Here is a 57,671-nt window from a genome sequence, read left to right on the forward strand (position 1 = left end):
GAATAATTCAAGTGAATTTGTTTGAAAGAAGAACTTTAAAAGCTTTATTTTCACCCGATAAAATACCCATAAAACAAGAGGAAGCTCAAATGAGCTTCCTCTTGTGAAAAATTGTGGGACAGCAATGCCTTGTAGGCCTCTCTTTCTTTGCAGCATGCGATTAAGCGATTGGTGGTGTGTAAGTACCATCTGCAATTGAAGCTTTAATACGCTCTGCTTCTGCCAGTACAAGTGCCAGCAGGTTTTTCACGTTGTCTAGTGTTGCAACCGGGCTTAACGTGGTCATTTTCAATGACTGAACCTGACCCACTTTGGTTACACCAATATTGGCTTCACCACGCGCAAACAATTCATCTGCGACGTTCTGGTTCAAGGCATCGACAAATTCAGCCGGATAGCCTTCAGGCACCACACGGAACAATACCGATGCAAATTGCGGCTCTACCAGCAGCTCAAGACCATCTGTTGCTTTAATATAAGCAGCAACATCACGGGTTAAATCCACACCATGATCGATCATTGAACCATAAAGCTCTTCGCCCAATGCTTCAACTGTCATCCACAATTTCAAGGCATCAAAACGACGCGTGGTTTGCAGTGACTTCGATACCAGGTTTGGTACGCCATGTTCTTCATCATAAGCAGAGTTCAGATACTCAGCTTCATAATGCATGAAACGGTAGTTGGCTTCGTCTTTTAACAAGAACGCACCACATGAAATGGTCTGGAAATAATGCTTGTGGAAATCAAGCGTCACAGAATCCGACAATTCGATGCCATCGAGCATAGAACGATAGTCATTCGACAGAATCAGTGCACCACCCCACGCCGCGTCAATGTGCATCCACGCGCCATATTTGTTGGTGATTTCACGAATTTCTTTTAATGGATCAATCGCGCCCGCATCGGTTGTACCTGCAGTTGCCACCACACATGCCACAATTTTGCCTTCAGACTGAAGGTGTGCCATGGTTTTCTCAAGTGCAACCACATCCATCTGTGCATTGTCATTCACAGGAACGGTAACCACAGACTGGAAGCCCATGCCCATCATCGCCATGTTCTTTTGCACAGAGAAGTGTGCGTTTTCAGAACAGATAACTTTGACATTACGCATTGCATCCGCCGGTACACCATCACGCTGCACTGACCACGGCTTGCCGTTTTCATCTTTCCAGTTTTTCGCGATGCAGGCATCACGCGCCAGCAGTACACCCATCAGGTTAGACTGCGTACCACCTGAAGTGAATACACCGGCCTGACCTGAACCGTAACCGACTTTTTGGCGTAACCAGTCAATCAGCTGCACTTCCATTAATGAACCGGCCGGGCTTTGATCCCATGAGTCCATGGACTGGTTAGTGGCGTTAATTAACACTTCTGCGATCTGGCTGGCCACCATGGTTGGACAGTGCAAATGCGCCAGTGAATGCGGATGGTGAACTTTCAAGCTCTTGTTCAGGAACAGCTCGACCATACGCTCTAAAGATTTCTGTACACCCAGACCTTCTTTCGATGGATTGAATGAAATGGCACTGCGTAGCTCTTTAATGCTACCACCGGTGTACATTTTATCGTTTTGCAACCATGCTGCGACAGCTTTTGTCGCCTGGTCCATTGCTGACTCATAGTCAGCAATAGATTGAGCATCATTGCAGAGTAAGGCTTTACGATGTTCTGCAAAATCTACCATGTATTATGCGCCTCGTACTGCTTTCAGTGCTTCAGCCACAGCTTTCTTGAAGCGGGCAATCACTTCTACACATTCTTCCTGATTAATGATCAGCGGGCAAAGTAAACGGATTACCGTACCACCACGACCGCCTTTTTCTAACAACAGTTTGTTGTCAAAACATGCAGCCTGAATTGCAGCAGCCAGTTGTGAATCTGCAGGATAAGCACCTAAACGGTCTTTTTCCTGACGCTCATCTACAATTTCAACACCAATCATTAAACCGCGGCCACGTACGTTACCGATACATAGGAATTCAACTGCCAGTTTTTTCAGTTCAGCTTGCAGGAAGTCGCCACGCTCTTGCGCATTTTGCGCCAGGTTTTGTTCTTTAATGGTGTTGATTGTCGCCAGACCAGTACCCATTGCCAGCTGGTTACCACGGAAAGTACCGGTATGGCCTGCTGGTTGCCAAGCATCAAACTTACGTTTAATCCCTAACACCGCCAGTGGCAAGCTACCACCAACCGCTTTCGACATAACCACTACGTCTGGCTCAATACCAGCATGTTCATAAGCAAACATTTTGCCTGAACGCGCAAAGCCTGCTTGAACTTCGTCAAGAATCAACACGATGTTGTGTTTTTCAGTCACTTCACGGATTTTTTTCAGCCATTTGGTAGGCGCAGTAACCACACCGCCTTCACCCTGAATTGCTTCAAGAATTACAGCAGCCGGTTTAGTAACACCGCTTTCCACATCTTCAATGAAGTTTTCGAAATAGTAAGTCAGTGCATCCACACCTGCTTCACCGCCAAGACCCAACGGGCAACGGTATTCATGTGGATACGGCATAAATTGTACGCCCGGCATTAAACCGTTTACGGCATTCTTGGCAGACAGGTTACCTGTCATTGCCAGCGAACCGTGAGTCATACCGTGGTAGCCACCTGAGAAGCTGATTACAGAGCTACGGCCGGTAAATGTTTTTGCAAGCTTGATTGCTGCTTCTGTTGCATCTGCACCAGATGGACCACAGAACTGCAAGCAATACTCTTCTTTGCCACCTGGCAGGTAAGCAAGAAGCGCTTCAGTAAATGCATCTTTTAAAGGTGTAGTTAAATCTAAAGTATGTAAAGGAAGACCACTCGCGATGGTGTCTTGAATACTTTGAATCACCGCAGGATGATTATGGCCCAAAGCCAATGTACCTGCCCCAGCTAAACAATCCAGGTACGTCGTACCCTCAACATCGGTAACCCAGCAACCTTGTGCCTTCGCTATCGCTAACGGTAATTTACGAGGATAACTACGCACATTCGATTCCATCTGACTTTGGCGAGTCAAGTAGTATTCGTTTGTGGAATTGGTGGCAGGGTTTACAGAAGTAACGCTCATATCGAATTACCATCTCTGATATGGGTTGAAGAAATAAGTCGGGTGACTTGTGGTCCTTTGACTCGGTGCTTTATAAAAATCTAGTTAGATGATCTAGATAATATTCAATAACTAGGAGCGCGATGATACCTAATTTTTCAGGAAAATAAACCGCTTTTGGCATTTTATCGAGCTAATTTTATCGAAAAGTTCTATCGGTCTAACCATTAGATTGAATTATCATCTTACAATGTGACAGCAGAAAGGAAAGCCTGTTCTTTTATGCTTTTTTGTAGCACAGCTAATATTCAGAAAATAAATTTTAAAATTTATTATTAAACAATTAATTATTAACAATAAATATAGATTAAATAATAAGTTAAAATGAAAGAAAAATTAACACTCTTACCACAAATATTTCGTAAAAAGATCACAATTGAGATTTAATATTTCCCTAACGGCTTAGATGGCCAATTTTAAGAATAACAGGACAATTTCATGCGTCTCTTAGCACTTAGCAGTTTTATCCTTGCCAGTACCCTCGCCACAGGCGCATTTGCAGCTCCTGCTGAATCTCTGAATTATAATGTTGTTAATCTTTCAGCAGAGGCTAGCCGTGAAATCTCAAATGATGAAATGCATGCTGTGCTTTATATTGAAAAATCCAACAAACAGCCGGCTGAACTAGCCACTCAAATTAACCAGCTGATGAATCAAGCAATTGCCACAGCACGCAAATATCCAACTGTGAAAATCGAGACTGGGGCACAAAGTACTTACCCTATTTATGACAATGACAACCGTAAATTGAAAGAATGGCGTGGTCGTGCCCAGATTCGTCTAGAATCAAAAGATTTTAAAGCGACATCTCAATTAATTGCTGAATTACAACAGCACTTCCAGACCCAGTCGATTAATTTCAAGGTATCTGACGAAAAGCGTAAAAAAGTTGAAAGCGAACTGATGATTGAAGCCACCAAAAACTTCCAGCAACGCGCACAGGCACTCACCCAGACCTGGAACAAACCGAGTTATCAACTGGTGAACTTAAACCTGAATACTAACAATTATTCACCACAGCCAGTACCGCGTATGGCCATGATGAAATCTGCATCGGCTGATATGGCGGTTCCTGAGCAGGAAGTTGCGGCAGGCGAATCGCAAATGACCGTCAGCGCGAATGGGGCGATTCAGATGAAATAACGATAACTGATTGTGCAATATTCGGTAGCCCTCATCTGCCGAATGTTGTTTAAATCAACTTATAAAACAGTTGGGTGGCTGCTAACTCACCCGTATGACTTAAAGCAAACTGAGGAATCGTGCCAGCTGGCTGAAAACCGTACTTTAAATACAGCTTTTCTGAGACATTGCCTTGAGTTATATCTATGAAATACGCTGATGGAACATTCACCAACGGGCTGATTCCCAAGTAATCACATGAGTATTTTTAGTGGTATTGCTTTTTCCTATTATTTTTCACCACAACGTGCATTTGGAAAAGTCTTAATTTGGATTGCCATTTTAGTGGCATGATCACGGGTGTATGTCGGTGTACACTTCCCAATTGATATGCTCGGTGCATTCTTGGTTGTTTTAATAGTCAATTTGATAGGTTTGCTTTTATGGTGGAAATATTCAGAAAAATTAATGGATGGAATTTTATGGATACATCACCAGTTATTTGGCGTATTGATTCGTAAAAAATGGATTCGATAAATAGAAATCAAAAAATCCCGTTTATACACGGGATTTTTTATTTGCACTTAAAGTATGAATATAAGGATGCTGATCCCAATGTTCTGCATGCGAGTAGATGATACAAATTTGATGATTTGCTTCTTGAATCTGATCTTTATAACGATAATAAGGTAGTTTTTTCACATGCTGCTTATGGTTCACTAAATCAAATGTTTCAATGCCTTTACGTGTAGGAATATATATGTTTTCTACCTGCCCGCACATTTTTTGCTGCATCGCTGATTTGTTTATATAACTGCCTACTTTAGAACCCACCATTACTGAAACGATAATAATAACAATAAAGCTCAACCAAACGAAAGATCGTGGTAATTCAGCACTAAAACTTTTTCTGAAGTTCGCGAATAAAAATAGAAATACCGAACCAAGCCCCAAACATAAAGCATAGGTATAATCTGTAATGAAGATAAAAATTAAACTCAATAACGCTGATCCACATGCAAAGATGCGCATATTTTCGATACTAAATGAATTTAATCTTTCTTCTTTTGACATCTATCTCACTCTTTTACAATAAAAAAAACAGCCCCGAAGGACTGTCTTTTTTTATATACGAAAAATTAATAAATCGCCATATGATTGCGATGGATCATTTCCAGCGAACGTGCTTCACCTAACACCTGATGCACTTTGTCCGAGGCCAGACCTTTAATAATGTCTGCTGAACGCGAGCTAAAGTTGACACGACCTACGGCAATACGGTGACCTTGTGTATCGACACATTCCACCACATCACCACGATCAAAATGCCCTTCCACGGCGCGTACACCGACCGGTAACAGGCTACGATGATTTTCCTTGATGGCTTTTACTGCACCTTCATCTAATACCAGACGGCCTGCGGTTTGCAGATGCGCCGCCAGCCATTGCTGATGTGCAGTGATACGATCATTGTCGGTAATAAACAGCGTACCGAGCATTTCGCCATCCATCAGACGGGCCAGTACATTATCACTTTCACCGCTGGCAATTAAGGTTGGACAACCCGATTTGGCCGCTAAACGCGCTGCACGGACTTTGGTCAGCATACCGCCACGACCAAACTTGCCACCGCCACCGGCCATATCGAACAGGCTTTCATCTAAAGCACGTACGGTATGGAACAGTTTGGCATCCGGATTAGAGCGCGGATCAGAATCAAACATGCCTTGCTGATCGGTCAGGATAATCAACAGATCCGCATGTACCTGTCCGGCCACCATAGCTGCCAGGGTATCGTTATCACCAAAACGGATTTCGTCAGTGGAAACCGTGTCATTTTCATTAATCACCGGAATCACGCGCCAGTCAATCAGGTGCTGCAAGGCATCACATGAATTGAGATAACGGCGACGATCTGCCAGGTCATCATGAGTTAATAACACTTGCGCAGTTTTAATGTCGTGTTTTTCCAGAACGCTGGACCAGGTTTGTACCAGGCCCATTTGACCAATGGCCGCACAAGCCTGAAGACTGGGTAGATCAGTGGGTCGATTCTCTAGTTTCATTCGAACCATGCCTTCAGCCACAGCACCGGAGGACACCAGAATAATCTCGTGTCCTGCATTATGCAGATCTGCAATCTGATTCGCCCAATGCGAAATTGCATCCAGATCTAAGCCTTTCCCGTTTGCTGTGAGTAAAGATGATCCGATTTTAACAACGATTCGTTTACAACCCTGGAGCTGACGTTGCCCATCTACCACTTCTATCATCTTGTCCTCAGTTACTCTTCATCAAGAGCTTAACGTACGTAATATACTTCCATTTCGCCATCATCTTCATCGTCATCATCGAAGTCATCGCCCTGACCCGCCAGACGTTGCTGACGACGCATTTCACGATAAGCTTCTTTAGCGGCGATGGTTTGCTCGCGTGTTTCAGCTTCAAGCTGGTCACGGAAGGCTTTCATTTCTGCTGCATAGTCTGGATCTTCAACTTCGCGTTCGCGTTGCTGTTCAATCTGATCCATCAGGTAGTACACCACTTCTTTGGTACCTTCAGACATTAGGCCCGAGGTCTGGAATACCGGACCCTCCCATTGCAGTTCTTCCAGAATATGTTTACACCATTCTTCGCGTGAATCTTCCGGTAATTGGTCGAGCTTGTTCAGCACCAAGACTACTGGCAGTTTGGCCAGCGTTGGCGAGAATTTTTCCAGCTCGTTCAAAATGGCACGGGCATTGTGTGCCGGATCTGAACCATCAATTGGCTGTACATCGACAATGTGCAGCAGAATACGGGTACGCGCTAGGTGCTTCAGGAAGCGAATCCCTAAACCAGCCCCTTCTGCGGCGCCTTCAATCAGACCTGGAATATCGGCCATCACAAAAGAACGATGACGATCGGCATCGACCACACCCAGGTTTGGCACCATGGTGGTAAACGGATAGTCTGCAACTTTTGGTTTTGCTGCCGATACTGCACGAATAAAGGTTGATTTACCGGCGTTTGGCATACCCAGTAAGCCAACATCTGCCAGCACTTTCAGCTCTAAACGGATTTCGCGGAATTCACCTTTCACACCTGTGGTAAATTTACGCGGGGTACGGTTAGTCGATGATTTGAAGTGAGTATTCCCCAAACCACCATCACCGCCCTGGGCAACCAGTACTTTCTGACCGTCTTCGACCAGGTCAGCAATAATGTCACCAGAATCTGTATCTACAATCGTGGTGCCTACCGGTACTTTCAGCACCACAGATTCACCACCACGGCCAGCACAGTTTGCGCCTGCACCATTTTTACCGCGCTCAGCACGGAATTTACGGGTATAACGATAATCTACGAGTGTACTGGTGTCGTCATCGGCCTGAATATAAATGCTACCGCCACGACCACCATCACCACCATCTGGACCACCAAATGGTACGAATTTTTCACGGCGAAAACTGGCTACGCCATTGCCACCGTCGCCAGCCTCTACGGTAATGACTGCTTCATCAACAAAGCGCATCTTGCCAATCCTCTAAAAACTTTAAAACCGCCTATTCTGCCATATTTTAAAGGATTTCTCGAATAATTTATGCAGCAAATCTATTGTGCTCACAATTCTTTTTACAATTTGTGTGTCGCTGTCTAAAAAGCATGACTAGCCAAAAATCTGGCAGCGCTTATTTTTTTCCAAGCATGATATTCAGCAATCAAATGATTGTTTTTTCTTATTTCTATTTTCAGTCCACAACACCTATAGTGTGCTACTCGCCGACTTGAGAAATTGTTATGTCCTCCCCAACCGCCACGCCAGTGCTGTCCCCTCAATTTGTATTACTGATGGCGTTGGCCTGTGGCCTTTGTGCCGGTTCTGCCTATTTTAACCAGCCACTCATTTATTCAATTGAAAAAAGTCTGGGCATTAGCACCAGTCAAGCCGGCTTTGCCGTAGTGGTCGCGCAAATTGGTTATGGTTTAGGACTTATGCTGCTGGTGCCACTGGGTGATTTACTCAATAAACGCAAGCTAATTGTTAGCCTGATGGTCTTCGCGGCAATTTCACAAATCCTGCTGTCTTTGAGCAGCAGCCTGTCTGGACTGTATTTCTTTACCTTATGTGCCACTTTTGGTGCGATTTCCGCGCAGGTGTTAATTCCGTTTGCCTCGACCATTAGTCCGCCGGAATCGAGTGCTGCCATTGTCGGTAAACTGATGAGTGGTCTGGTAATGGGGATTATTCTGTCGCGCACCTTTGCCGGTTTTGTATCGACTTACTGGTCATGGGAAGGTGTGTATTTATCTAGCGGAATACTGACCTTGGGCTTTGCCCTGCTGATGTGGCACAAACTGCCGAATACCGAGCCACAATCCGGTTTAACGGTGATGGGAATTTACCGTTCCTTATTTAAACTGGCGCAGCATCATCCGCATTTAATTCGCCGCGCCTGTGCCGGTGCCTTGGGCTTTGGCATTTTGTCGATGGTCTTTACCTCAATGACCTTTGTCTTGGGCAGCGCGCCTTATCATTTTAGTGATTTTGAAATTGGCCTGTTTGGCTTACTTGGCGTGATCGGGATTTATTCGGCCAGCTGGTCGGGGAAAACCGTGGGACAAGGCAAGGAAAATCTGGTTGCAACGCTATGTATTTCCCTGATGCTGTTGTCCTGTATTCCGCTGTTTTTTGCCCAGCAGAATATTGTGGTCTACGCGATTGGGGTACTGATGAGCTATTTTGGCCTGACCGCATTTCACGTATTAAACCAGAACCTGGTCTATCGGATTGATATTAAAGCGCGTTCAAGAATTAATGCGGTATATATGACCATTTACTTTTCAGGGGCAGCCATTGGTTCACTCGGTGCGGTGTATGCCTGGGAACATTTTGAATGGATTGGCTGTGTGGCACTTGGACTAGTCTTTGCGCTTGGTATTTTAGTGATTGACCGTTTTGATTTTAAAAAGATGAAACAGGCTTAAAATATTTTGATTCATCACTGCTCATGACTCATTCATAAGATAAATCCTGCAAGTTCCTTCTCCCTTTGGGAGAAGGCTAGGATGAGGGGCTGTTATGCTGAATGAGAAGTTTAAACTAGCTTATAAAAATATTTCTTTTTATTATTGTTGATCAATTGCATAGCGCATTAACTTCTGACCTAACGCGATAAAAGTATGACCCATTTCTTTTCCAAGCCTAGATACTCGATAATCAATAAACTCGATATTTTTCGACGTTAACCTCCGCGAATAGCTTGAATATAATCCTATTCTTTTATGATTAAATTATTTAATCCTATCCTTTAAGCTTTGATCTCCAGTCGTGTCTTCCAGAAATTGAAAATGAGCCCAACATGTTTGTGCTTAAGTTATGGAATTCGGCTATGAAATAAAAGTCAAAATAATGGCATAGACCACTAAAAGTGATGCGGCCAGATGTTCAGAGGGTTTCATTATTGCTTCCCCACCCGCAACTTAATGTCTATTTTGAAACACGCGCTTTATTCTCTAAAATCTCCGGCAAACTACGCTCTACCCATCCAATCAAGTAATTCAACTTTTCAGACGCTTGCGAACCCAAAATCGTCAGCTGATATTCTACTTTTGGTGGCACAACTGGATAAACCGTTCTTAAAATAAAACCATCTTGTTCCAGCATTTTTAAAGTCTGCGCTAACATTTTCTCGCTTACCCCTTCAATGCGCTGCTTTAACTCGCTAAAACGATGTACACCATCACTTAAACAGCGCAGAACCAATACCGACCATTTATTGGTTAAGTGTTCCAAAATTTCACGCGATGGACAATCTGTGGATAAAACCTGACCAAGCAATTTACTGGTTTCATAAGCTGACATAAAAATCTTTCCTGTGGGTAATAGGCTTACTTTTTTGGTACTTACTTACATTTAGTAAGTTATCAGATTAGTATTTAACCATCAAGATTATTTTTCAAACAATGTTGGAGTGAGATATGAATATTGCGATTACAGGTGCAACCGGTCAGTTGGGTCAATTGGTGATCCACCATCTTTTCAATTTAAGTTCAGAACATCACCTTATTGCATTAGTCCGTAATATTGAAAAAGCCCAGGCACAATTACCGAAAGGCATCGAAATCCGCCATTTCGACTACGACAAGCCTGAAAGTTTAACGACTGCGTTATTGGGCGTGGATAAGTTACTTTTAATTTCAGCCAATGAAATTGGCCGTCGTACGGCACAACACCAGGCTGTGATTGAAGCCGCCCAGGCGAGTCAAGTTCCTTATATTGCCTATACCAGTTTGTTAAATGCAGATCACTCCAGTTTAGGCTTGGCACAGGAACATCGTGAAACTGAAAAATTGATTCAAGAAAGTGGATTGAGCTATACCCTGCTTCGCAACAACTGGTATATCGAGAACTATTTGGGTGGCTTAACCCAAGAGATCCAACATGGCACAATATATGGTGCAAGTGGGGATGGTCAAATTAGTGCCGCGTCTCGTGACGAATATGCTGAAGCAATTGCACGTGTATTACTCACGGATACCCATCTGAATAAAACCTATGAGTTGGCATCAAGCCAAAGCTTTACTAAGGCTGATCTTGCTCAAGCCATCTCCGAGGTGAGTCAACAACCAGTGCAGTACAATAACTTAAGCCCTGAAGCCTTTGAGCAACTGTTGCTACAGGTGGGCTTAGATGAGGATTTTGCCAGTTTCTTGGCGGATGTCGATGCTCAAACCCAAGATGGCGTCATGTATAGCCAAAGCCAGGATTTGCAAACATTACTGGGACGTCCAACCGCAAGTATTACAAGCATTTTGCAGAAACTGATCTAAAGTCAGCTTCAGTTTATGGATGGATCTGGCTCAGTTTCAGATCCATTTTCATATCCAGATTGGCATGTGTGCGTCGCTCAACATTACGCATCGTGGCATTAAAACCGGAAACTTTCTGCAAGGTCATTGGATCATTCAGATTTAATTGCAGCGCAAATTGATGCAGCAAGCGAACCTTTAACAGCTCATGAAATTCCAGACCGACCGGGCCATTAAATAAAATCTTCACTGGCAGCCGATAGGTGCGCTGCAAATGAAACGGCACACTCATTTTAATTGGAATATCCAGCTGTAACGGCAGTTTGGGCAATAACGGATTCTGATAGATTAAATCGGTGCTGGTCTGTAATGGCATCAGCTGATCAATTTGAATATGGGTTTTATAGTCCACTTTTACATCAATCGGTGTGGTGACCACAAATTGCAGATTGGCCGGATATTTGCCTTCTAATGGCAATTGCACCTGCTGATCCAGCTGAATTTCAGTATCTAAATGGCCTTGGGTATGCGCCTGTAAATAATTGCCGACCTCAATATGAGTGGGTAAATCTTCCGGTAACAACAGCCGTGCTTTTTGGGCATTCACATACATCGAGGCCTGAATATTTAAGTACAGCCAGAATAGAAATGCGACCAGCGCAGCCACAATCAAGCCCAACACAAGCTGATGGCGAAGTGAAGAAAACATCTTGCACGCTCCTCTACTCGACCATTTGTACAGTAGTCTGTGGCTGCGCCGTTTCGGCCGTCGCCAGACGAATACTGTTTAAAGGAATATTCAGCTCACCCTGCTCAATCTTAATTGGCAAGGTATTTTTTACATCCACCGAGGCCTTCAGCGCGGTTTGAATTGGCACATTTAAATGACCTTGTACCGGAATCTGGGTATTCAGTGTGGTTTTTAATGGAATATTCAGGTTTTCTTTTAATACAGTTTTTACCGGCGCATTAAATTTTAAATGGACTTTTTGCGCCAGCGGCACATCCATATAAATGGGGACATCCAGCACAATGGGAATGGTGCCTTTGAGCGGCAAACTGATGTCTTTACCCATTAACCTGACTTTGACCTGGGTATCAACCGCCAAGGGCTGGTTAATTTTTAGGGTTTCCCGCACCGGAATGGTGGTACGAATTGGGACATGCGTATCAAAATACACCCGTGGATTTAAGGTTTGGGTCAGCGGAATATCCAGATTTTCCTGAATGGGAATAACCGCATTGACCCGGCCACTGACATCGACATCCAGTGCATCATGAATTTTAACTTCGGCTTGGAGTGCTTCCTGCAAATCAATATTGACCTGCTGGTTTTCGAGCGGAATATAAATCTGAAAATGCCGAAAAATCCATAAGGCAATTGCTACACCTACCATGGCTGCCAGCACCATCAAGATTATGCCGCGGAGCATCAATCTGTTTGGCAACGGTTTATCCTATCTGTCATTTTTGTTTTTCTCGACAGAAATTGTGCCCAAAAACCGTGATACGGTTTGCAATTTTTTGTATAGCATCTTTGCTTATTATTTTAATGGAAGATAAAAAAAGAGCCTCAAATGAGGCTCTTTCTGATCTGCACTACAAATTAAGCACTTGTTTCAGCAGGAACTTTTGGATAGCTTACGCCACCCATCTGTTCAGCGATACGCAGTACCTGGCAGCTATAGCCAACTTCGTTGTCGTACCATACATAAGCCGTTAAACGGTTACCTGAAGTGATGGTTGCTTGCGCGTCGAATACACCTGCAGTACGTGAACCGATGAAGTCAGAAGATACCACTTCAGTCGAGTTGGTATAACCGATCTGACCTTGCAGGTTCGAGCTGATTGAGATTTGACGGATGTATTCGTTCACTTCGTCACGCTCAACTTCTTTCTCAAGCGTCAGGTTCAGAATCGCCAGTGATACGTTTGGTGTTGGAACACGTACAGAGTTACCGGTTAACTTGCCTTTCAGCGCTGGAAGTGCTTTCGCCACTGCTTTCGCTGCGCCAGTTTCAGTAATTACCATGTTCAATGTCGCAGCACGGCCACGACGGTCAGCTTTGTGGTAGTTGTCGATCAGGTTCTGGTCGTTAGTGAACGAGTGAACTGTTTCAACGTGACCGTTAAGCACCTTGTATTTGTCGTCTAACACTTTCAAGGTTGGCGTGATTGCGTTTGTAGTACAGCTTGCTGCAGAGATGATGGCATCTTCATCCAGAATGTCGCCCTGGTTTACACCATAAACAACGTTCTTCATGTCACCTTTACCAGGTGCAGTCAGAATGACACGTGCTGCGCCTGGGCATTGCAGGTGCTGAGCCAGACCGTCAGCATCACGCCATTTACCGGTGTTGTCGATTACCAGTGCATTGTTAATACCGTATGCAGTGTAATCTACTTCAGACGGGTTAGAAGCATAGATCACTTTAATGAACTGACCATTCGCAATGATTGCTTCGTTTTCTTCATCAACAGAAATGGTGCCAGAGAATGGACCATGGATCGAGTCACGACGTAATAAAGACGCACGTTTTTCCAAATCACCATCTGCAGATTTACGCACTACGATGGCTTTTAAGTTCAAGCCACGGCCAAGACCAGACTGACCAATCATTAAACGTGCCAGGATACGACCGATACGACCGAAACCGTAAAGTACAACATCACGGCCTTCTACAGAAGTTGGACGACCTTCAACCGCTTTGACTGCAGCTGCTACAAATGCATCTGCATCGCCGCCTTGCTCTTTAAAGGCAACCGCAAGTTTACCCAGGTCGATTTCAGCAGTACCAATGTTTTCAACTTTTGCTAATGCTTCAAGAATCGGGAAAGTGTGTACAACTGAAAGCTCAACGTCCATCATACGCGTGAAACGGTGTGCTTTTAAAATCTGAATCACTGAACGGTTAACTAAAGAACGTCCAAATACTGAAACAACAATATTTTTCTCACGGTACAGCTTACCGATCAAAGCGATCATTTGTTCCGCGATTTCTTCACGGTTTTTCCAGCGACCTTGGTGCTCTGCGTGTAGGGCGATGATAGTCTCTTTGCTCACAGATACGTCCTCTAATTAATTGTATATCTAGGCATAAAATTCAAAACCCGACAATTGTAATGGAATTGGCGGCAAGATTGAATCAAAAGCTGTCTAAGACCGCTCTATTTTGCTATATATTCAGTATAAATTTGCAAAATAGTTGTAATTATTTTTATGATTTCGCTCCTAAATCTTTAAAAACCGCTATTTTTCATATAAAAAAGAGCAAGTTATCTGTTTGTTGCTTTATCAGACAAGTTTTACCGACTGATAACAATATTTTTTTGCTATTCCAGCCGGTCCTGATAGTTCTGGACATTTTTTTGCAAGGCCCGTTCCTGCCGTTTCTGTTTCAGTACATGCAGTACACCTTCAATCACCAGCAGCAATACCGCCAGCCAGATTGGAATATAGGTCAGCCATTCATCGGCTTCAACACGCTCGCCCAGCATCATCGAGGCGAAAGCCAGCAACACCGGTTCCAGATAGCTAAGCAAACCAAAAATCACAAAAGGCAAATAACGGCTGGCCAGAATATAACTGCCCAAACCTAAGGCACTTAAAAAGCCCAGTCCCAGCACAGCCCAGATCAGATGCGAGTAATTCAACAGCAATGCCATGCTGTCGCTATAAACAAAGCCCAGATAAAACGCGACTGGTAAAATCAGGAACAGATCCCACCAGAAACCGCCTAAATTGTCGGTTTTAAACTGACGGCGTAAAAAGAAATACAAAGGATAAGCTAGCGCCACATACACAGTTTCCCAGGCCACACTGCCAATGCGCCAGATTTCATGTCCGACGCCCAGTACGGCTAGCGCCACCGCCAGCATTTGCCAGCTGGACAGTTTTTCCTTATACAGCACACAGCCAACCAGCACCATCACCAGTGGCAACAGGAAATAACCGAGCGACACTTCCAGACCACGGCCGTTAATTGGCCCCCATAAAAACAGCCACAGTTGCGTGGTACATAAGAACGAACTGATCAGCAGCCACAGCAATAAAAGCGGCTGTTGTAGCACCCGCCTGAAAATCTCGGCCACATGCTTTAAATCACCACTCCACCACATAAACAGGGTGATAAAAGGCAAGGTGGACAGCATGCGCCAGGCAAAAGTTTCTTCACTGTCTAAAGGTTGCAGAAACTGGGTATAGAAATACAGCACACCAAAAGTGATGGATGCCAATACAGACAAAGCAACGCCTTTATACATCTTTCACTCCTGATCTTTGCCGAGCGCTGATTATACTCAGTTCATCTCCGGAAAACTCTGTTCGTGTATGAATTATTGACCGAAAAATAAAAAAACCATGCCGGAGCATGGTGTATTTTTAGTAGGAGATTGCTTTAACGGGCTGTCTGTTTGGTGTGAATAATATCATCCAGGTTATAGCCTAAAGACTTGGCATATTCGAGATATTCATTGATCACTTCGGGATTGGCCTGCGGGGTACGCGACAACACCCACATATATTTGCGATGTGGCTCACCGACCAGCACGGTCTGATAATCTTCATCCAGTTTTAGCACCCAGTAATCACCGCGACCAATTGGCATCCAGCGGATAAATTCTGGCAGGAAGCTGACTTTCAGTTTGGTATTAAACGGCGCATTTTGTACAAAGGCTTCACCAATAGAGACGGTTTGTTCGCCATTTTTGGTGATACAGCGATTATCGACCTTGATATTGCCATTTTCATTTAAGGTATAGGTCGCCGTGACATCCCTATCACATTTATTCTGGAAGGACATCGGTTTACGTGCCACCTCATACCAGACCCCTAGGTAACGATCCAATTCCACTTTTTCAACGGTGGGTAGTGGCTCTTTCTGGGCATAAGCCATGGTGGCCAGCCCTAAACCGACCAGCACTGCCCCGCCTACGGCAATTTTTGCCAATTTATAACTCGCTTTAGGGAGATTATTCGTTTTCATCAGGTCACCTTATACCTTCAATATTGTTCTGGAGTTCTCAGCATACTTGGCTAAATTAACGGTAAATTCAGGTATTTACTGTTGTGTTATGTAAGGAGTTTTTTAACAGTTCCCACACTTTTCTTTACTGCAGCATTTGTGCCTTCAAACGAATAATTTCATCACGCAGACGTGCGGCCTGTTCAAACTGCAATTCTTTTGAGGCTTTGAGCATCTCTTTTTCCAGCTTGGCCACATGCTTGGCAAACAGTTTCGGGTCCGACACGATATGCCGTTCATCCGCGGTTAATGCCAAGGTTTGTGCTGCCATCTGCTCATCAATTACATCTTCTTCCAGCACCTCGCCGGTATCAATTTCTTTAATGACCTGACGCACAGCACTGCGCGGAGTAATACCATGTAGCTGGTTAAATTCAATTTGCTTGGCACGGCGACGTTCAGTTTCATCAATGGCTTTTTGCATGGAATCGGTTATCCGGTCGGCATATAAAATTGCTTTGCCGGCAATATTCCGCGCAGCACGACCAATAGTCTGAATCAGCGAACGTTCGGAACGCAGGAAGCCTTCCTTGTCGGCATCCAGAATCGCCACCAGCGAGACTTCTGGCATATCCAGACCTTCACGCAGCAGGTTAATCCCCACCAGCACATCATAAATTCCGGTACGCAGCTCATGAATAATCTTGACCCGCTCGACCGTATCAATATCGGAATGCAGATAGGCCACTTTAATGCCGTATTCTTTTAAATAGGAACTTAAATCTTCGGCCATGCGCTTGGTTAAGGTCGTGACCAGAACCCGTTCGTTTTTATCTTTACGCAGGTTAATTTCCGACAGGACATCATCGACCTGGGTCAGCACCGGACGGATTTCAATTTCCGGATCAATCAGACCGGTTGGACGCACCACCTGCTCTACAATCTGCTCGGCTTTTTCCAGTTCATACTGCGCCGGTGTGGCACTGACATAAATAGTGCTTGGAATAATCCGTTCCCATTCTTCAAATTTCATTGGCCGGTTATCCAGCGCACTTGGCAAACGGAAACCATAATTGACCAGGTTTTCCTTACGCGAACGGTCACCTTTATACATGGCGCCAATTTGTGGCACGGTAACATGCGACTCATCAATAATCAGCAAGGCATCATCCGGCACATAGTCAAACAGGGTCGGTGGCGCTTCACCGGCCGGACGACCGGATAAATGACGGGAATAGTTTTCAATGCCATTGGTATAGCCGAGCTGCTGCATCATTTCCAGATCATAACGGGTACGCTGCTCAATACGCTGTGCTTCCAGCAGCTTGTCATGTGCACGGAAAAAGCCTAAACGCTCTTTCAGTTCTTCACGAATGGTTTCAATGGCGCGCTGCAGATGGTCTTTAGGCGTGACATAGTGGCTTTTCGGGTAGATGGTGACGCGTGGCACTTTGCGGATCATTTTGCCGGTCAGCGGATCAAACCAGCGGATCGAATCAACCTCATCATCAAACAGTTCAATCCGGATGGCATTCTGCTCTGATTCTGCCGGGAAAATATCAATAATTTCACCGCGAATCCGGTAGGTCCCGCGCAAAAATTCCAGTTCATTGCGGCTATATTGCATTTCTACCAGCCGGCGGATGATGTCTTCACGTTGAATCCGGTCGCCCTGCACCACATGCAACAACATGCTCATATAGGCATTCGGATCACCCAGACCGTAAATAGCCGATACCGATGCCACAATAATCGAGTCACGACGTTCCAGTAATGCCCGCGTCGCCGACAGTCGCATCTGGTCAATGTGATCATTAATGGCAGCATCTTTTTCAATAAAGGTATCGGAAGATGGCACATAGGCTTCCGGCTGATAGTAGTCATAATAACTGACAAAATATTCAACCGAGTTATGCGGGAAAAAGGCTTTAAATTCGCCGTAGAGCTGGGCCGCCAGAGTCTTGTTATGCGCCATCACAATAGTTGGCCGCTGTAACTGGGCAATCACGTTGGCCATGGTATAGGTCTTGCCGGAACCGGTTACCCCCAGCAGCAACTGATCATGCATGCCCTTTTGAATTCCCCGCACCAGCTTTTCAATGGCCTGCGGCTGATCTCCAGCAGGTTGATAATGGGTAACCAATTCAAAAGGTTGATGATCACTCACGGATAGCGTACTCATACAGATCGAAAAAAATAGTCTAACAGATTCAGCCTATTATCTGGCTTCAGATTGTAATTTTTGTACACTTTCTTGTCACCGGCAGCATCGGCAAGGTTCTGTTTTTAGTCCGCAGTGCAACTGAAATAAAGACCTTCACCCGCTGCTGTTTGGCACACTCTCACCAGACATACCCAGATCAAAGCAAAATCTTCATGTGAAACAGAAAAACACCCTCGTCTTGTGCTTTTTCACTTGATTCTGCCCCGCTTCACGGGCAACATGAACACAAGGGATCACATAGATTTAATGACAATGACTTACCGATATCATGATGAAAGTATTATTAAAAGCTTGCCTGAAGATACGATTTTTGTCTTTGGCAGTAATCTGGCGGGTGATCATGCCGGCGGTGCAGCGCGCACTGCCCTGCAACACTTTGGCGCCGTGCGCGGCGTAGGGCGTGGCTGGGCCGGACAAAGCTTTGCCATTCCAACCATGAACGAGCATTTGCAGCAAATGCCGCTGTCGCAAATTCAGCACTATATAGATGACTTTAAAACCTATACCAAAAATCATCCGAAAATGAAGTATTTTCTGACTTCAATTGGCTGTGGTATTGCCGGTTATAAAGTCGAGGAAATCGCCCCGATGTTTAAAGGCATTTCCCACAATGTGATTTTCCCGGCCTCCTTCCGGCCTTTTGTCGAGAAATCTTTACCGAAACTGAACCAGCATTTTCTGCATACCATTTTTCGTGATCCGGTGATTTTTGCCAGCAATCCGGATGAGCTGATTGAAGTACTGGCTTTAAATGACAATGAAAAAAGTCTGGCTAAAATTTTGCTGAATACCCAGATGTACCCGACCGACAGCAATGGCCGTGACCGGATTTTTGAAATTGAAGATATTTTATATGGCCTGAAAGGCAAGGTCTTCGAATGGCAAAGCAACTCTGAAGGTTCCATGCTGTTTGGCGGGGTGATTCTAGCCTTACTGGAACTGTATAGTATTAATGAACAGGATTTTGCCGAAGTCTGGCATGGTCAACGTGAAATTACCCCACCGCGTCCGGCGCATCGGGCCAAAAAATAATCCCTCTTTTTAATACCAGAGCAGCCGGCCACTGAGCCGGCTGCTTTTTAATTCAGTGATGTAAATCACACTTATAAAAATAAACACAATTCTTATCACATAATAAAAACTTGATTATAATTCTATTTTTCATTCACTAGAATAATCGAGCTTCAGACTATGACAATACTGGACACGCCTGTTTTTACCCTTGCGCCGATTGCCCTGTGGCTGGAAGACTTTAGTGAAATTAAAAAACAGTTTGAGCTGTGGCGCGCACAAGGCATTCAGGATTTACGTGGCTATTTACTGGAAGATCCAAGCCGTGTCATTGAATGTGCCCGTAAAATTAAAATTCTGAGCGTAAACCAGAAAACCCTGGAACTGTATGAAGCCCAAGATCTGCAGCATTTAATTAGCAACCTGGAGCAGATTTTTAAAGGTGATATGGCCAGTACCCATATTGATGAGCTGATCAGCTTGTGGGAAGGTCAAACCGAATTTTCCAGTCAGGCGGTCAATTACAGCCTGAACGGTAAACGGCTGGATATCCAGTTACGCGGCACCGTAGTCCCTTCACATGAGCATGACCTGTCTTTGGTGCTGGTCAGTACCGAAAACATTACCCCTTATACCGCAGCGCGCCGGCAGGCAGATCAGCAGCGTTTACTGGCTGAATCGCGCTTTGTCTATTCTCCCACCTCCTTGTGGGTGGAAGATTTTAGCCGGATTAAAAGCCGGCTCGATCAGCTGCGCCATTTGGGCATAGATGATTTCAATACCTTTTTAGATGTGCATCCGGATTTTATCCAGCAATGTATCCGCGATGTACTGATTATTGATGTCAATCAGGCCACGCTGGATTTATTTGGCGCCCCGGACAAAAACACCCTGCTGCAAAATATTCATAAAATTTTTGCCGGTGAAATGCAGCATACGTTCAGGGAACAGCTGATCGAGCTCTGGAACGGCAATATTCACCATCAGCGTGAAGCCATCAATTATGCGCTGGATGGCAGCATCCGCCATGTATTGCTGCAATTTACCGTATTTCCCGGCTATGAAGAGGACTGGAGCACGGTTCAGGTGGCCTTGACCGATATTACCGCGCGTAAAAAAGCCGAAAACTATCTGGAATATCTGGGCAAGCATGATGTGCTGACCAAGCTTTTGAATCGCTCGCATTATACTGAAGAAGTGAATCGTTTAGAGCGCAGCAGTCTGCGGCCTGTGTCCAGTATCTATATTGATATGAATGGCTTAAAAGTTGTGAATGATGCCTTTGGCCATGATAGCGGTGATGATCTGCTCAGACGCACCGGTGAACTGCTGAATCAGCTTGTCCAGAATACCCAGTACAGTGCCTGCCGCATTGGTGGTGATGAATTTGTGATTTTGCTGCCGGGTGCCGATGAGATTGCCCTGCACAACTGTTTGGCAGGCTTGCAGGAACTGCTGTTAATTGACAGTCAGTTTCATGGTAATCAGATGCTGAATCAGTCGATTGGGTCTGCGACCACACTACCACAGGAAAGTATTGAAGAGATGCTAAAACGCGCCGATCAGGCCATGTACACCCAAAAACGCGCCTATTATGTCCAGTTTGACCGGCGTGAAACCCAGGATTAAACCCATCAAGCGCCCATAAAAAATGCCACAGAACGTGGCATTTTTCTTAGCGTTTACCCATAGATTTACGGGTCCCACGTGGTGGTGGAAACAGCTTGTCGGCATAACCTTCATCTTTAGGACGAACCTGATTATGCAAGGCATCCATCTGGGCTTTTTCTTCCGCAGATGGCATTGGGAATGGGAGTTTTACCACAGGTTTTTTTGAAGTAGGCTGCTGCTTACTCATGACGATAACTCAAATCAAATTAGCGCTATTTTAAGGTTTTTTGCAGTCAGAAGCGAGCCTCCGGCTTTTTATTCTCAAAAATGCCTTATTTTGAGGCGCAGAAGCACAAATTTCGTGATTTTTTATTAATTTGTTGAGATTTTAAACGACGAAGTGACTATTTTTGAGCTAAGATAGTGTGCTTTTTATTTTTTAATCCCTATAAGAAGGAATACTGCCGTGGACGTACGTCTCTCTGATCGTGTAAATGCCATCAAACCGTCCCCAACGCTTGCTGTGACAAACAAAGCTGCTGAATTGAAAGCTGCTGGTCATAACGTAATTGGCTTGGGTGCAGGCGAACCGGATTTCGATACACCACAACACATCAAAGATGCAGCAATTGCAGCGATTAACAACGGTTTTACCAAATATACCGCTGTTGACGGTACGCCAGGCCTGAAAAAAGCCATTATTGCGAAACTAAAACGTGACAATAACCTTGACTACCAAGCCAACCAGATTCTGGTGTCTTGCGGTGGTAAACAATCATTCTTTAACTTGGCACTTGCACTGTTAAACAAAGGTGATGAAGTGATCATCCCTGCGCCATTCTGGGTAAGCTATCCAGATATGGTCATCATCGCTGAAGGCGTGCCAGTGATTGTAAAATGTGGCGAAGAACAACGCTTCAAAATCACTCCTGCTCAGTTAGAAGCAGCCATCACAGACAAAACCCGTTTAGTGGTACTGAACAGCCCGTCTAACCCGACAGGTATGATCTACACCAAAGCTGAACTGGAAGCTCTGGCTGAAGTACTGCGTAAATACCCAGAAGTGTATATCGCATCTGACGACATGTACGAACCAATCCGCTGGGATGACGAGTTCTACAACATCGCTACTGTTGCACCAGACCTGTATGACCGCACTATCGTGTTAAACGGTGTGTCTAAAGCCTATGCCATGACTGGCTGGCGTATCGGCTATGCAGCGGGCCCTGCTAAACTGATCGGTGCGATGAAAAAAATCCAGTCTCAGTCTACGTCTAACCCGACGTCTATTTCACAAGTGGCTGCAGAAGCTGCATTAAATGGTCCTCAAGACGTTCTACAACCAATGATTGAAGCGTTTAAACGCCGTCATGACCTGGTGGTAAACGGCCTGAACGACATCAAAGGTATTTCTTGCTTACCTGCAGATGGTGCGTTCTATGCTTACGCCAACATCAAACCACTGATTCGTGCTAAAGGCTTAAAATCTTGCACAGAATTCTCTGCATGGTTACTGGAAGAAACGGGCGTGGCCGTGGTTCCAGGTGATGCATTCGGTTTAGGCGGTTTCATGCGTATCTCTTATGCAACGGCTGATGAAGTGCTGGTAGATGCGTTAGCGCGTATCAAGAAAGCGGCGGATTCAATCGAAGGCGTTGATGAAGCGATTGCGTCGATCGAAGCTGAAAAAGCTGCTCAATAATCTCTTCTGAGCAATAAAAAAACCGCGACCTGTTCGCGGTTTTTTTATGGCCTGATTTGCTCTAAACGCTCAATTCAGCGGACCATAGATAACGGTTAGATGGCCTTTTTCAGCGCCTGAATGAGCTGACTGCGTGAGATGTCAGGACGGTCTGTACCCTTATAAATACAGTAATATTTAAAGGCACTATCCAGACTCACCCGCAGTTCTTTTTGTTCAGAAGCCGACCAGACCCGGCAGCGGTTACTACCCGACAAGGCACTGCCGGCAAGCTGATACAGGTATAAATCCTGGCTGCGCTGTAATGGCGTGCGGGTTGCATGATCCGGATGCTCTGAAAGCTGGAAACATGGCCCATTGATCAGCCATTTTTCACTAAACCACAGCTGCAGCAAATCGCCCAGATACAGATCGACATGCCCGACTGGCCATATGTTGATATAGGCCGAAGCAACAGGCGTATAATAATCTGCTGGATTGCTGATAAGAGAAAGGTAGTTGTCTTTGTAAAAATTGAGATTTGCAAAAATTTCAGGGATGCTGAGCGTATTCATTCGCTGTCTCCGATTTAGCCATTTTTGTGCTGGCAAGTTGGTTTAAATCCACACTGTTTAACCATTTGGTCAAACGACTTTCTGGATTTAATCTAACAACAGATTTTTTGCTTTGCAAGATTTTTTCGTGTTTTATTTTATTTTGCACAAATAAAAAGCATATAAACTTTAAATGTAAAAAAGATGACAGTTTTCGCTTGACCCCTGCTGAAATCCCTCTATAATCGCATTCAGATTCTCCCATAGCTCAGTCGGTAGAGCGACGGACTGTTAATCCGCAGGTCCCTGGTTCGAGCCCAGGTGGGAGAGCCAAATTCAAGAAAGCCCAAGCATTTAAGACTTGGGCTTTTTTATTGCCAAAATTTATAGCTTTCAATCTTTTTAATTCCTACAGCGATTCACATCTGAAGGTTATAAAAAAAGAAGATTAGGATCTTCCCGAGCGATCTAATGGCGAGACGTCAATCGCCAGATCAGCAGAGCATCTATCTTCAAAAACAGGTAAATCAGCCCTGATTCCCCTTCTCACAGCCATAAAAAAACGGAACCGAAGTCCCGTTTTCTCTCAAAAAATATTGACTGTTTCAAGCTGCCTGCGCCGGCACACCGCTATGGAAACGGAAAGTATCATCCGGGCTTAAAATCAGATTTTTTTCCACTTCACGAATATGCTGAATCCGGCCCTGAATATCTTCTTCCGGATTTTTTAGCTTGGCAGTTTTGGCAACGTCCAATGCTAGTGCCAGATAATCTTCATAATGACGCGATTCAGATTTCAGCAAATAGCGGTAGTAACGCCCCAGCTCTTCATCAACATGCGGTGCCAAGGCATAAAACCGCTCGCAGGAACGCGCTTCTACAAAGGCGCCAATCACCAGTACATCAATTAACGCTTCTGGCTCGTAGGTACGGATTTCTTTGCGTAAGCCGCCGGCATAACGGCCTGCGCTCAAGCCTTTCCACTCCTGTCCGCGTTTGTTCATAAATTCCAGCACCTGTTCATAATGCAGCATTTCTTCACGAACCAGTTGCGCCAGTTTGACCTGCAAATCGGTAAAGAAGCTGTAGCGGAACATCAGGTTCATGGCTGTACCGGCGGCTTTTTTCTCGCAGTTGGCATGATCCTGCATCAGGATTTCCAGATTGTTCAGCGCTTCATCCAGCCAGGCTTGCGGGGTTTCACAGCCCAGGAAGCCGATCACCGGCTTCATGAGTTCATCATAATTGATTGTCGACATACAAAAACTTCAGGATTATCGTGCAGCTTTAATCGCTGCTTTCATTTGCTGTACAGCTTGGGCCAGACCCACAAACACCGCATCGGCAATGAGCGAGTGACCAATATTCAGTTCGTGAATTTGCGGAATTGCGGCAATCGGCGTCACGTTATCTAAATTCAGGCCATGGCCGGCATTCACCACCAGACCTTTGGCCGCGGCATATTCGGCACCTTTCACAATACGTTCCAGCTCAGCCTGCTGCGCCTCTGCGGTTTCAGCATCGGCGTAGGCACCGGTATGAATTTCAATGGTTGGTGCACCACAAGCAACTGCGGCATCAATCTGGGCAAAGTCAGCATCAATAAACAGGGATACATCACAACCCAGAACAGAGAGAGCCTGCGTTGCCGCTTTTACCGCCGCAAAATTACCGACCACATCCAGTCCACCTTCAGTGGTGACTTCCTGGCGTTTTTCCGGGACAAAGCAAACATGATGCGGTTTGATTTCTTTGGCGAACTCGACCATTTCATCAGTCACCGCCATTTCCAGATTCATGCGGGTTTTCAGCAATGGACGCATACGACGCACATCATCATCCTGAATATGACGACGATCTTCACGCAGATGCAAGGTAATACCCTCTGCACCAGCCTGTTCACAAATCAGTGCGGCATTGACCGGATCTGGGTAAGTGGTGCCACGTGCTTGTCGCAATGTTGCAACATGGTCAATATTTACACCAAGTAATGCAGCCATACTCTTTTCCTAATTACGATTGTGTTTGGGAGTTCTGTATCCACAATTGACGACTTTTTAACGGCCGATCTCCCAGCAGGGAGCTGATCATCTGCCGATATAATTTAGACAGTAATTGTAACTGTTCTGGATTAAAATCCCTACCCTTTTCATGGTCACGCATACTCAAAATCTGCGCGCCACTTAAACCAGAACGGGAAGCCTGCGCCGTTGGCATAAAGCCTTCATTTAATAAAAACTGGTACTGCTGCGTTGCACCAATCGGCCGCTGGTTGGCATCCACTTCAAAGTCGATAGCATAACCCAGTTCTTGCAGCAACACATGCTCAAACTGGCGCAGAATCTGTCTTAAAAAGCTGTTCGGCTGCGGATGGCTCGACAGCTGCTGCAATTGCTGCAAAGTCGTGGCATATTGCAGAAAAGTCTCGGGCATCTCGACTTCGAGCGGACACAGACGCAGCAAAATTTCATTCAGATAAAAACCGGAGAAAAAGGCATCGCCAAAGAAAAATACGGGCTGGTTGATAATTTCCAGTTTGGTAAAATTTTTCAGTTCAGATTTACCCGAGGCCTGCAGGCTAATCGGTTGATATTGTGGTGGCGGGGTTTGTCTTAAAATACCATCAATCCGCCCATATTCCTGGGTAAACAGATGCACAATATGACTACGCTCGCGGTATTTACGATGATGGATCAGGTAGCCATGCAAGACTTCATTACGCATGCGGGCAGAATATCAGCCTAATCATCTTTCTTTTTGCTTTCATCTTCTTCATCCCCATCGGGAATGACTGCACCGACCACAGCGGCCGTGCCTTTGACCACGCCTTTGGTGGTTTTATAGGCCACTTTAACCGGAACTGTAACCACCTTATGAATACAGCCTTGCAGCATGAACATGCAGGCTAAAATCACAGCAATTTTGGTCATTACAGTTCCTCGTTTCATGGCTTAGATATCGCTATATCCCAAGCTTTTTAATGCACGTTCATCATCTGACCAGCCACCTTTGACTTTCACCCAAAGCGTGAGCATGATTTTCTGTTCGAACATTTTTTCCATATCGACACGGGCATCCATCCCGATTTTTTTCAGCTTAGCACCTTTTTCACCAATCACAATGGCTTTTTGGCCCGGACGGTCTACGAAGATGGTGGCATCAATATAGGTACAAGCCGGTTTCATACGACCGGTTTTTTCATTTAAAGCCGGCTCTTCGGTTTTAAATGATTCAATCTGTACGGTTAAATCGTATGGCAGTTCTTCACCGAGCTGACGCATGATTTTTTCACGAATAATTTCAGAGGCCAGGAAGCGCTCGGAACGGTCGGTAACCTGATCAAATGAATATAGCGGTGGCTGGAATGGCAGATACTGCTCAATGGTGTCACGCAGATGTTCCAGATTGGCACCACGCAGCGCAGATACCGGTACAATTTCTGCGAAGTTCATCAGCTTGGCGCGCTCCTGAATCAGCGGCAGCGCCTGATTTTTATTCTCGAAGGTATCCAGTTTATTGATCACCAGAATGACTGGCATGTCTGCATTTTTCAATTTCTCCAGTACGAGTTCATCGTTCTGGGTCCATTTTTGTGCATCGACGACGAATAATACCAGGTTCACATCACGCAGCGCCGAGTGCGCGGCACGGTTCATCATTTTGTTGATGGCACGCACTTCTTTTTTGTGCATCCCCGGGGTATCGACATAGACCGCCTGAGATTTTTCACGCGAATCAATCCCGACAATTTTATGGCGGGTGGTTTGCGGCTTACGCGAGGTAATAGACAGTTTTTGACCCAACAGGTGGTTCATCAAGGTAGATTTACCCACGTTTGGCCGGCCCACAATGGCCACAAATCCGCTACGGTAATCCGATGGAATTTCCTGACCTTGTGAACTGAAGAATTGATTGATTAAATCGTGGCTGTCGCTTTGCGACTCGTGATCAGCATCGTTGTGATCGGAATGGATTGTCATTGAGACGTTTGCTCCAAGAGTTTTAAAATTTCCGCGGCAACTGCCTGCTCGGCAAAGCGGCGGCTAGAACCTTCACCTTTCATTACCGGTAAAGCATCGACCCGGCATTCCACCTTGAAATGCTGGTTCGGGGCATCACCCTGAATATCTACAACCTCGTAAACTGGGAGAGGTTTTTTACGTGCTTGTAAATACTCTTGTAGGCGTGATTTCGGATCTTTGAGCTGATCGGTCGGCTCAATATGATCCAGATAAGGCACGTACCATTTTAACACAATCGTCTGTAGCAGGTTTAAATCCCCACAGTCGATATAAATCGCACCAATAATCGCCTCGACTGCATCTGCAAGTATAGACTCGCGATGATGACCGCCTGATTTCAATTCACCGGTACTGAGAATTAAATTTTGACTGAGTTTTAAATCATTGGCGATTTTACCCAGCGCTTCCTGACGCACCAGCGTTGCGCGCATACGGGTCAGCCGCCCTTCGTTTTCCTGCGGATAGGCGGTGTAGAGATAATTGGCAATAATCATCCCTAAAAGTGAATCGCCTAGAAATTCTAGGCGTTCATAGTTGTGTTTGTGACTGACCGAACGATGCGTCAGCGCCAGCTTGAGCAGATCCGGCTGTTTAAACTGGTATCCGATGCGGCTGGCCAAACGCGTTTCATTGAGCTTGGACTGAGCTTTGATCAAAACTTTTCTCGAATTTCATGACAATATCAATATTCAATAAGAACGGTTTTCTTATCTCATAGTCTTTCTTCACCTGTAGACCATCTACATTGGTGACCTGGGCAACATCCGCAAATTTAATATCACGAATATTGTTCATACTTAAACGCTTATCCATTTCCCCAATGAATTTTTGCGGACTCAGGTTTTTGGGTCCATGAATCAACTGCTCTTTAATCTGGTTATCCAGCATTCGATCATCGAAATACGGTCCCCAAACCGCAACTGCAATTTTTGCCATAAAAGCAAAACCAATAATTGCAACCAGAATTGCAATATACGATGCCCCTTGTTGATGACGCATTTTGTTATTTTCCTAATGGATGATTTTAATCTATGCTGCCGTTTCGGCTAAAAGACGGCAATTTAAAACCAGGCTCTTTGTGCATCCAGATATAGACGGCACGGCCGGTCAGGTTTTCTTCAGGTACAAAACCCCAGAAACGGCTGTCAGCACTCTGATCGCGGTTATCCCCTAACGCGAAGTAATGACCTTCTGGAACTTTGACTTCCCAATATAAACCATTTGTAGAAGCATATTTACCATTTTCGACATAATTAATAAAGGGTGCCTGACGCGCCACGTTTACGCCTTCCAGTTCACGCATGGTAAAAGTATGCTTGCCTAAAGTTTCCTGATGGTAAATCGAGTTGGGTGTATCGAGGCTGTCTTTTTCACGGCTAAATTCCAGTGCAACTTTCTGCACCTTTTCGCCGTTAATGGTAAATTGGCCATGATCATAAACAATATGATCACCCGGTAAACCCACAATCCGCTTAATGTAGCTAATGCTTGGTTGTGGCGGATAACGGAACACCGCCACATCACCGCGTTCTGGCGAACCGGTATCAATAATTTTGGTGTTGACGATTGGCAAACGCACGCCATAGTCAAATTTATTTACCAGAATAAAATCCCCGGTCTCCAGGGTTGGCACCATTGAATCTGACGGGATGTTAAACGGCTCATATAAAAATGAACGCAGCACCAGCACAACGGCCAGTACCGGCCAGAAGTCATACGCCCATGTGATAATGAAATTTTCATTGCCCCGCCCTTTGGTCTGTCTTTGCTTGAAGACAAATTTATCCAGCAACCACACAGCAATAAAAAACAGCGTGGCAGGAACGAGGATCAAATTAAAATCAAAATCCATGGGCATTTATCCTTCTAATCTTTTTAGCGTTCGACTTTTAATACAGCTAAGAACGCTTCTTGTGGGATTTCAACGCTACCCACTTGCTTCATACGTTTCTTACCTTCTTTCTGCTTGGCCAGCAGCTTCTTCTTACGCGACACGTCACCGCCATAACATTTGGCCAATACGTTCTTACGCATGGCTTTTACCGTTGAACGGGCAATAATTTGCGCCCCAATGGCCGCCTGAATTGCGACATCAAACATCTGACGCGGAATCAGGTCTTTCATTTTTTCAACCAGCGCAATACCACGGTGACGGGCATCCTGACGGTGACAGATCATTGCCAGCGCATCGACTTTTTCACCGTTAATCAAGACATCGACTTTCACCAGCGATGAACTTTCAAAACGCACGAAGTTGTAATCTAGTGATGCAAAACCACGTGAGCAGGATTTCAATTTATCAAAGAAATCCATCACCACTTCGGCCATTGGAATTTCAAAGGTAATTGATACCTGATTACTCATGAATTTCATATCTTTTTGCACACCACGACGCTCGATACACAAGGTCATGACGTTACCCAAGTATTCTTGCGGCACCAGAATATGACATTCGGCAATCGGTTCACGTAAGTCTTCAACGGTGGAACCGTCTGGCATTTTCGATGGACTGTCAATATATACGGTCTGGCCATTTTTCATTACGGCTTCATAAATAACCGTAGGCGCAGAAGAAATCAGGTCCAGATCGTATTCACGTTCTAAACGTTCCTGAACGATTTCCATGTGCAGCATACCAAGGAAGCCACAGCGGAAACCAAAACCGAGCGCATCCGAACTTTCTGGTTCAAAGAACAGCGCCGAGTCATTGATTTGCAGCTTTTGCAGTGCTTCACGGAACGGTTCAAAATCGCTGGCATCAATCGGGAACAAACCGGCATAGACCTGCGGTTTTACTTTCTTGAAGCCCGGTAACACTTCCACTTCTGGCGTGGTTGCCAAAGTAATGGTATCACCAACTGGTGCACCAAAAATGTCTTTAATGCCGGCAATCACGAAGCCGACTTCGCCCGCTTCCAGAATATCGGTTTCAGTATGTTTCGGATTGAAAATACCCACCGAGGTAATGATGTGCGTTTGACCGGTTGATTTCATCAACATCTTGTCGCCTTTACGCACACGTCCCTGCTTCACACGCACCAGAGACACAACGCCCAGGTAGTTATCAAACCATGAGTCGACAATTAAAGCTTGTAATGGCGCATCACGATCACCGGTTGGTGCTGGAATAACATCAACCAGACGCTCTAAAACACCTGCAATCCCCAGACCGGTTTTAGCTGAACAGGTCGGCGCATCGGTTGCTTCAATACCAATAATATCTTCAATTTCCTGAATCACACGCTCAGGCTCTGCTTGCGGCAGGTCAATCTTGTTCAGAATTGGCAGTACTTCCAGACCTTGCTCAATCGCGGTATAGCAGTTGGCAACCGATTGTGCTTCTACGCCCTGGGCAGCATCAACCACCAGTAGTGCGCCTTCACACGCTGCCAGTGAACGTGAAACTTCATAAGAAAAGTCAACGTGTCCCGGGGTGTCAATGAAATTTAACTGGTATTCCTGACCATTCGGATGGGTATAGTACAAGGTCACCGAAGTCGCTTTAATGGTAATCCCACGTTCACGCTCAAGTTCCATTGAGTCCAGTACTTGCGCCTGCATTTCGCGATCCTGCAAACCGCCACAGGTCTGAATGAAACGATCCGCAAGGGTCGACTTGCCATGATCGATATGTGCAATGATCGAGAAGTTACGAATGTTTTTAATATCAACAGATTTTTTAGCTTGCGCCATGGGCTACCTTAAAAAATAACGCGCTATGCAAACCAGATTCAGTGCACAGCAAAAGCCGAATAGAAATTGCGAAGGATTATAGCAGATGGATTTTTTAAAGTATCCAAAATAATGCAAAGCTTTTCGGCCCGGCCGGTTTTAGATCATCCGATACAAACCGGCCAGTGACGATGCTTATGCCGGCTGTGGCGGATACTGGTTAAAATCCATCGGATTCAGATCGGCTGGAATAGGCTGATACGCCTGGGAAAAACTTGGCGACATGCGTTTTGGACGGCCGCTGTCTATTTCCACACAGGCCCATTTGGTCTGCGCGACAAACAGCACGCTCTGGTCCTGCGGACGATAAAACACATACTGGCGAAACAGGTACAGCGCATTAATTTCACTGAGCCAGGTTCTTAAAATCAGCTCTTCACCGGCAAATGCAGCCTTGCGATACTGCACATGATGCTCCACCGCCACCATGGCATGTTTCATTTCCAGAAACTGCGCCATGCCCAGGCCTAAGGTTTCAATATGGGCGCTGGCCACATCCTGCATCCACTGTACATAAACCACGTTGTTGACATGGCCCAGACTGTCAATATGCTCGGGTTGAACCTGAAGTTTTAAATCAAAAAATGTACTGCTCATGCTCTGTTACTGTACCGCTGCATCGGCTATTGAGGCCCCTAGTCTACTGAAAATTGGCCCCGGATAAATTGAAAAATAAAAAAACCACAGCAGGCTGTGGTTTTTAACTGGCTCAGATCAGGAAATTCGCATGCCGACAATAGCACGTTGTCCCTGACGGATTAAGGTCACACGCGCCACGCTGCCCTTTTTCAGCTGCGAAACCGCCTGAACAAAGCTGTTGCTGTCGGTGACTGGGCTATTGTTCAGCTGTACGATGACATCACCCGGTAAAATTCGCGACTGCGCTGCAATACTGCCCGGACGGACTTCCTGAATCAGCACGCCGCCTTTAATTTCCAGCTGACGCATTTCTGCTGCTGACAGGTTCCGGATTGCGACCCCAAGTACCGGGCCTTTATTCTGGCTTGGCGTAACATTGCTCTTGGCCGGGGTGTCATCCGGTGCAGTACTTAAAGTAGCCGAGATATTCCGGCGACGGTCATCGCGTAAAACTTCCAGCTGGATGGTCTGTTTAGGTGCAGTACGGTTCAGGTAATTGAGTAATTCACTGGTACGTGAAATTGGGGTACCGTTGTATTTTAAGATTACATCACCGGCACGCAAGCCGGCTTTGGCGGCTGGAGAATCCGGTGCCACCTGGGTAATTAAGGACCCTTCCGGTTTATCCAGTCGATACGATTCTGCCAGCGTCCGGTCAATATCCTGCAGGCTCACACCTAAATAGGAACGGGTGACTTTACCATGCTGTTTTAACTGGTCTGCCACTTCCATGGCGACATCAATCGGAATCGAGAAAGACAGGCCCATATAGCCGCCCGTTCCACTAAAGATGCGCGAGTTGACCCCAACCACTTCACCGCGCTGGTTAAATAGCGGTCCACCCGAGTTACCCGGGTTTAAGGCAACGTCAGTCTGAATAAACGGTACCGAGGTTTCCCCCATCATGTTACGCATTTTGGCGCTGACAATACCGGCAGAGGCGGAATAGTCAAAACCGAATGGTGAACCAATCGCCAGCACCGGCTCACCAACTTTCAGGCGATCAACATTACCGGTACGCAGTTCAGGGAAATTGCTGCCAGATACTTTCAGCAAGGCCACATCGGTCCGCTCATCACTGCCGACTACAGTGGCATCAATTTCACGGCGATCATTCAGGACAATGGTGACTTTGGAGGCATTTTCAATCACATGGTGGTTAGTGAGCAGGTAGCCATCTTTGCTAATAAAGAAGGCACTGCCATAACCGGTTTTTTCCTGTGGCGCCTGACGCTGCGGAATCACCACCCCATCGCCAAAGAAACGGCGTAACAGTTCCGGAACCTGTTGTTGTAACAGCTCTTCCTGGCTTAAACGTTTGACCACATTGACACTGACAACACCGGGGCTGACCTGTTCAACCAGGTTGGAAAAATCTACTGAAGTAGAGGCCTGTGCTTGAACAGATGCCATAGTGAACACAGCTGCATAGAAACCCTTCTGTAAGTAGCGATTATTCATATATAGCATTCACTCAATTTGTTTATAAAAATGTGATGTTCTGTTTTTAACATAACGCTTTTTAAGATTTCGTAATAATATGTTCAATTCCTCAACAGGATACAAGTGCTTATGCCATTTTTTATAAAATGGAGTTTTATTGCTTTTTCTCATCATTAATAAGCATCTTGACCCTTGCCTTTTGTTTTAAAAAGCGTTGTCATTACCAGACTTTTTTCAAATTAGCTGATGGACATGTCTAATTTACATGCAACTCATCATTTTGATGTGATCATTGTGGGTAGTGGCGGCGCAGGTTTAAGTCTGGCACTGTCATTACCAGCTCATTTTAAAATTGCCGTGCTGGCCAAGTCGGCCCTGACTGATGCCAGCACCTTTTATGCCCAAGGTGGGGTCGCAGCCGTACTGGATGAAACCGACTCTATTCAACAGCATATAGATGACACAATGATTGCAGGCGCGCATTTATGTGAACTGAATGCCGTGCAGCAAACTGTAGAGGGCGGTAAACCTTCGGTCGATTTCCTGCTTGAACATGGCGTTCAATTTACCCTCGATGAACAGGAACAACTGCATTTAACCCGTGAAGGCGGCCACTCCCAGCGCCGGATCATTCACGCGGCAGATGCCACAGGACGTGCCATTTCAACGACACTGGTCCAGCGGGCCAGAGAAAAACAGAATATCCAGATTTTTGAAAACTTTGTTGCCATTGACCTGATTACCACGCAGAAACTCGGTCAAACCGGTGACAATCGTGCATTGGGCCTGTATGCCCTGGATGAAAACACCGACCAGATTGATACCTTCCTGGCGCCCTTTACCGCACTGGCCTGCGGCGGTGCCATGAAAGCCTATCTGTACACCTCTAACCCGGATATTGCCACCGGTGATGGGATTGCCATGGCCTACCGCGCCGGTTGCCGCGTCGCCAATATGGAATTTAACCAGTTCCATCCGACCTGCTTATACCATCCGCAAGCCCGTTCCTTCTTGATTACCGAAGCCATGCGTGGCGAAGGCGCCTATTTACGCCTGCCAGATGGTGAACGCTTTATGCTACGTTTTGACGAACGTGCCGAACTGGCACCACGTGATATTGTGGCACGTGCAATTGACTTTGAAATCAAGCGTCTGGGGATTCGTCATGTCTGGCTAGACATCACCCATAAACCGGCCGAGTTTGTTAAAGAACACTTCCCGACCCTGTATGCGCGTTTACTGGAATTGGGCATCGACATCACCAAAGACATGATTCCGGTGGTCCCGGCGGCGCATTATACCTGTGGCGGTGTAGTGGTTGATGAACACAGCCAGACCGATATTGCTGGCCTGTATGCCATTGGGGAAACCTCATATACCGGCCTGCATGGTGCTAACCGTATGGCCAGTAACTCACTTTTAGAATGTTTTGTATATGGCATGAGTGCTGCTGAACATATTCAGGCTGAATTCAAGCCCGATTATCAATCACCAAATGTGCCGGCCTGGGATGATTCTCAAGTGACCCATCCCGATGAAGATGTGGTAATTCTACAAAACTGGGATGAACTGCGCGCCACCATGTGGAACTATGTCGGGATTGTCCGCACCACCAAGCGTTTACAACGTGCCCTGCACCGTATTGAAATGCTGAAACGTGAAATTACCGAGTATTATCAGGACTACAAAGTCAGTAAAAACCTGATTGAACTGCGTAATCTGGTGCTGGTTTCAGAAATGATTGTGCGCTGTGCCATGCAGCGTAAAGAATCGCGTGGCCTGCATTACACCCTGGATTATCCAGAACTGGCAGATGAGCTGCGTAAAACTGTCCTCACGCCGCCAAACTTCCAGGTAGAAACGCCATTGGTGAATGAGGATGTGCCGGCTTAAAATGCTTTTACATCTTCAGTTCTGAAAGATAAAAAACCGAATCGCAGGATGTGATTCGGTTTTTTATTGGGATCAGCCAAAAATGGTTTCAGCCGGATGGTTCCTCAAGTTGAAGCATATTGCGCTGCACTCGAGGTTGGCTTTAATAATGGCAACTGCTCAGGTTCTAGCACTCCGGACAGCAATTGCGGCAGATAGGTCTGCACATAATTACGTAAAGTCAGTGCCACTTGTGCCGAGAAATGTGGCTGCTGCAATTGTGTCTGCAGATGTGCCAAAGCCTGCGCCTCGGTCAGCTGATGGGTTTGCACGGCATAGACATAGCCCAATAAAGCACCTTGTGCCAAAAACTGATACGGCAACCCGGCCTGAGCATTGCTGGCAATTGAACCTAACACCCGTTCGGACGCACTGAGCTTGCGTAGCGGATCACGCGCCACCCGTGCACATGGGTCTTTATAGGCATGGACACAGGAGTTTGCAAAACTTTGTGCCAGTGCATGTAGATCTTTCTGTCGGTGTGGTAACACCACCGCCAGTCCCTGCTGAACCTGCTGCAACAACTGCTGCATGAACTGTTCAATCTGTGGGTCGGCCAGAGCCACACCAATGGTTTGATGACCACGCAGGCTGGCATACCAGGCAAGCATGGCATGCACCCCGTTCCAGAGCCGGTTTTTAATCAGCTGGATTTCACTGATGTCTTCGACCAGAATCATCTGCCGCATTTTTTGTAGTAACGGGCTGGAATTTTCTACATAAATTGGCATGTCAATTTCTGCATTAAACAGAATGAGATCCATCGTTTGTAGAATATGACTCGGCTGGAAATTACGGCGCAAATCTTCCACATACAGGCTGGCCTGACGTTCCTGCTCCGGCTGCAAACGGGTGTTATCCTCAATTTCAACCGGCTCGGCTTCATCTTCTGTCTGCGACTGCTTGAAGATGTTGTATTTAATCCGTAGCTGGCGGTACAGGTTCTGGTCAGTCAGTTTGGATACCATACGGTTGACCACGGTATCGCAGAAATAATGCTGCGCTAAAATGGCTTGTGCGGTCTGCACATCACTTAAGGCCACCAGGGCTTTACGGATATGCTCCAGCAATAACTGCTTGGCACCGACTTTATTTAAAATAATCAGCACGGTTAAAGGCGCAGCCGGCTGGTCCTGATGGGCCAGATAACGTGCATACAGGCCTTGCGCAATCACCTCAGCTTCGCTGCTCAGCGCTTTTTCTGGCAGACATAAGGCAATCAAGCTGGATTCGATATACATCTCCTGCATGTGCTGCAGGTTATCTGCATCAATAATGCTCATGTTTTCAATACGTTCATCATAGGACATTTGCCCATAACGAATGCAATAGGTGCCAAAAGCATTCACCGCAGAGCGATACAGCTGGTTACGGGTAGAAGCGTAAATCCGTTTCGGACGGGTATAACCATCCCAATGCGATAATACCTGCGCCAGATAACCGCCACCAATCGCACCAAAACCATGGATTCCGACAGTTAGCTGGTTCAAGGTTTGTGGAAAGGCTTCCTGCAGGCTGGGCATGCCCAAGGCCGGAATATACAGGTTTAAATCTTCCAGATAATCTTCCATGCTTTCATAGTAGTAATGCGCCTTAGACAGCATCTGTTCATTTGGTGCTTTAATGTCCCGCAGCAGCACGGTAATGCCCTGCGCTGCATAGGCCGAGGTCACACCATTGTCTGAATCTTCAAACATGAAACAGTCACTGGCGGAGAGATTCAGCTTTTGCGCAGCGGTCAGGAAAATTTCCGGATGCGGTTTGCCACGTTGGACTTCATCTCCGCACACCAGTACATCAAAAAATTTATAGACATTGGCATTAATTAAATATTCTTCGGCAATGGCACGGCGACTGGACGTCGCCACTGCCATGCGCAGCCCGGATTTACGCAAGCGCTCCAGCACCTGTAGCAAACCGGTTTTAATCGGCACGCCAAACTGACGCACACTTTCCAGTTCCAGCTCATCGGCACGCTGGCGAATTTCGGTATAGGGAATATCTTCACCATATTCAGCCTGTGCCAGCTGTTTGGCACTCCGCGCACTCAAGCCCAGACAACCCATTAAATAGTCATCGCTAAACTCGACTCCAATCAACTCCCGAGATGCCTGTTTCAAGGTTTGAAACCGTAAACGCTCAGTATCAAACATTGTGCCATCCATATCGAAAATTGCGCCCTGGATCATTTTATTTTTAAATTTAAGCATTTCCCCCCTCATTTGATCATTTTTCAACAGGCCTAGAGCCTAGAGCAATTTTTGAGGGAACAACACCTTAGACAAAGAATGAAATATTTAAGGTTAAAAATTAATCACCTGATTAGAATGAGATTCAAGATATGTAACTTAAAGTAACCACTGAGTAACATCATGTAAATCAATGAAGCAATTTTTTTGAAATATAAAGATAAGTTTTAAACAATTCAGGAGAATGAGACTTTTCAGCTGAAAGAAGGTACTTCAAAAAATAAAAAGCTGGAAACGCCAGATTGGCGAAGAAACTGAAGCAGGCAAAATAAGGCGAGCCAGATCAGCAGAACAAGTGGCCTGAAAATCAAGCGAGCCAGATCAAAAGAACAAGTGACCTGAGAATCAAGCCACTTGGGGTGGAATTGAATAGGTTCCGGTCACATGCGCCACCGGTTCCTCCTGCCCGACTGAATAAATCCAGACTTCACCCACGGCCAGACTTTTACCCAGTTTCATGAGCCGGCATTCCGCCCGCAGGTTTTGTCCACCGGCCGGTTTGCGTAAAAAATTGATATTCAGGTTGGTGGTAACCGCCAACCCGACAATCCCAATCTGGCCCAGAATGGCTACATATAAAGCCAGATCTGCAGCCGTCATCATGGTCGGACCAGAGATCGTGCCACCCGGACGTAATTCACTTTCCCCAACCCGATAGGTCAAGCAGGCACCCATTGGCGTGACCGCATCAATCTCACATTTTTCCAGACTCTGGGGAAATTCTTGTTGTAAAAATTCAATAATTTCAGCACGGTTACTTTTCATTGTGATCAAAAAATCCTCTATCATCACGCTACTATAGAAGATTTTTAGTCTTGACCCAAATTTAAGCAGCGACTGTCTGTAAATATTTGAGCGCCTCGGCAAAGACCAGATCCGGACTTTGGGTGGCATCTAAACGTTTAATCCGTTCTGGTTCTGCCTGCCACAACTCCTGATAACCAGCACGCACCTTTTCAAAAAAGGTGACTTTTTCCTGTTCAAAACGGTCCAGCGCACCACGTTCACGCGCACGGGACATGCCCAGTTCAATCGGTGCATCCAGCCAGAAAGTCAGAGCCGGCATGTGCGAAACAAAATTCTGGTTCAGCAATTGCAACTTTTCCCGGCTTAGGCCACGCCCAGCACACTGATAGGCAAAGCTGGCATCAGTAAAGCGGTCACAGAGTACCGTTTTGCCAGCTGCCAGTGCAGGCAGAATCACCTGCGCCAGATGCTGGGCGCGCGCTGCGTACATCAGCAGTAATTCAGTATCATTACACATCTGCTCGTCATGATTGACTGAAAGCAGCAGACTGCGAATCTGCTCGGCCATCGGGGTGCCACCCGGTTCACGGGTCAGCACTACTTCACTGCCTTGGGCCTGCAAATGTTCATAAATACGACGGATGAGCGTGGTTTTACCTACCCCTTCGGTGCCTTCAAAGCTAATAAACATGCTCACTCCTTGTTCTTCGCACGAATGACCGCCAGATATTCCTGAACTGCGCGGTTATGATCTTGCAGATTGGTACTGAATTTATGCCCGCCATCACCGGTGGCGACAAAATAGAGATTGTCGGAATCATCTGGATGCATCGCCGCTTCAATCGCGCGTTTGCTTGGCAGTGCAATTGGTGTTGGCGGCAAACCATAGATGGTATAGGTATTGTACGGGGTTGGGGTACGTAAATCCTTACGGGTAATATTGCCCTGATATTTGTCGCCCATTCCATAAATGACGGTTGGGTCAGTTTGTAAACGCATGCCTATCTTTAAACGGCGCACAAATACGCCAGAGACCTGACGCAGTTCGCTATCGACATGGGTTTCTTTTTCAATAATCGACGCCATCACCAGCGCTTCATATTTATTCTTGTACGGTAAATCTGGTGCACGGTTGGCCCAGGCTTCATCCAGTGCTTTCATCTGACGCTGATATAAATCGGTCAGAATTTTACGGTCCGATTCGCCCTTGGCAAAGAAATAGGTATCTGGCGCAAACAGGCCTTCCGGATGCTCAAATGGAATATTCAGCGCTTTTAACAACTGATCGGTCGGCAGATGGCTGACTTCTTTAGTCACCAGTTCATCCTTTTGCAGACGCTGTACCAGCTGTTTAAAAGTAGTGCCTTCAATGACCAGAATCCGGTTCATCTGCGCATTTTCTGCATTGGAGATCATTTCCATGACTTCACGGATGCTCATGCCCTGCTGGATTTCATAAACCCCAGCTTTCATCGGATCATGAATCATGATTTTCTGATACAGCTTCAGAATAATCGGAAAACTGACCTGATCATTTTTTTCCAGACGATCAATAAAACCGGAATAGGTATCGCCATCGCCAATGGCCAGTAATTCTTTCTGGCCTTTTACCGGATAGTCTTTAAACAGGCTGGACCAGAGGATGACTACGACAATGAGGAGTACGCCCAGTAACAGGGTTAAAATACCTTTCATCGGTAATGGGGAGCGAGGCTTGTTTTTCTTTTTCGTTTTAGAGCGGGATGAAGACATATTAATGCATCTGATTCAATTGAAGACGATTAAACAGTTCAATACAGGCTTGAACATCTAAAAGGCGTGCATCGAGCTGGGTCACGATTTTCATCGGACTGAGCGCATTACAGAAAAACAGACTCTGGAACTGCGCAATTTCTTCCATATCGACATAACGCTGGCGACAGGAAATGCCGTGCTGCTGCATACGGGCCAGAATTTCAGCCCGCATCACGCCGTGGACGCCATTATAACGAAGTTCCGGCGTAATCCATTCATTGTTTATAAGAATGAAACAATTACTGCTCACCCCTTCAACAACCGAGCCTTGCACATCAGTCACCAAGGCTTCTGGCCAGCCCTGCGCATCGGCTTCTTTTTTCAGTATCACCTGTTCTAAACGGTTCAGGCTTTTAATACCGACCAGCTGCGGCATACTCAGTCCCATCGCTTGTTTCAACACACCACTGGCGATTTTTTCATAGTGGAAATCATCCACTGCTTTAGGATAAAAAAAGACCCAGACATCAGCCTCTTGTGCGGGCAGGCTATAACCGCGCTGTCCATCTCCCCGACTAATGATGATTTTTAAGGTGCCGTTAACCTGCGGATAGCGCTGCTGCAGCTGTTGAATCGACTGCTGGATAAACGCTAGATTGGCATTTAAATACAAACGCTCACAGCCGTGTTGTAGCCGCAGCAGATGTAAGGCCTCCAGTTCAATCTGGCCATTGCGGATGCGCGCGGTGCTAAAGCAGCCATCGCCATAATGAAAGGCACGGTCCAGCACTGAAACGGCCGATATTTCCTCAGCATTCTTAAAACATTGCATACAACAAGTATCCATTTGAGCTGGCTTTAGTGTAAGAATGGAAGATCTATTTATATTTCTTTTTTATTCATATAAAATTCATTTTTTATTATTTTTTTAGGAATAAGACTAGCGCTATTCTTGCCTCATGTTACAAAACAGCGAAAAATTTGAGGTTAGTCATGAGTTTTACAAAATTAAAAATTGGGGTACTGGCCGCATTAATTTCGGCATCCTCTTTTGGTGTTGCTGCAAAAGATTTTCTGAACGTGTCGTATGACCCGACCCGTGAATTATATGATGATGTGAATAAACAGTTCGGCAAATACTGGGAAAGCCGGACCGGACAAAAAATTAACTTTAAACAGTCGCATGGTGGTTCAGGCAAACAGGCCCGTGCCGTAATTGATGGCCTGAGTGCCGATGTGGTGACGCTGGCTTTGGCCGCCGATATTGATGTAATTGCGGAAAAAGCCAAACTGTTTCCGGCAGACTGGCAAAAGAAATTACCACATAACTCGACACCTTATACCTCGACCATTGTATTTTTAGTGCGTAAAGGTAATCCGAAAGGGATTCAGGACTGGGGCGATCTGGTCAAGCCGGGCGTAGGTATTATTACCCCGAACCCGAAAACCTCAGGCGGTGCACGCTGGAACTATCTGGCCGCCTGGGCTTGGGCTAAACATCAGCCGGGTGGCAATGATCAAACTGCACAGGAATTTGTCCGTAAAATTTATAAAAACACCAAAGTTCTGGATTCAGGCGCCCGCGGTTCAACCACCACATTTGCCGAGCGTGGCATTGGTGATGTACTGCTGGCCTGGGAAAATGAAGCGCACTTAGCCATTCGTGAGCAGCCGGGTAAATTTGAAATTATTACCCCAAGCCTGTCGGTACTGGCAGAACCGCCGGTGGCCATTGTTGAGAAAAATGCGGAAAAACACGGCAACAAATATTTGGCCCAAGGCTATTTAAACTTCCTGTATTCCCCACTCGGACAGGATTTAGCCGGCAAACATTATTATCGTCCTCGTAGCGAAGCAGCATTAAAGAAATACAGCCAGGTCTTTAAGCCGTTAAAGCTGGTCACGGTAGATCAGGAATTTGGGGGCTGGGCCAAAGTCCAGTCTGCACATTTTGAAAATGGCGGTATTTTCGACCAGATCGTAAAAGCCAATAGCGCGAAATAATTCAGCTGTAGCATCAGCAACTGTAAGGTAAGCAAAGGAGCATCGACATGATTCATACCGTAATTGTTCCGGGCGTAGGTGGCAGTGAATATAGCCACTGGCAATCCTGGTTACAACGACAGCTCATGTCCTGCTCCCGCGTCGAGCAGCAGGACTGGAATGCTCCGGTACTCGAAACCTGGGTAGAACAGTTCCGAAGCACCGTGGCGGCGATTGATGCACCGCTGCAAATTGTGGCGCATAGCTTTGGCTGTTTGACTACCGTAGCCGCTCTGGCGCAATACCCGGCGCTGCAACGCAAGGTCAAGAATCTGGTACTGGTGGCACCGGCCAACCCGGGCCGTTTTGGTGAAGCCGGTTTTGCCCGTGACAGCCAGCATGACTATCAGGACTATTTTCATCAGCTGCAAGTGCAGGTTCCCGCCAGCATGCTGATCAGTGAAAATGATCCCTGGTTAAATGCCGAACATGCACTGGAACTGGCGCAGTCCTGGCAATTAGAACCGGTAAGCTTGGGCCATGTCGGGCATATTAATGTCGCCTCTGGTTTTGGTCCTTTTCCTGAACTCTGGAATTACCTGATTTCAGAAAAGGCTATGCAGCATATCAGTATTACTGATGACAGCAAGTATTTATTTAAATTTGCAATTTAACCTTCGCAAATTATGCTTGTGCCGAAATTTATTTATTTTTCGCTGGCTGATTTCAGCCCGCATTCTCTCTTTGAGGAGTAATCATGTCGCAGCGGTCCCGAGTGCTGCCAGGATTTGGTCTTTCTCTAGGCTTTACCCTAGCGTATTTATCATTAATCGTTCTGATTCCTTTGTCTGCCGTATTTTTAAAATCGCTGGACATTGGCTGGGAAGGTTTATGGGAAATTTTAAGTTCTGAACGTATCTTAAAATCTTTGCAGTTAAGTTTTAGTGCTGCGCTGATCGCAGCGCTGGTGAACGTCGTTTTTGGTTTATTGCTGGCCTGGTGTCTGGTGCGTTACCGCTTCCCGGGCAAACGCCTGATTGATGCGCTGGTCGATTTACCTTTTGCCTTACCGACCGCCGTGGCCGGTATTGCCCTGACCTCTTTATATGCACCTACCGGCTGGATTGGTCAGTATCTGGAGCCTTTAGGCATTCAGGTGGCCTATACCCCTATCGGGATTACCCTGGCCCTGATCTTCATTGGTATTCCATTTGTGGTGCGTACCGTACAGCCGGTACTCAGCGATCTGGAAACCGAGCTGGAAGAAGCGGCATCTGCTCTGGGCGCAAACCGTCTGCAGATTGTTACCAAAGTCATTTTCCCGATTTTACTGCCGGCGTTAATTACCGGTTTTGCCCTGGCCTTTGCCCGTGGCGTGGGTGAATATGGTTCGGTAATCTTCATTGCCGGGAACCAGCCTTTTGAAACTGAAATTGCCCCGCTGATGATTATCTCCCGTTTAGAAGAATATGATTATGCCGGTGCAACCACTATTGCGGTGGTGATGCTGCTGATTTCATTCGTGATGCTGTTCCTGATTAACTTGTTACAAGCATGGGCCAGCCGTCGTACAGGGAGAACAGCCCGATGAGTTTAAATACCAACAGCAATGCTTTGGCCGACAAGCTGCAATCGCGTGATGCCACCCGTGAACCGACCTGGGTTCGCTACACCTTACTGGCCATTGCCCTGATTTTCTTCCTGAGCTGCCTGATTCTGCCGTTAATTCTGGTGTTCGTTGAAGCCTTTAAACAAGGTGTGGGCGTGTATACCCAGGCGCTGGTACATCCAGATACCTTATCTGCAGTCAAACTGACCTTACTCACCGCGGCCATTGCCGTTCCACTCAACGTGGTGTTTGGTGTAGCCGCAGCCTGGTCGGTGGCCAAGTTTAACTTCCCGGGTAAATCGATTCTGACCACCATCATTGATTTGCCGTTCTCGGTCTCTCCGGTCATTGCCGGGATGATGCTGGTACTGATTTTTGGTACTCAGGGCTGGATGGGCAACTGGTTAATGGACAACGACATCAAGATTTTATATGCCGTGCCAGCGATTGTCATTGCCACCATCTTTATTACCGTACCGTTTGTGGCACGTGAACTGATTCCACTTATGGAAGCACAAGGCACCGAAGAAGAAGAAGCGGCCATTGTACTGGGTGCATCTGGCTGGCAGACCTTCTGGAAAGTCACCTTGCCGAATATTAAATGGGGCCTGATTTACGGTGTCATTCTGTGTAATGCCCGGGCGATGGGTGAGTTTGGTGCGGTATCAGTCGTGTCTGGACACATTCGCGGTGAAACCAATACTTTGCCCTTACACGTTGAGATTCTCTATAACGAATATACCTTCAGTGCTGCGTTTGCGGTGTCATCCCTGCTGGCCCTGCTGGCGATTGTGACCTTGATCCTGAAAACCTGGGTCGAAATCCGTCAGGAAAAGCAGGACAAACGTAATGAAGATTCAACAGTTTCTTAAGGAATGACCTCATGAGTATTCAAGTTAAAAATATTGAAAAACACTTTGGTGCATTCCATGCACTGAACAATATCTCCCTCGATTTTCCAGATGGCCAACTGGTGGCCCTGTTAGGTCCATCGGGCTGTGGTAAAACCACCCTGCTGCGGATTATTGCCGGTTTGGAATCTGCCGATGGTGGTCAGGTGATTCTGGAAGGTCAGGATGCCACCGATGTTCACGTGCGTGAGCGTCAGGTCGGTTTCGTCTTCCAGCATTATGCGCTGTTCCGTCACATGACCGTTTTTGACAACATTGCCTTTGGTTTACGTGTACGTCCGCGTGCCACTCGTCCATCGGAAGCTGAAATTAAAAAACGCGTGACCCGCCTGCTTGATCTGGTACAACTCGGCTTTCTGGCCGACCGTTATCCGGCGCAATTGTCTGGCGGTCAGCGTCAGCGTATTGCCCTGGCGCGTGCCTTAGCCGTTGAACCACGTGTCCTGCTGCTGGATGAACCGTTTGGTGCGCTGGATGCCAAAGTGCGTAAAGAACTGCGCCGCTGGTTACGTACCCTGCATGATGAATTGCACATTACCTCTATTTTTGTTACCCATGATCAGGAAGAAGCCTTAGAAGTGGCGGACCAGATCGTGGTGATGAACAAAGGCAACATCGAGCAGATTGGTTCACCACGCGAAGTCTACGAAAAACCGGCGACGCCGTTTGTGTTTGACTTCCTGGGTCAGGCCAACCGTTTTGAAGGTCAGAACAGCAATGGCCTGATTCAGCTGGGTGAAGACCGTATTCAGCTGGCCAGCGCACAACAGGGGCCTCAGGGCGAGATCATTGCCTTTGCCCGCCCGGATGAGCTGACCATTCATGCCCAGCCACAGGACAATGCCATTCAAGCCACCTTCTTACGTGAAGTCTGGATTGCCGGTAAAGTGCTGGCAGAACTGAACGACCGTCAAGGGAACTTAATTGAAATTTCCCTCACCCCAGAAGAAGCACGCTTGCATCAGTTCCGTCCAAACCAGACCGTCTGGCTGACAGCAAGTCAATTACATTTATTTGAAAATCAAGTCGCTTAACCGCGCACCGATGGGGCATTTCAAGCCCCATCCTTTTTTGAGGGAAAAAGGACATGAACTTCCAACAGCTCAGAATTATTCGAGAAACTGTGCGCCAGAACTTCAATTTAACCGAAGCCTCTGCGGCGCTGTACACCTCCCAGTCCGGGGTGAGCAAGCATATTAAAGACCTGGAAGATGAACTGGGTGTGCAACTGTTTATCCGTAAAGGCAAACGCCTGCTCGGTTTGACTGAACCTGGTCAGGCCCTACTCGGTATTGTTGAGCGCATGTTGGTGGATGCCGATAATATTAAACGTCTGGCCGATGATTTCAATAAAGTGGATGAAGGCACCCTAACCATTGCCACCACCCACACTCAGGCACGTTATGTACTCCCGCCGATTGTGAACCAGTTTAAAAAAGAATTTCCCAAGGTCCATCTGATTCTGCAACAGGCCAGTCCGGTTGAAATTACCGAGATGCTGCTACAAGGCGAAGCCGATATTGGTATTGCAACAGAATCCTTAACCACAGAAAGCAATCTGGCCAGTGTGCCTTACTATACTTGGCAGCACAGTATTATTACCCCGCAAAACCATCCGCTGGCCCATAAAGCCGAGATCAGCATTCAGGATTTGGCGGAATATCCGATTATTACCTACCACGGCGGTTTTACCGGCCGTTCTAAAATTGACAAAGCCTTTGAAGATGCCGGTATTGATGTTGATATCGTGATGTCTGCCCTGGACGCCGACGTCATTAAAACCTATGTCGAATTAGGCATGGGCGTGGGTGTAGTCAACAATGTAGCCTATGACCAGGAACGTGATTATCGTTTAAAGCAGATAGAAACCGATATTTTTGGCCTGAATACCACCTGGCTGGCGGTGCGTAAAGGACATTTACTACGTGGTTATGGCTATGAGTTTATTTCCCTGTGCTCACCTGAAGCCGATATTAAAGCCCTGAAAAAAGTCGCGTATCCAGAAGATTAAACACCCACAAAAAATGGAAATGAAGAGGATGGCATCAGCATCCTCTTTTTTATATCATTCCAGTTGATCCAGTAATCAGACTAGCCCAATCCATACTTCTTAAATTTTATACTAATGCTTATTTTGAACTACATTACAGCATCCCTAAAAAAATGGGATAAAGATCACTTAAACCTGTTTATTTTTTCAGCAAATTCAGTTTTAATAGCTAGATAATTTTTAAATATCAATACTTTATAAATTTATAATTTAACCAAAAATTAAAGGACAGCCAATGAAGGTCCATTTTTTCTGGGTGTCGATGAGCCTGCTTTTACCGGTTCAAGCTGTTTCTGCAGCAGCGCTGGAGCAGTCCGGACAATCCATGCATATCTTTTTCCAGCCCGATCATTATGCCGAAATCTCCCTGGTGCATTTAGAGGCCGATGTTGCAGGACAAGTCGAAAACCAGGCTGCACTGGCCGAGTTAGGAATTTATGACTATTCCACCGGCAACCTGGCACCCGAGCAGCATTTTGTGCTCGGTGGTTTTAAACTGCAGCTGAATCCAGAGTTTTCCTTTGCCCTGCTTTATGATCAGCCCTTTGGTGTTAAGGTCAACTATAACTACAACCCGGATTTTTATGGTCAACCATTAGACGTCGAAGCTGCCGACATTCGCTTTAAAACAGAAAATATTAGCGCACTTATCGGGTATCATCCGGATACGCACTGGACTTTTTATGCAGGACTCAGTCATCAGTCTTTTCAGGGAAACCTAGAGCTTTTGGGACAAAACTATTATATTTTTCATGGCTATCAGGCCTATTTCCCTGAAGATGATGCCTGGGGTTGGCTGGCCGGGGTACGCTACCAGATTCCTGAATATGCCATGAGTGCGGCGTTCACTTATCGTTCGGCCATTCATCATCAGCTAGCGGTACAGGAACAGTCTCTACAAGGCCAATTGCAGATTGTGGCGGACCAGAATACCGCGGTTCGCACACCCGAATCGCTGAATCTGGATTTACACACCGGCATCAGTGCCAATAACCTGCTCTATGCAGGTATACGCTGGGTTAACTGGAAAGATTTTTATATACAACCGACTCAATTTGGCGCCGTGATTGATGCTTACGCAACATTCATTCCTGAAATTAAAGACTTTAAATTAATTCATTATCAGAAAGATCAATGGTCGGCCAAACTGGGCGGGTTACATCGCTGGAATGCACGCTGGATCAGTCAGTTAGAACTGGGCTGGGACTCCGGGATTGGCAATCCGGCCTCGACCCTAAATCCGGCAGATGGGCACTATAGCCTCGGCTTAGGCCAGCTCTTTTATTTTCGACCTGACAGTTTTATTGCTGCAGGGGCCTATTATTTAAAGTTTAAACAGCCGCATATTCAACCCAGTGATTTTGCCGGCACTCAAATTTCCAGTCTAGCCTCGGTCAATCGGGACAATCATGCCTGGGTATATGGACTAAGATTTGGCCATCATTTCTAAAGGTATAAAAAAACGAGCCGAAGCTCGTTTTTTTATAGAAATGGCTTAGAAGCGGAAGCTTACACCCAGTTTCGCCACTGGTAACCATTCGTATTCGTTGTCATTACGAATAGCGCGTTCTTCTTCTTCAATTACTGATTCCACACTAGGAGAACCTTCTACTGGTGCTAAGCCAGATGCAGTTAAATTAACTTGCGGATTACCATTGTAGTAGGCACCAATTTCACCAAATACCCCCCAACGGTCAGTAATTGCTGGAGAGAAACCAATCCCTACATAAGGTGCGATATTATTTTTATATGACAGTTGACCATTCACACGCCCCTCCGTTGCGCCAGGAGCAAGTTGATACTGATTACCATCAATACTTAAAGTTTCACCAGCACCAATACGTTTTGAAAGATCATAATCATTATCAATATAAGCTACACCAGCTGCCATATAGAACCAGTTCGCCCAAGGACGGATTTCTGCATTTAAATATGTCAGGTTATTGTCCATATCTAAATCATATTTAGTACCATTAACTGAAAGGTCATCCGTCCAAGAAATATCGCCGCCGTTATAACCTAAAGTTACACCTACGTATGGGTTTGCACTCCAAGAAATCGCACCACCATAACCTGTTGTACCAACTTCAGCACGGACTGCAGCGGGTTTAAAGAAAGAGAAAGTTGAAACACCTTCATCTGTCACGACTGTCTGATCTGCTGCCATTGCTGAACCTGCTGCTGTAGCAAGCACTGAAATGGCTAAAATTTTATGTAAAGATTTCATCGTAATATGCTCCTCAAAATAAAAACTTATTTTTCATGTTTCGTACTATTGTTGATAAGCTTAAATATAAAGAAGTTCCCGCACAGTTTTTATGCACATTTTGCTCATTTTTTGTTATTTTTTGATACAAATCTATGTTTCTTTTTGAAAGATAACTCTTTTTTGAGGTGAAAGTTTAAGCAGATGTTTCTTCTATTGAGCGAAAACATTTTTCTTTATTATTAATTTCGATCTTAGCGCCAATTTTCATCTAACCCGTGTTCAATTTAGTGTAAAATCTTGAAAATTTTTTTGGAAGGAAGATCATGTCTCAGCTTTCAACGATTATTGAACAAGCGTTTGAAGATCGTGCTAATTTCACCGCGGCAGACTGCCCGGCTGAAATCCGTCAGGCAGTAGAGGAAGCTATTGCTGGCTTAGATAACGGTACACTGCGTGTAGCGGAAAAAATTGACGGTGAATGGGTTGTACACCAATGGTTGAAAAAAGCCGTTTTGTTATCTTTTAAACTGAACGACAACAAACCAATTGAGTCATGTGATCTTCGTTTCTATGACAAAGTCGACACAAAATTCAAAGGCTGGACTGAAGAACAGTTTAAAGCGGCTGGCGTACGCGTAGTACCCCCTGCAGTTGCACGTAAAGGTTCGTTCCAGGCGAAAAATGTGGTGCTGATGCCATCGTATGTCAACATTGGTGCATACGTAGATGAAGGCACTATGGTCGACACTTGGGCCACTGTCGGTTCATGTGCACAAATTGGTAAAAATGTACACTTGTCTGGTGGTGTTGGTATTGGTGGTGTACTTGAGCCACTCCAAGCCAATCCGACCATTATTGAAGATAACTGCTTCATCGGCGCACGTTCTGAAATCGTGGAAGGCGTGATTGTTGAAGAAGGTTCTGTGATTTCAATGGGCGTTTACATTGGTCAATCTACCAAGATTTATGACCGTGAAACTGGCGAAATCCACTACGGCCGTGTTCCTGCCGGCTCTGTAGTTGTTTCTGGTAGCCTGCCATCTAAATGTGGCACATACAGCTTATATGCTGCCATTATCGTGAAAAAAGTTGACGCGCAAACACGTGCGAAAACCAGCCTGAACGATTTATTACGCGAAGACTAATTTTTCTTTAGTTTAAGCGGAGCTATCGCTCCTCATCTCTACGGTTAGCAATGATCGTAGAGATTTTTGTTTTTCTACCCGGTGGTTAATTTGTTATGAGTACGCTTCGATCTTCCGCTATTCCTGTTTCTGATCCGTCTGCGGGTTTACGCATTACGGAGATCTTCTATTCATTACAAGGCGAAGCCAATACCTCAGGGCTGCCTACCGTATTTATCCGTTTAACCGGTTGTCCGCTGCGCTGTACTTATTGTGATACCACCTATTCTTTTGAAGGCGGCGAACGTCAGTCACTTGAAGCGATTATTCAGACCACGCTGGACTTTAACACACCATATGTCTGCGTGACAGGCGGTGAACCGCTGGCACAGCCGAATGCACTGCCTTTAATGCAGCGATTAGCAGATTTAGGCTGTGAAGTGTCCCTAGAAACCAGCGGTGCTTTAGATGTATCTAAGGTAGACCCGCGTGTTTCCAAAGTTTTAGATTTAAAAACCCCAACCTCGGGGGAAGTTGCACGGAATTTGCTTTCAAATCTGGACTATTTAACTGCGCATGATCAAATCAAGTTCGTAATTTGTAACCGTGAAGATTATGAATGGTCGAAGCAGCAAGTAGAGTTATATCAACTGCATAAAAAAGTCAGCACCGTCTGGTTTTCCCCTGCCTTTGAAGTTGAAAATGGTGCCGCACGCATGCCGCAACTGGCCCGTGATTTGGCCCAATGGATTTTAGAAGACCATCTCCCTGTTCGTTTTCAGCTACAGTTACACAAACTGCTGTGGAATGATGAAACTGGTCGTTAATCAGGCTGCTGTATAATTGCTCTGTTTGCAAAATTAAGCTGCGAAACGCAAAGCTCTATACACAGCTCAAATTGCTTTTTATTATTTTGGAGATTCTGATGCGCCCTCGTGCCATTGTATTGTTATCTGGTGGTTTAGACTCAACAACCTGTTTAGCGTGGGCGCAAGCGCGTTATGAATGTATCGCCCTCAGTTTTCGTTATGGCCAGCGTTCAACCACTGAACTGGACGCTGCCAAAGCCTTAACCCAGCGTGCAGGTGTAGAACATCGTGTTATTAATATTGATTTAGGTAACTTAGGTGGCTCTGCCCTGACCGATCATAATATTGAGGTACCCGAGCAGGAACAGGATGGTATTCCGGTGACTTATGTGCCAGCACGTAACACCATCTTCCTGTCTTATGCACTGGCAGCAGCGGAAGTATTTGATGCAGAAGCCATTGTTATTGGTATTAACGCGGTGGATTATTCCGGCTATCCGGACTGTCGTCCTGAGTTTATTGAGGCTTTTGCCAATATGGCGCGTTTGGCGACCAAAGTGGGCGTAGAAGGAAAACCACTCAAATTTGAAACACCTTTGTTACATTTATCCAAAGCAAATATCATTCGCTTAGGTCTTGATCATGGCGTAGACTATAGTCAAACGGTGTCTTGCTACCAGGCAGATGACCAAGGACGTGCTTGTGGAAAATGCGATAGCTGTCGTTTACGTAAACAGGGTTTCCTAGACGCAGGTGTGGCTGATCCAACACGTTATATACCGTAATGACAAGGTAGAATCTATGAAGAATTTAAAATCAAACATTATCCTTTCTGCGATTGTGTCTACTGTAGCCGTATTCGCAACATCTGCTCAGGCCAACACAGACAAATTGCAACAGGCATATAAAAGCACCAATGTAAAATCGGCGCTGATTAATGTTTGTAAAGAAGAAACTGCCAAAGGTAAAAAGTTAAGCGCTGCTGAAGTCAGCAAATACTGTACCTGTGCGGTTGAAGCAGATGGCAAGCTGACCAATGCACAAAAATGGGAAATCCAAAGTACCATTAACCAGAAGAAAAGCCCAAGTACCCTTGCTTTTGTCCAAAAACAAAACAAAGACTTACAGGCATGTTTTGGTCCTCAGTTAACCGGTAAATTAAAAACCTTAACTGAAGAAGCCATGAAAGCCGCGCAAGCGCAGCAAAAGAAATAATCATATAGTTCCTCCAGAGGCCTGCATCCATTGCAGGCTTTTTTTTACCCAGTTTGCTGCGTTCATTTTTCTCTACCGGTAATTTGTGAGAAAACGCAGGAAATTCGGTATGATAGAGGCAATTTAAAAACTGACACAATCTAAAAGGACGATATCATGAGCGACTTGAACTTACCGAATCAGACTTTTCCGACCACCACGGCGGAAATCAATCTGGCTGAACTACAGGCGGAATGGTTAATTGTGTATTTTTATCCAAAGGATTCCACTCCAGGCTGTACCACGCAGGCAGTAGATTTTTCTGGCCTGAAAGATCAGTTTGAGGCATTGGGTGCGACCATTCTTGGCGTGTCGCGTGATTCGGTGAAAGCACATCAGAACTTTACTGCCAAACAGAACCTGACGATTGATCTGATCAGTGATAAGGAAGAAGTGCTGTGCCAGCATTTTGATGTGATTAAAGAAAAAAATATGTATGGCAAAAAAGTCATGGGAATTGAGCGCTCTACCTTTATTTTCCATAACGGCCAGCTGGTCAAGGAATACCGTAAAGTCAAGGCTGCAGGACATGCCGAGCAGGTACTGGAAGATTTAAAAACCTTACAAGCCAACAGTTAAACAATTGCTGGATCGGAAAAAAGCCTGAGGTAAGCTCGGGCTTTTAATTCACTCATCACGTCTATTGTTATCTCATTATTGAACACGCCACTGACCTTTAAGCTGAATATTGACCTTTTCTCCAACACCACCCATCGCCTTTTTCATACCGAAATCACTACGCTGAATTTGGGTTGATGATTGCACATCCAGCAATTTCGGGTTTCCTGTATTCGGTTTTAAACTGGTATGAAAAACAACCGGACGCGTCACGCCGCGTAGGGTTAAATTACCGGCAATACGATATTGATCAGGACCTAAAGCAGTAAAACGCGTGCTTTTAAAACTGACGGTTTTATATTTTTGAGCATAGAATAAGTCCTCACCCAGAATCATATGTCTTAAAGACGGTTTACTCAGCTGCAGACTATCCACATTTAGCACAAATTGGGTTGAGGCCTGCTGCGGTGCTGTTGGATCAAAATGCATGACTGACTGCACCTCTTTAAACTGCCCTCCGACCAGTTGCACGCCCATGGACTTAATCTCAAAACCAACTTCACTTTTTGGGGTCAAGGTCCAGCGCTCGGCATAGGCCGGGCTGATACCCAACAGCATAATAGCCGCACCCAGTAAGCATTTGGTCTTTGACCTTGCTACATGTGACGGGTTCAAGTTCATCGCTTATCTCCTTGCTACACAGCTGGCTTGCTTTATCTCGTTAACAAGATGGAGCCGGCGAGCTTAGGTGAGATTACTACGGTCTTGCGCATGATATTTGTCTTGTAATTGTTGATAAACCGGCGTGTGCTGAAAATTCTGTAAAAATTTGATTGTGCCCGGCGGGAAGGCATCGGTCCAGATTTCTCCACGAAAATAGGCTTCACGTACCGGCGTGGCAGACATGGCACCTTCCAGACTGTCAAGCTCGACCATCTCCCACTCCGGGAAAAATTGCAGATAATAGGAAGACTCATCTTTAAAATGGCCAATTAAACCGACTTTGGCTTCTGGTCCGGCCACCGTGGCCACCAGCATTTTCACCAGTTTCTGCCATTTTTCATCGTTATATACATCGACCACATGCACAAATTTGATCCGCTGCTGCTGCTCTGGGCTAAAGTTGGACAGAATCATCTGCTGGCGTTCAGCGGCAGTAAACGGATTTTTGATATTGCGTTCATCTTGTGCTGAGCCCAGTGCCAAAATCACGTTTTCACTTTGCTCCAGCGCGATTAAAATGGTCTGCATATGTGCCAGATGAAAAGGCTGGAAGCGGCCAATAAACACAAGATAATCAAATTTATAATTCATAGCACATCAACTTTTATGAACTCACCAGTTGTGGCGTCAATAATAATTTTCGCCATAATAAGCCCATAAATTCAAATTAATTGAAAGCAAGGATAGTACGATGACACTGAGCTGTATTCAACAACCCCATCCACATTTGAATGCGAATTTAGACAATGGCGTACTGACCTTAGCCATTCAGCGCCCGGAAGCCAAAAATGCCCTGTATGGTGAACTGTATCTCTGGATTGCGCAGGCACTGGACGAAGCCGATCAGAATAAAGACGTCCGCGTAGTAATTTTACGCGGAGCCGATGCTGATTTCAGTGCCGGTAACGACATGCAGGACTTCATGAAGTTTATTCAAACACCATTGCAAGGCAAAGCTGGAGATACGCCACCCTTTGTATTGCTAAAAGCTGCTGCACGTTTTTCCAAACCACTGATTGCTGCGGTGCGTGGTGTAGCCATTGGCATTGGGGTCACGCTGTTATTACATGCAGATTTAGTCTATAGCGACAACACTGCCCTGTTCCAGATTCCATTTGTGAGCCTCGGCCTGTCCCCAGAAGGTGCGTCCAGCAAACTGCTGGTACAGCAAGCCGGTTTCCATAAAGCCGCAGAGCTGCTGCTAACTGCGCAGAAGTTTAACAGCGACAAAGCGCTAAACGCCGGTCTGGTCAATAGGATTGAAGAGGATGTATATGCCACTGCCCAGCAACAGGCGCACATTTTGGCAGCCTTACCACTGGCTTCTCTCAAACAAACCAAAGCGCTAATGAAACACAATCTGGATGAGATCATTGACTGTATTGATCATGAAGCGGAAATCTTTATGAAACGGGTCGGCTCACCGGAAATGATGGAAGCTGTACAGGCTTTTATGCAAAAACGTAAACCTGACTTTACCCAGTTTCATTAAGTATTATGCTCATCAACGTAGGTGCAGTCGCTGTGCCTACGTTTTTTATGGTTTAGTTGTTTTCTCTTTCTTTTATCTCTTTTGTGATGGTTCCCATGTCAAATTCGTCAGATCCCTTATCTTTAAACTCTGCATCATCTTCAACCGAGAAAAAACGCTATTACGAACCGGCACCACAAGATATTGATGTCGAAAACTTTCGTAAAGTCATCACCAGTCGCCGTTCAGTACGTAAATTTACAGACAAGCCCATTCCAGCGGATATTTTAGATGCCTGCCTGGATTTAGCCTTACTGGCACCGAACTCCTCCAATTTACAGCCGTGGACCTTTTATGTGGTCCAGAATCCGGCCAAGAAAAAGCAGCTGGTCAAAGCCTGTCTGAGTCAACTGGCAGCCAAAACTGCGGCCGAGCTGATTGTTTGTGTAGCACGCACCGACCGCATTGATGAAATGGCCAAACTCAATATTTCCGAGTTCCCGTTTCCTGAAGCGCCAGCCCCGGTAAAAAAATACTATAAATTTATTCCCTATAATTATAAAACTGGCTATTTCAATGCCTTCGGTCATTTCAAAAAAGTGGCCTTTAAAGTGGCACGTAGCTTGGACAAGCAATTGCCAGTGTCGGCATTTCATCCGGCCGATGCCAAACTGTGGGCCTCGAAAACTACCGCTTTGGCCTGTGAAAATCTGGTGCTGGCCTTACGCGCTTATGGCTTTGACAGCTGTATGATGGAAGGTTTTGATGAGCCAATGGTGCGTAAAATCTTAAAGCTGAATGAACAGCAATATGTGGTGATGGTAATTGCTGCCGGTGAACGTGCGAAAGATGGCGTGTTCTTCCCGCAATACCGGTTTGACCGGGAGTTGTTTATTCAGAAAGTTTAAACAAGATGTAAAAAGTCCCACTTTTCTTTAAGAGAGAAGCGGGACTGCTGCACAAGGGAGAGCTGATTAAAAGGCTCTCCTTCTCTGTCAGATATTCCAATATTCAACAATTAAAACTGCACATCTATCATCTGAATAAACTCGAATGCCGGTTCTTCATAAGGATGGCTATCTTTTAAGGCACGGGCTACATTTGCTGCGTTATCTTCCGGTACAATGATTTCCACCCGCCATTCCTCTACTTTTTCAAGCGTGCCGACTTCCCCAATATACGGGTCTGCGCCACGTAAGGGTTTAAATTGCCCGGTGCCCAGCACCTGCCAGGCACAGTGTTCATAATCGCCGATTCCCCCACCACCGGCTTTAAATACAGCAGCTTTGGTGGCTTCCAGATGCGATTCAGGCACATAAAAAATCAGTTTTAGCATAGTCACTCCCGGTATTGATCTATCTTTCATACCGTATTGACTGGCCTGTTGTCATCTGCTGTTTGCAAGAAATGACCTAAATCCTGAATAGCGCTACATCTGTTTGAATAGATACAGTACTGATCCCAAACAATTGCCCAGCTTTAGCTATGGGTTTGGATGAAACATGGCAATGGAATAGCGAGAATTATTGAATCTTCAAAATCGATTAGATCCTTTCTTTGCTTAGGCTATTCCATTGAGCCCATTATTTATCTCAGCAAGGTAATCTACTTTAAATTTTTCTTAAGACGCCTACAATATTCAGCATCTCGAAATTATCCTGATCGGTGTCCAGGGTATGTGACTTAATTTGCACCTGAATATGATCATTCACCTGAAAATGCCTTAACGGAAAACAGTGCTCATTGGCACTATAGGCGCCCGAACTCGGACTGTCCGACAGCAATTGGGTAATACTTAAACGCAGGTCATTTTTTCTGGAGATGGAAATTTTATCCTGATTGGCATACTGGCTCTGAATACCCTTGCCATACAACTGGATACAGAGCTGGTTATACTGTTTTTGCAGTGCCTGCGTATACTGAAAACCATCACTCCAGACCAGTCCTTGTGGCGCGGTCTGAATTCGGGTTTCCGGGTTTTTCACCAGTGAATCATCACCCAGATGAATTAAATGTAGCCCCTGCTGAAACACCACATGCGCTTCGGTTAAAGGCTTGAGCTGAACCAGATGACTATGCTGATCAATATATAAATGCTGGTTCTGATAGGACAGCAACAGGATTTCCGGTTGATAGCCCTCCATCCAGACCGTGCCGGCAATATGATCCGGATAATCATATTCACGAGGCAGATATAAAGTGTAACGGCCATCGGTCTGAGAATGGGTGTAATAGTTGTGTTCGCCCAGCTGCACATAGATTTTGGCTTGGGCGATAGGTTGCCCGCTGGCATCAAATACCTGACCTGAAACTGACCACTTTTCGCCTTGTGACTGCGTACCAGACTGGGACTGGGTTAAACTGGAATGCAGCGGCTGAGCATATCTGACAGATTCCTGAATCTTGGCACTCTCACCACCACAACCGTTCAGCATAATCAAGCTGGTAAAAATAGGAATGACCGTTCGCATCTGCATTTTTGTTATCCACTTTTATAATTATGCTGTTTATTGTACGGTGCCGGGCAAAATCAGCTATCCCCATTTTGGGATGAAACGCCGATAAAAAAGCCACCCGAAGGTGGCTTTTCAAAATAAGGTCAATTAACCAATGAATTTACGTGCGTTACGGAACATACGTAACCATGCACCATCTTCAGTCCATTCTTCAGGTTTCCAAGAATGTTGTACGGCACGGAAGTTACGCTCCGGGTGCGGCATCATAATCGTGGCACGACCATCTTTAGAGGTCACACCAGTAATCCCTTCTGGAGAACCGTTCGGGTTCAGTGGATAGTGCTGGGTCACATTGCCCTGACTGTCGACATAACGCAGGCTGATCTGGTTGCCAGCATTTAATGCGGCAAAGTCTTCAGCGCTGGCAACAGCACGACCTTCACCATGCGCAACCGCGATTGGCAAAATTGAACCTTCCATGCCATCAAACAGAATCGAGTTTGATTTTTCTACACGCACGTTCACAGTACGCGCTTCAAACACTTCAGAGGTATTGCGATGGAAACGTGGCCAATGCTCTGCACCCGGAATCAGTGGTGCTAGTTGTGACAGCATTTGACAGCCGTTACAGATACCCACACTGAAAGTTTCTTGACGGTTAAAGAATTTCTCGAACTGATCACGCAGTTTGGCATTAAACAGCACCGATTTTGCCCAGCCACCGCCGGCACCTAAAACGTCACCGTAAGAGAAACCGCCACAGGTGACCAGACCTTCAAAGTCATCCAGGCTGATACGACCGGCCAGCAGATCACTCATGTGTACGTCAACGGTGTTGAAACCGACTTTATCAAACGCAGCCGCCATTTCAACATGACCGTTAACCCCCTGCTCACGCAGAATCGCCATGTTTGGACGACGGGTGTTGATGTACGGTGCTTCAACCGG

57 protein-coding genes and 1 tRNA gene (1 of these 58 running past the window's edge) are annotated in these 57,671 nt (G+C 45.8%); 22 read left to right on the top strand and 36 right to left on the bottom strand.

The genetic code is table 11. The annotated features are described in order from the left end of the window. Window positions 1-160: 160 nt before the first annotated feature. Together FTT68_RS09500 and FTT68_RS09505 are read right to left on the bottom strand one after the other, a co-directional pair. Window positions 161-1,693, bottom strand: coding sequence for an aspartate aminotransferase family protein (locus FTT68_RS09500; RefSeq protein WP_005176744.1), 1,533 nt, complete (start codon window positions 1,691-1,693; stop codon window positions 161-163). Between the two features lie 3 nt (window positions 1,694-1,696). Further along, window positions 1,697-3,070, bottom strand: a complete 1,374-nt coding sequence (locus FTT68_RS09505) for a diaminobutyrate--2-oxoglutarate transaminase (protein ID WP_180175297.1) — start codon at window positions 3,068-3,070, stop codon at window positions 1,697-1,699. A 477-nt stretch (window positions 3,071-3,547) separates the two neighbouring features. On the opposite strand from FTT68_RS09505, the gene FTT68_RS09510 reads away from it, so the two are divergent. After that, the gene (locus FTT68_RS09510) at window positions 3,548-4,252 is read left to right on the top strand and encodes an SIMPL domain-containing protein (protein ID WP_168406710.1); all 705 of its coding nucleotides are present in this window, start codon (window positions 3,548-3,550) and stop codon (window positions 4,250-4,252) included. Between the two features lie 537 nt (window positions 4,253-4,789). Here FTT68_RS09510 and FTT68_RS09515 read toward each other — a convergent pair. The 3 genes from FTT68_RS09515 to cgtA all read right to left on the bottom strand — a co-directional run bounded on the left by FTT68_RS09515 (window position 4,790) and on the right by cgtA (window position 7,745). After that, window positions 4,790-5,305, bottom strand: a complete 516-nt coding sequence (locus tag FTT68_RS09515) for a hypothetical protein (protein ID WP_168406711.1) — start codon at window positions 5,303-5,305, stop codon at window positions 4,790-4,792. Window positions 5,306-5,370: 65 nt separating this feature from the next. Next, on the bottom strand, window positions 5,371-6,504 hold the full coding sequence (gene proB, locus FTT68_RS09520) for a glutamate 5-kinase (protein ID WP_180175298.1): 1,134 nt from the start codon (window positions 6,502-6,504) through the stop codon (window positions 5,371-5,373). A 29-nt stretch (window positions 6,505-6,533) separates the two neighbouring features. After that, window positions 6,534-7,745: an Obg family GTPase CgtA gene (gene cgtA / locus FTT68_RS09525; RefSeq protein ID WP_016660051.1), complete on the bottom strand. Its 1,212-nt coding sequence runs from the start codon at window positions 7,743-7,745 to the stop codon at window positions 6,534-6,536. A 266-nt stretch (window positions 7,746-8,011) separates the two neighbouring features. On the opposite strand from cgtA, the gene FTT68_RS09530 reads away from it, so the two are divergent. Next, the gene (locus FTT68_RS09530; RefSeq protein WP_160241468.1) at window positions 8,012-9,199 is read left to right on the top strand and encodes an MFS transporter; all 1,188 of its coding nucleotides are present in this window, start codon (window positions 8,012-8,014) and stop codon (window positions 9,197-9,199) included. A gap of 502 nt (window positions 9,200-9,701) precedes the next feature. Here the strand turns inward: FTT68_RS09530 and FTT68_RS09535 are convergent. After that, entirely contained in the window at window positions 9,702-10,076 is a 375-nt protein-coding gene (locus tag FTT68_RS09535) for a helix-turn-helix domain-containing protein (RefSeq protein WP_016660049.1), read from the bottom strand. Between the two features lie 116 nt (window positions 10,077-10,192). Between FTT68_RS09535 and FTT68_RS09540 the strand changes: the two genes are divergently transcribed. After that, window positions 10,193-11,044 carry an SDR family oxidoreductase gene (locus FTT68_RS09540; protein ID WP_180175299.1) on the top strand — a complete coding sequence of 284 codons (852 nt, stop codon included), beginning with the start codon at window positions 10,193-10,195 and terminating at the stop codon, window positions 11,042-11,044. 13 nt (window positions 11,045-11,057) lie between these two features. On the opposite strand, the gene FTT68_RS09545 is transcribed toward FTT68_RS09540, so the two are convergent. From FTT68_RS09545 to uvrB, 6 genes are all read right to left on the bottom strand, one after another. After that, window positions 11,058-11,732 (bottom strand): hypothetical protein, encoded by a 675-nt coding sequence (locus FTT68_RS09545; protein WP_180175300.1) that lies wholly within the window; start codon window positions 11,730-11,732, stop codon window positions 11,058-11,060. Between the two features lie 13 nt (window positions 11,733-11,745). After that, complete coding sequence (locus tag FTT68_RS09550; protein ID WP_035362956.1) at window positions 11,746-12,456, bottom strand: hypothetical protein; 711 nt, start codon at window positions 12,454-12,456, stop codon at window positions 11,746-11,748. 173 nt (window positions 12,457-12,629) lie between these two features. Next, window positions 12,630-14,087 (bottom strand): glyceraldehyde-3-phosphate dehydrogenase, encoded by a 1,458-nt coding sequence (locus FTT68_RS09555; protein WP_180057451.1) that lies wholly within the window; start codon window positions 14,085-14,087, stop codon window positions 12,630-12,632. Window positions 14,088-14,356: 269 nt separating this feature from the next. Beyond that, complete coding sequence (rarD, locus tag FTT68_RS09560; RefSeq protein WP_005176706.1) at window positions 14,357-15,286, bottom strand: EamA family transporter RarD; 930 nt, start codon at window positions 15,284-15,286, stop codon at window positions 14,357-14,359. Window positions 15,287-15,420: 134 nt separating this feature from the next. Further along, window positions 15,421-16,008 (bottom strand): lipocalin family protein, encoded by a 588-nt coding sequence (locus FTT68_RS09565; RefSeq protein ID WP_005176705.1) that lies wholly within the window; start codon window positions 16,006-16,008, stop codon window positions 15,421-15,423. 124 nt (window positions 16,009-16,132) lie between these two features. Then, a complete protein-coding gene (uvrB, locus tag FTT68_RS09570; protein ID WP_045795108.1) occupies window positions 16,133-18,154 on the bottom strand; it encodes an excinuclease ABC subunit UvrB in 2,022 nt (673 codons plus the stop codon). Between the two features lie 309 nt (window positions 18,155-18,463). On the opposite strand from uvrB, the gene FTT68_RS09575 reads away from it, so the two are divergent. Together FTT68_RS09575 and FTT68_RS09580 are read left to right on the top strand one after the other, a co-directional pair. Continuing rightward, the gene (locus FTT68_RS09575) at window positions 18,464-19,243 is read left to right on the top strand and encodes a hypothetical protein (RefSeq protein WP_016660041.1); all 780 of its coding nucleotides are present in this window, start codon (window positions 18,464-18,466) and stop codon (window positions 19,241-19,243) included. A 159-nt stretch (window positions 19,244-19,402) separates the two neighbouring features. Then, window positions 19,403-20,851, top strand: coding sequence for a sensor domain-containing diguanylate cyclase (locus FTT68_RS09580; RefSeq protein WP_180175301.1), 1,449 nt, complete (start codon window positions 19,403-19,405; stop codon window positions 20,849-20,851). Window positions 20,852-20,897: 46 nt separating this feature from the next. Here the strand turns inward: FTT68_RS09580 and FTT68_RS09585 are convergent, their stop codons facing one another. Continuing rightward, on the bottom strand, window positions 20,898-21,080 hold the full coding sequence (locus FTT68_RS09585; protein WP_005176699.1) for a hypothetical protein: 183 nt from the start codon (window positions 21,078-21,080) through the stop codon (window positions 20,898-20,900). Between the two features lie 219 nt (window positions 21,081-21,299). Here FTT68_RS09585 and FTT68_RS09590 point away from each other — a divergent pair, with 219 nt between their 5' ends. Continuing rightward, complete coding sequence (locus tag FTT68_RS09590; protein WP_005176698.1) at window positions 21,300-22,535, top strand: pyridoxal phosphate-dependent aminotransferase; 1,236 nt, start codon at window positions 21,300-21,302, stop codon at window positions 22,533-22,535. A gap of 95 nt (window positions 22,536-22,630) precedes the next feature. Here the strand turns inward: FTT68_RS09590 and FTT68_RS09595 are convergent, their stop codons facing one another. Then, on the bottom strand, window positions 22,631-23,089 hold the full coding sequence (locus FTT68_RS09595) for a hypothetical protein (RefSeq protein WP_160243408.1): 459 nt from the start codon (window positions 23,087-23,089) through the stop codon (window positions 22,631-22,633). Window positions 23,090-23,325: 236 nt separating this feature from the next. On the opposite strand from FTT68_RS09595, the gene FTT68_RS09600 reads away from it, so the two are divergent. Next, window positions 23,326-23,401: transfer RNA gene (locus FTT68_RS09600), tRNA-Asn, on the top strand. A 272-nt stretch (window positions 23,402-23,673) separates the two neighbouring features. Here the strand turns inward: FTT68_RS09600 and FTT68_RS09605 are convergent. The 11 genes from FTT68_RS09605 to FTT68_RS09655 form a co-directional block, all read right to left on the bottom strand. Next, window positions 23,674-24,327, bottom strand: coding sequence for a tRNA-(ms[2]io[6]A)-hydroxylase (locus tag FTT68_RS09605; RefSeq protein ID WP_005176696.1), 654 nt, complete (start codon window positions 24,325-24,327; stop codon window positions 23,674-23,676). 15 nt (window positions 24,328-24,342) lie between these two features. Then, a complete protein-coding gene (pdxJ, locus tag FTT68_RS09610; protein ID WP_016660036.1) occupies window positions 24,343-25,068 on the bottom strand; it encodes a pyridoxine 5'-phosphate synthase in 726 nt (241 codons plus the stop codon). Window positions 25,069-25,081: 13 nt separating this feature from the next. Next, window positions 25,082-25,792 carry a DNA repair protein RecO gene (locus tag FTT68_RS09615; protein ID WP_180175302.1) on the bottom strand — a complete coding sequence of 237 codons (711 nt, stop codon included), beginning with the start codon at window positions 25,790-25,792 and terminating at the stop codon, window positions 25,082-25,084. 17 nt (window positions 25,793-25,809) lie between these two features. Beyond that, the gene (locus FTT68_RS09620) at window positions 25,810-25,998 is read right to left on the bottom strand and encodes an NF038104 family lipoprotein (protein WP_005176688.1); all 189 of its coding nucleotides are present in this window, start codon (window positions 25,996-25,998) and stop codon (window positions 25,810-25,812) included. 21 nt (window positions 25,999-26,019) lie between these two features. Beyond that, window positions 26,020-27,048 carry a GTPase Era gene (era, locus tag FTT68_RS09625; protein WP_016660033.1) on the bottom strand — a complete coding sequence of 343 codons (1,029 nt, stop codon included), beginning with the start codon at window positions 27,046-27,048 and terminating at the stop codon, window positions 26,020-26,022. Beyond that, window positions 27,045-27,746 (bottom strand): ribonuclease III, encoded by a 702-nt coding sequence (rnc, locus tag FTT68_RS09630; protein WP_005176685.1) that lies wholly within the window; start codon window positions 27,744-27,746, stop codon window positions 27,045-27,047. The genes era and rnc overlap by 4 nt, the downstream gene beginning before the upstream one ends. Then, window positions 27,718-28,089 (bottom strand): DUF4845 domain-containing protein, encoded by a 372-nt coding sequence (locus FTT68_RS09635; protein WP_005176678.1) that lies wholly within the window; start codon window positions 28,087-28,089, stop codon window positions 27,718-27,720. Before FTT68_RS09635 ends, rnc begins: the two co-directional genes overlap by 29 nt. A 25-nt stretch (window positions 28,090-28,114) precedes the next feature. Next, entirely contained in the window at window positions 28,115-28,942 is an 828-nt protein-coding gene (lepB, locus tag FTT68_RS09640) for a signal peptidase I (RefSeq protein ID WP_180175303.1), read from the bottom strand. A gap of 23 nt (window positions 28,943-28,965) precedes the next feature. After that, the gene (lepA, locus tag FTT68_RS09645; RefSeq protein WP_005176673.1) at window positions 28,966-30,783 is read right to left on the bottom strand and encodes a translation elongation factor 4; all 1,818 of its coding nucleotides are present in this window, start codon (window positions 30,781-30,783) and stop codon (window positions 28,966-28,968) included. 174 nt (window positions 30,784-30,957) lie between these two features. Continuing rightward, a complete protein-coding gene (locus FTT68_RS09650) occupies window positions 30,958-31,419 on the bottom strand; it encodes a thioesterase family protein (RefSeq protein WP_005176672.1) in 462 nt (153 codons plus the stop codon). Window positions 31,420-31,536: 117 nt separating this feature from the next. Beyond that, complete coding sequence (locus tag FTT68_RS09655) at window positions 31,537-32,922, bottom strand: Do family serine endopeptidase (RefSeq protein WP_104505510.1); 1,386 nt, start codon at window positions 32,920-32,922, stop codon at window positions 31,537-31,539. Window positions 32,923-33,150: 228 nt separating this feature from the next. Here FTT68_RS09655 and nadB point away from each other — a divergent pair, with 228 nt between their 5' ends. After that, the gene (nadB, locus tag FTT68_RS09660; RefSeq protein WP_005176669.1) at window positions 33,151-34,797 is read left to right on the top strand and encodes an L-aspartate oxidase; all 1,647 of its coding nucleotides are present in this window, start codon (window positions 33,151-33,153) and stop codon (window positions 34,795-34,797) included. Between the two features lie 104 nt (window positions 34,798-34,901). Here nadB and mtlD read toward each other — a convergent pair whose 3' ends face one another. The 5 genes from mtlD to pabC form a co-directional block, all read right to left on the bottom strand. Then, window positions 34,902-37,046, bottom strand: a complete 2,145-nt coding sequence (mtlD, locus tag FTT68_RS09665; RefSeq protein WP_180175304.1) for a bifunctional mannitol-1-phosphate dehydrogenase/phosphatase — start codon at window positions 37,044-37,046, stop codon at window positions 34,902-34,904. 384 nt (window positions 37,047-37,430) lie between these two features. Then, window positions 37,431-37,850 carry a PaaI family thioesterase gene (locus FTT68_RS09670; RefSeq protein WP_045795123.1) on the bottom strand — a complete coding sequence of 140 codons (420 nt, stop codon included), beginning with the start codon at window positions 37,848-37,850 and terminating at the stop codon, window positions 37,431-37,433. A 61-nt stretch (window positions 37,851-37,911) separates the two neighbouring features. Next, window positions 37,912-38,523: a dTMP kinase gene (tmk, locus tag FTT68_RS09675; protein ID WP_005176660.1), complete on the bottom strand. Its 612-nt coding sequence runs from the start codon at window positions 38,521-38,523 to the stop codon at window positions 37,912-37,914. Between the two features lie 2 nt (window positions 38,524-38,525). After that, entirely contained in the window at window positions 38,526-39,584 is a 1,059-nt protein-coding gene (gene mltG / locus FTT68_RS09680) for an endolytic transglycosylase MltG (RefSeq protein WP_180175305.1), read from the bottom strand. Between the two features lies 1 nt (window position 39,585). Then, window positions 39,586-40,398: an aminodeoxychorismate lyase gene (pabC, locus tag FTT68_RS09685; protein WP_180175306.1), complete on the bottom strand. Its 813-nt coding sequence runs from the start codon at window positions 40,396-40,398 to the stop codon at window positions 39,586-39,588. Window positions 40,399-40,559: 161 nt separating this feature from the next. Here pabC and FTT68_RS09690 point away from each other — a divergent pair, with 161 nt between their 5' ends. The 7 genes from FTT68_RS09690 (at window position 40,560) to FTT68_RS09720 (ending at window position 47,569) form a co-directional block, all read left to right on the top strand. Next, window positions 40,560-41,570 (top strand): sulfate ABC transporter substrate-binding protein, encoded by a 1,011-nt coding sequence (locus FTT68_RS09690; RefSeq protein ID WP_104471280.1) that lies wholly within the window; start codon window positions 40,560-40,562, stop codon window positions 41,568-41,570. 47 nt (window positions 41,571-41,617) lie between these two features. Continuing rightward, entirely contained in the window at window positions 41,618-42,223 is a 606-nt protein-coding gene (locus tag FTT68_RS09695; RefSeq protein ID WP_005176655.1) for an alpha/beta hydrolase, read from the top strand. 83 nt (window positions 42,224-42,306) lie between these two features. Continuing rightward, entirely contained in the window at window positions 42,307-43,140 is an 834-nt protein-coding gene (gene cysT / locus FTT68_RS09700; RefSeq protein WP_005176654.1) for a sulfate ABC transporter permease subunit CysT, read from the top strand. Next, on the top strand, window positions 43,137-44,030 hold the full coding sequence (cysW, locus tag FTT68_RS09705) for a sulfate ABC transporter permease subunit CysW (protein WP_075167788.1): 894 nt from the start codon (window positions 43,137-43,139) through the stop codon (window positions 44,028-44,030). Before cysT ends, cysW begins: the two co-directional genes overlap by 4 nt. Before the next feature lie 11 nt (window positions 44,031-44,041). Beyond that, the gene (locus FTT68_RS09710) at window positions 44,042-45,103 is read left to right on the top strand and encodes a sulfate/molybdate ABC transporter ATP-binding protein (RefSeq protein WP_005176652.1); all 1,062 of its coding nucleotides are present in this window, start codon (window positions 44,042-44,044) and stop codon (window positions 45,101-45,103) included. 53 nt (window positions 45,104-45,156) lie between these two features. Continuing rightward, a complete protein-coding gene (locus tag FTT68_RS09715; protein WP_075167787.1) occupies window positions 45,157-46,080 on the top strand; it encodes a CysB family HTH-type transcriptional regulator in 924 nt (307 codons plus the stop codon). Between the two features lie 274 nt (window positions 46,081-46,354). Continuing rightward, entirely contained in the window at window positions 46,355-47,569 is a 1,215-nt protein-coding gene (locus FTT68_RS09720; protein ID WP_180175307.1) for an OmpP1/FadL family transporter, read from the top strand. A gap of 45 nt (window positions 47,570-47,614) precedes the next feature. Here FTT68_RS09720 and carO read toward each other — a convergent pair whose 3' ends face one another. Beyond that, on the bottom strand, window positions 47,615-48,346 hold the full coding sequence (gene carO / locus FTT68_RS09725; protein ID WP_180175308.1) for an ornithine uptake porin CarO type 6: 732 nt from the start codon (window positions 48,344-48,346) through the stop codon (window positions 47,615-47,617). Between the two features lie 305 nt (window positions 48,347-48,651). Here carO and dapD point away from each other — a divergent pair, with 305 nt between their 5' ends. The 5 genes from dapD to FTT68_RS09750 all read left to right on the top strand — a co-directional run bounded on the left by dapD (window position 48,652) and on the right by FTT68_RS09750 (window position 52,094). Further along, the gene (gene dapD, locus FTT68_RS09730) at window positions 48,652-49,473 is read left to right on the top strand and encodes a 2,3,4,5-tetrahydropyridine-2,6-dicarboxylate N-succinyltransferase (RefSeq protein ID WP_005176646.1); all 822 of its coding nucleotides are present in this window, start codon (window positions 48,652-48,654) and stop codon (window positions 49,471-49,473) included. Between the two features lie 95 nt (window positions 49,474-49,568). Then, window positions 49,569-50,279: a 7-carboxy-7-deazaguanine synthase QueE gene (gene queE / locus FTT68_RS09735; RefSeq protein ID WP_075167785.1), complete on the top strand. Its 711-nt coding sequence runs from the start codon at window positions 49,569-49,571 to the stop codon at window positions 50,277-50,279. A 98-nt stretch (window positions 50,280-50,377) separates the two neighbouring features. Next, window positions 50,378-51,046 (top strand): 7-cyano-7-deazaguanine synthase QueC, encoded by a 669-nt coding sequence (gene queC, locus FTT68_RS09740; protein ID WP_005176642.1) that lies wholly within the window; start codon window positions 50,378-50,380, stop codon window positions 51,044-51,046. 16 nt (window positions 51,047-51,062) lie between these two features. Next, a complete protein-coding gene (locus FTT68_RS09745) occupies window positions 51,063-51,476 on the top strand; it encodes a hypothetical protein (protein ID WP_005176638.1) in 414 nt (137 codons plus the stop codon). A gap of 156 nt (window positions 51,477-51,632) precedes the next feature. Further along, entirely contained in the window at window positions 51,633-52,094 is a 462-nt protein-coding gene (locus FTT68_RS09750; RefSeq protein WP_005176635.1) for a peroxiredoxin, read from the top strand. Window positions 52,095-52,169: 75 nt separating this feature from the next. Here the strand turns inward: FTT68_RS09750 and FTT68_RS09755 are convergent, their stop codons facing one another. Beyond that, complete coding sequence (locus FTT68_RS09755; protein WP_168405206.1) at window positions 52,170-52,754, bottom strand: YceI family protein; 585 nt, start codon at window positions 52,752-52,754, stop codon at window positions 52,170-52,172. 63 nt (window positions 52,755-52,817) lie between these two features. Then, window positions 52,818-53,387, bottom strand: coding sequence for a nicotinate-nicotinamide nucleotide adenylyltransferase (locus FTT68_RS09760; protein WP_075174739.1), 570 nt, complete (start codon window positions 53,385-53,387; stop codon window positions 52,818-52,820). Window positions 53,388-53,487: 100 nt separating this feature from the next. Between FTT68_RS09760 and FTT68_RS09765 the strand changes: the two genes are divergently transcribed. Further along, a complete protein-coding gene (locus FTT68_RS09765; RefSeq protein WP_180036435.1) occupies window positions 53,488-54,288 on the top strand; it encodes an enoyl-CoA hydratase in 801 nt (266 codons plus the stop codon). A gap of 95 nt (window positions 54,289-54,383) precedes the next feature. Continuing rightward, the gene (locus FTT68_RS09770) at window positions 54,384-55,175 is read left to right on the top strand and encodes a nitroreductase family protein (protein WP_180036434.1); all 792 of its coding nucleotides are present in this window, start codon (window positions 54,384-54,386) and stop codon (window positions 55,173-55,175) included. A 110-nt stretch (window positions 55,176-55,285) separates the two neighbouring features. On the opposite strand, the gene FTT68_RS09775 is transcribed toward FTT68_RS09770, so the two are convergent. From FTT68_RS09775 to purL, 3 genes are all read right to left on the bottom strand, one after another. Then, entirely contained in the window at window positions 55,286-55,603 is a 318-nt protein-coding gene (locus FTT68_RS09775) for a hypothetical protein (protein WP_005176621.1), read from the bottom strand. 274 nt (window positions 55,604-55,877) lie between these two features. Continuing rightward, window positions 55,878-56,744: a carboxypeptidase regulatory-like domain-containing protein gene (locus FTT68_RS09780; protein WP_168391092.1), complete on the bottom strand. Its 867-nt coding sequence runs from the start codon at window positions 56,742-56,744 to the stop codon at window positions 55,878-55,880. 126 nt (window positions 56,745-56,870) lie between these two features. Next, on the bottom strand, window positions 56,871-57,671 hold the 3' portion of the coding sequence (gene purL / locus FTT68_RS09785) for a phosphoribosylformylglycinamidine synthase (protein WP_168389677.1). 3,033 nt of this gene lie beyond the right edge of the window; 801 of the gene's 3,834 nt are visible here — the last part of the coding sequence; its start codon lies beyond the right edge, outside the window; its stop codon occupies window positions 56,871-56,873.

This window comes from Acinetobacter sp. Q85-2, assembly GCF_013420555.1.
GTDB lineage: Bacteria > Pseudomonadota > Gammaproteobacteria > Pseudomonadales > Moraxellaceae > Acinetobacter > Acinetobacter indicus.

Bases quoted from the DNA above. Each gene is read 5' to 3' on its own strand.
- FTT68_RS09720 (WP_180175307.1), top strand. From the start codon at position 46,355: ATGAAGGTCCATTTTTTCTGGGTGTCGATGAGCCTGCTTTTACCGGTT.
- pdxJ (WP_016660036.1), bottom strand. From the start codon at position 25,068: ATGGCTGCATTACTTGGTGTAAATATTGACCATGTTGCAACATTGCGA.
- FTT68_RS09760 (WP_075174739.1), bottom strand. From the start codon at position 53,387: ATGAATTATAAATTTGATTATCTTGTGTTTATTGGCCGCTTCCAGCCT.
- FTT68_RS09545 (WP_180175300.1), bottom strand. From the start codon at position 11,732: ATGTTTTCTTCACTTCGCCATCAGCTTGTGTTGGGCTTGATTGTGGCT.
- cgtA (WP_016660051.1), bottom strand. From the start codon at position 7,745: ATGCGCTTTGTTGATGAAGCAGTCATTACCGTAGAGGCTGGCGACGGT.
- FTT68_RS09500 (WP_005176744.1), bottom strand. From the start codon at position 1,693: ATGGTAGATTTTGCAGAACATCGTAAAGCCTTACTCTGCAATGATGCT.
- FTT68_RS09615 (WP_180175302.1), bottom strand. From the start codon at position 25,792: ATGCGTAATGAAGTCTTGCATGGCTACCTGATCCATCATCGTAAATAC.
- nadB (WP_005176669.1), top strand. From the start codon at position 33,151: ATGGACATGTCTAATTTACATGCAACTCATCATTTTGATGTGATCATT.
- FTT68_RS09715 (WP_075167787.1), top strand. From the start codon at position 45,157: ATGAACTTCCAACAGCTCAGAATTATTCGAGAAACTGTGCGCCAGAAC.
- FTT68_RS09655 (WP_104505510.1), bottom strand. From the start codon at position 32,922: ATGAATAATCGCTACTTACAGAAGGGTTTCTATGCAGCTGTGTTCACT.
- FTT68_RS09755 (WP_168405206.1), bottom strand. From the start codon at position 52,754: ATGAACTTGAACCCGTCACATGTAGCAAGGTCAAAGACCAAATGCTTA.
- FTT68_RS09765 (WP_180036435.1), top strand. From the start codon at position 53,488: ATGACACTGAGCTGTATTCAACAACCCCATCCACATTTGAATGCGAAT.
- FTT68_RS09710 (WP_005176652.1), top strand. From the start codon at position 44,042: ATGAGTATTCAAGTTAAAAATATTGAAAAACACTTTGGTGCATTCCAT.
- FTT68_RS09530 (WP_160241468.1), top strand. From the start codon at position 8,012: ATGTCCTCCCCAACCGCCACGCCAGTGCTGTCCCCTCAATTTGTATTA.
- FTT68_RS09635 (WP_005176678.1), bottom strand. From the start codon at position 28,089: ATGCGTCATCAACAAGGGGCATCGTATATTGCAATTCTGGTTGCAATT.
- FTT68_RS09550 (WP_035362956.1), bottom strand. From the start codon at position 12,456: ATGCTCCGCGGCATAATCTTGATGGTGCTGGCAGCCATGGTAGGTGTA.
- FTT68_RS09770 (WP_180036434.1), top strand. From the start codon at position 54,384: ATGTCAAATTCGTCAGATCCCTTATCTTTAAACTCTGCATCATCTTCA.
- mtlD (WP_180175304.1), bottom strand. From the start codon at position 37,046: ATGCTTAAATTTAAAAATAAAATGATCCAGGGCGCAATTTTCGATATG.
- FTT68_RS09745 (WP_005176638.1), top strand. From the start codon at position 51,063: ATGAAGAATTTAAAATCAAACATTATCCTTTCTGCGATTGTGTCTACT.
- FTT68_RS09565 (WP_005176705.1), bottom strand. From the start codon at position 16,008: ATGAAAACGAATAATCTCCCTAAAGCGAGTTATAAATTGGCAAAAATT.
- FTT68_RS09690 (WP_104471280.1), top strand. From the start codon at position 40,560: ATGAGTTTTACAAAATTAAAAATTGGGGTACTGGCCGCATTAATTTCG.
- carO (WP_180175308.1), bottom strand. From the start codon at position 48,346: ATGAAATCTTTACATAAAATTTTAGCCATTTCAGTGCTTGCTACAGCA.
- mltG (WP_180175305.1), bottom strand. From the start codon at position 39,584: ATGTCTTCATCCCGCTCTAAAACGAAAAAGAAAAACAAGCCTCGCTCC.
- era (WP_016660033.1), bottom strand. From the start codon at position 27,048: ATGACAATCCATTCCGATCACAACGATGCTGATCACGAGTCGCAAAGC.
- FTT68_RS09780 (WP_168391092.1), bottom strand. From the start codon at position 56,744: ATGCAGATGCGAACGGTCATTCCTATTTTTACCAGCTTGATTATGCTG.
- FTT68_RS09580 (WP_180175301.1), top strand. From the start codon at position 19,403: ATGACAATACTGGACACGCCTGTTTTTACCCTTGCGCCGATTGCCCTG.
- tmk (WP_005176660.1), bottom strand. From the start codon at position 38,523: ATGTTTATTAGCTTTGAAGGCACCGAAGGGGTAGGTAAAACCACGCTC.
- FTT68_RS09650 (WP_005176672.1), bottom strand. From the start codon at position 31,419: ATGAGCAGTACATTTTTTGATTTAAAACTTCAGGTTCAACCCGAGCAT.
- rarD (WP_005176706.1), bottom strand. From the start codon at position 15,286: ATGTATAAAGGCGTTGCTTTGTCTGTATTGGCATCCATCACTTTTGGT.
- FTT68_RS09540 (WP_180175299.1), top strand. From the start codon at position 10,193: ATGAATATTGCGATTACAGGTGCAACCGGTCAGTTGGGTCAATTGGTG.
- FTT68_RS09670 (WP_045795123.1), bottom strand. From the start codon at position 37,850: ATGAAAAGTAACCGTGCTGAAATTATTGAATTTTTACAACAAGAATTT.
- FTT68_RS09535 (WP_016660049.1), bottom strand. From the start codon at position 10,076: ATGTCAGCTTATGAAACCAGTAAATTGCTTGGTCAGGTTTTATCCACA.
- cysT (WP_005176654.1), top strand. From the start codon at position 42,307: ATGTCGCAGCGGTCCCGAGTGCTGCCAGGATTTGGTCTTTCTCTAGGC.
- FTT68_RS09595 (WP_160243408.1), bottom strand. From the start codon at position 23,089: ATGAATACGCTCAGCATCCCTGAAATTTTTGCAAATCTCAATTTTTAC.
- cysW (WP_075167788.1), top strand. From the start codon at position 43,137: ATGAGTTTAAATACCAACAGCAATGCTTTGGCCGACAAGCTGCAATCG.
- queE (WP_075167785.1), top strand. From the start codon at position 49,569: ATGAGTACGCTTCGATCTTCCGCTATTCCTGTTTCTGATCCGTCTGCG.
- FTT68_RS09585 (WP_005176699.1), bottom strand. From the start codon at position 21,080: ATGAGTAAGCAGCAGCCTACTTCAAAAAAACCTGTGGTAAAACTCCCA.
- proB (WP_180175298.1), bottom strand. From the start codon at position 6,504: ATGATAGAAGTGGTAGATGGGCAACGTCAGCTCCAGGGTTGTAAACGA.
- lepA (WP_005176673.1), bottom strand. From the start codon at position 30,783: ATGGCGCAAGCTAAAAAATCTGTTGATATTAAAAACATTCGTAACTTC.
- FTT68_RS09695 (WP_005176655.1), top strand. From the start codon at position 41,618: ATGATTCATACCGTAATTGTTCCGGGCGTAGGTGGCAGTGAATATAGC.
- FTT68_RS09605 (WP_005176696.1), bottom strand. From the start codon at position 24,327: ATGTCGACAATCAATTATGATGAACTCATGAAGCCGGTGATCGGCTTC.
- FTT68_RS09510 (WP_168406710.1), top strand. From the start codon at position 3,548: ATGCGTCTCTTAGCACTTAGCAGTTTTATCCTTGCCAGTACCCTCGCC.
- FTT68_RS09750 (WP_005176635.1), top strand. From the start codon at position 51,633: ATGAGCGACTTGAACTTACCGAATCAGACTTTTCCGACCACCACGGCG.
- FTT68_RS09505 (WP_180175297.1), bottom strand. From the start codon at position 3,070: ATGAGCGTTACTTCTGTAAACCCTGCCACCAATTCCACAAACGAATAC.
- FTT68_RS09620 (WP_005176688.1), bottom strand. From the start codon at position 25,998: ATGACCAAAATTGCTGTGATTTTAGCCTGCATGTTCATGCTGCAAGGC.
- dapD (WP_005176646.1), top strand. From the start codon at position 48,652: ATGTCTCAGCTTTCAACGATTATTGAACAAGCGTTTGAAGATCGTGCT.
- FTT68_RS09775 (WP_005176621.1), bottom strand. From the start codon at position 55,603: ATGCTAAAACTGATTTTTTATGTGCCTGAATCGCATCTGGAAGCCACC.
- pabC (WP_180175306.1), bottom strand. From the start codon at position 40,398: ATGCAATGTTTTAAGAATGCTGAGGAAATATCGGCCGTTTCAGTGCTG.
- FTT68_RS09515 (WP_168406711.1), bottom strand. From the start codon at position 5,305: ATGTCAAAAGAAGAAAGATTAAATTCATTTAGTATCGAAAATATGCGC.
- FTT68_RS09575 (WP_016660041.1), top strand. From the start codon at position 18,464: ATGACTTACCGATATCATGATGAAAGTATTATTAAAAGCTTGCCTGAA.
- queC (WP_005176642.1), top strand. From the start codon at position 50,378: ATGCGCCCTCGTGCCATTGTATTGTTATCTGGTGGTTTAGACTCAACA.
- lepB (WP_180175303.1), bottom strand. From the start codon at position 28,942: ATGGATTTTGATTTTAATTTGATCCTCGTTCCTGCCACGCTGTTTTTT.